Source organism: Gilliamella sp. Choc5-1, assembly GCF_001690595.1.
GTDB lineage: Bacteria > Pseudomonadota > Gammaproteobacteria > Enterobacterales > Orbaceae > Gilliamella > Gilliamella apicola_M.
Genome location: NZ_LZHH01000054.1, coordinates 1 through 57,671, shown reverse-complemented (window position 1 = coordinate 57,671; position 57,671 = coordinate 1). Strand labels below are relative to the sequence as shown.

Annotated in this window: 49 protein-coding genes, 1 tRNA gene, 1 pseudogene and 1 CRISPR repeat array (1 of these 52 running past the window's edge); of the genes and pseudogenes, 27 read left to right on the top strand and 24 right to left on the bottom strand. The window is 35.5% G+C overall.

Annotated features, from left to right (window positions below; translation table 11 throughout):
- The 6 genes from A9G35_RS05275 to A9G35_RS05250 all read left to right on the top strand — a co-directional run.
- Positions 1 to 405: the 3' portion of a hypothetical protein gene (locus A9G35_RS05275; RefSeq protein ID WP_065635981.1), read on the top strand. 273 nt of this gene lie to the left of the window's left edge; only the last 405 of its 678 coding nucleotides appear in the window; its start codon lies off the left edge, out of view; the stop codon is at positions 403 to 405.
- A 17-nt stretch (positions 406 to 422) separates the two neighbouring features.
- Entirely contained in the window at positions 423 to 4,076 is a 3,654-nt protein-coding gene (locus A9G35_RS05270) for a toxin VasX (RefSeq protein ID WP_065635980.1), read from the top strand.
- A 26-nt stretch (positions 4,077 to 4,102) separates the two neighbouring features.
- Positions 4,103 to 4,888 carry a DUF6708 domain-containing protein gene (locus A9G35_RS05265; protein WP_065635979.1) on the top strand — a complete coding sequence of 262 codons (786 nt, stop codon included), beginning with the start codon at positions 4,103 to 4,105 and terminating at the stop codon, positions 4,886 to 4,888.
- A 166-nt stretch (positions 4,889 to 5,054) separates the two neighbouring features.
- Entirely contained in the window at positions 5,055 to 5,912 is an 858-nt protein-coding gene (locus tag A9G35_RS05260) for a DUF6708 domain-containing protein (RefSeq protein WP_065635978.1), read from the top strand.
- Between the two features lie 3 nt (positions 5,913 to 5,915).
- Positions 5,916 to 6,167 (top strand): PAAR domain-containing protein, encoded by a 252-nt coding sequence (locus A9G35_RS05255; RefSeq protein ID WP_065635977.1) that lies wholly within the window; start codon positions 5,916 to 5,918, stop codon positions 6,165 to 6,167.
- 75 nt (positions 6,168 to 6,242) lie between these two features.
- The gene (locus tag A9G35_RS05250) at positions 6,243 to 7,307 is read left to right on the top strand and encodes a hypothetical protein (RefSeq protein ID WP_065635976.1); all 1,065 of its coding nucleotides are present in this window, start codon (positions 6,243 to 6,245) and stop codon (positions 7,305 to 7,307) included.
- 417 nt (positions 7,308 to 7,724) lie between these two features.
- Here the strand turns inward: A9G35_RS05250 and A9G35_RS05245 are convergent.
- From A9G35_RS05245 to tyrA, 17 genes are all read right to left on the bottom strand, one after another.
- A tRNA-Asn gene (locus A9G35_RS05245) sits at positions 7,725 to 7,800 on the bottom strand.
- 80 nt (positions 7,801 to 7,880) lie between these two features.
- Positions 7,881 to 8,462 (bottom strand): YiiX/YebB-like N1pC/P60 family cysteine hydrolase, encoded by a 582-nt coding sequence (locus A9G35_RS05240; protein ID WP_034947809.1) that lies wholly within the window; start codon positions 8,460 to 8,462, stop codon positions 7,881 to 7,883.
- A complete protein-coding gene (locus tag A9G35_RS05235; RefSeq protein WP_051825423.1) occupies positions 8,446 to 9,033 on the bottom strand; it encodes a biotin transporter BioY in 588 nt (195 codons plus the stop codon). Before A9G35_RS05235 ends, A9G35_RS05240 begins: the two co-directional genes overlap by 17 nt.
- Before the next feature lie 162 nt (positions 9,034 to 9,195).
- Positions 9,196 to 9,828: an MBL fold metallo-hydrolase gene (locus A9G35_RS05230; RefSeq protein ID WP_065575622.1), complete on the bottom strand. Its 633-nt coding sequence runs from the start codon at positions 9,826 to 9,828 to the stop codon at positions 9,196 to 9,198.
- Between the two features lie 4 nt (positions 9,829 to 9,832).
- The gene (locus tag A9G35_RS05225) at positions 9,833 to 11,236 is read right to left on the bottom strand and encodes a DHA2 family efflux MFS transporter permease subunit (protein ID WP_065569303.1); all 1,404 of its coding nucleotides are present in this window, start codon (positions 11,234 to 11,236) and stop codon (positions 9,833 to 9,835) included.
- A 285-nt stretch (positions 11,237 to 11,521) separates the two neighbouring features.
- Positions 11,522 to 12,316, bottom strand: a complete 795-nt coding sequence (locus A9G35_RS05220; RefSeq protein ID WP_065635975.1) for a TatD family hydrolase — start codon at positions 12,314 to 12,316, stop codon at positions 11,522 to 11,524.
- An 8-nt stretch (positions 12,317 to 12,324) separates the two neighbouring features.
- Positions 12,325 to 15,534 carry an exodeoxyribonuclease V subunit gamma gene (gene recC / locus A9G35_RS05215; RefSeq protein ID WP_065635974.1) on the bottom strand — a complete coding sequence of 1,070 codons (3,210 nt, stop codon included), beginning with the start codon at positions 15,532 to 15,534 and terminating at the stop codon, positions 12,325 to 12,327.
- A 301-nt stretch (positions 15,535 to 15,835) separates the two neighbouring features.
- Entirely contained in the window at positions 15,836 to 16,261 is a 426-nt protein-coding gene (locus A9G35_RS05210) for a F0F1 ATP synthase subunit epsilon (protein WP_034911289.1), read from the bottom strand.
- Positions 16,262 to 16,302: 41 nt separating this feature from the next.
- A complete protein-coding gene (gene atpD / locus A9G35_RS05205; RefSeq protein WP_065635973.1) occupies positions 16,303 to 17,685 on the bottom strand; it encodes a F0F1 ATP synthase subunit beta in 1,383 nt (460 codons plus the stop codon).
- Between the two features lie 47 nt (positions 17,686 to 17,732).
- Complete coding sequence (gene atpG / locus A9G35_RS05200) at positions 17,733 to 18,602, bottom strand: F0F1 ATP synthase subunit gamma (RefSeq protein WP_065606087.1); 870 nt, start codon at positions 18,600 to 18,602, stop codon at positions 17,733 to 17,735.
- A gap of 14 nt (positions 18,603 to 18,616) precedes the next feature.
- On the bottom strand, positions 18,617 to 20,158 hold the full coding sequence (gene atpA, locus A9G35_RS05195) for a F0F1 ATP synthase subunit alpha (protein ID WP_065635972.1): 1,542 nt from the start codon (positions 20,156 to 20,158) through the stop codon (positions 18,617 to 18,619).
- 11 nt (positions 20,159 to 20,169) lie between these two features.
- Positions 20,170 to 20,703: a F0F1 ATP synthase subunit delta gene (gene atpH, locus A9G35_RS05190; RefSeq protein ID WP_065606085.1), complete on the bottom strand. Its 534-nt coding sequence runs from the start codon at positions 20,701 to 20,703 to the stop codon at positions 20,170 to 20,172.
- A gap of 13 nt (positions 20,704 to 20,716) precedes the next feature.
- The gene (gene atpF, locus A9G35_RS05185) at positions 20,717 to 21,187 is read right to left on the bottom strand and encodes a F0F1 ATP synthase subunit B (protein ID WP_034911222.1); all 471 of its coding nucleotides are present in this window, start codon (positions 21,185 to 21,187) and stop codon (positions 20,717 to 20,719) included.
- A 24-nt stretch (positions 21,188 to 21,211) separates the two neighbouring features.
- Complete coding sequence (atpE, locus tag A9G35_RS05180; RefSeq protein WP_411588181.1) at positions 21,212 to 21,439, bottom strand: F0F1 ATP synthase subunit C; 228 nt, start codon at positions 21,437 to 21,439, stop codon at positions 21,212 to 21,214.
- A gap of 36 nt (positions 21,440 to 21,475) precedes the next feature.
- Positions 21,476 to 22,258: a F0F1 ATP synthase subunit A gene (gene atpB / locus A9G35_RS05175; protein ID WP_065635971.1), complete on the bottom strand. Its 783-nt coding sequence runs from the start codon at positions 22,256 to 22,258 to the stop codon at positions 21,476 to 21,478.
- A 253-nt stretch (positions 22,259 to 22,511) separates the two neighbouring features.
- Positions 22,512 to 23,843: a phosphoglucosamine mutase gene (gene glmM / locus A9G35_RS05170; protein ID WP_065635970.1), complete on the bottom strand. Its 1,332-nt coding sequence runs from the start codon at positions 23,841 to 23,843 to the stop codon at positions 22,512 to 22,514.
- Positions 23,844 to 23,992: 149 nt separating this feature from the next.
- Positions 23,993 to 25,114 (bottom strand): bifunctional chorismate mutase/prephenate dehydrogenase, encoded by a 1,122-nt coding sequence (gene tyrA, locus A9G35_RS05165; RefSeq protein ID WP_065635969.1) that lies wholly within the window; start codon positions 25,112 to 25,114, stop codon positions 23,993 to 23,995.
- A gap of 115 nt (positions 25,115 to 25,229) precedes the next feature.
- Between tyrA and xthA the strand changes: the two genes are divergently transcribed.
- From xthA to A9G35_RS05150, 3 genes are all read left to right on the top strand, one after another.
- The gene (gene xthA / locus A9G35_RS05160) at positions 25,230 to 26,036 is read left to right on the top strand and encodes an exodeoxyribonuclease III (RefSeq protein WP_065635968.1); all 807 of its coding nucleotides are present in this window, start codon (positions 25,230 to 25,232) and stop codon (positions 26,034 to 26,036) included.
- A 30-nt stretch (positions 26,037 to 26,066) separates the two neighbouring features.
- Positions 26,067 to 27,401, top strand: coding sequence for an exodeoxyribonuclease VII large subunit (gene xseA, locus A9G35_RS05155; protein WP_065635967.1), 1,335 nt, complete (start codon positions 26,067 to 26,069; stop codon positions 27,399 to 27,401).
- Between the two features lie 105 nt (positions 27,402 to 27,506).
- Positions 27,507 to 29,177, top strand: coding sequence for a molecular chaperone HscC (locus A9G35_RS05150; RefSeq protein ID WP_176701385.1), 1,671 nt, complete (start codon positions 27,507 to 27,509; stop codon positions 29,175 to 29,177).
- A 65-nt stretch (positions 29,178 to 29,242) separates the two neighbouring features.
- On the opposite strand, the gene A9G35_RS05145 is transcribed toward A9G35_RS05150, so the two are convergent.
- Both A9G35_RS05145 and A9G35_RS05140 read right to left on the bottom strand, forming a co-directional pair.
- Positions 29,243 to 31,942 (bottom strand): hypothetical protein, encoded by a 2,700-nt coding sequence (locus A9G35_RS05145; protein ID WP_065635965.1) that lies wholly within the window; start codon positions 31,940 to 31,942, stop codon positions 29,243 to 29,245.
- Complete coding sequence (locus tag A9G35_RS05140; protein ID WP_065635964.1) at positions 31,939 to 32,637, bottom strand: DUF1266 domain-containing protein; 699 nt, start codon at positions 32,635 to 32,637, stop codon at positions 31,939 to 31,941. The genes A9G35_RS05145 and A9G35_RS05140 overlap by 4 nt, the downstream gene beginning before the upstream one ends.
- A 239-nt stretch (positions 32,638 to 32,876) precedes the next feature.
- On the opposite strand from A9G35_RS05140, the gene dolP reads away from it, so the two are divergent.
- The 9 genes and pseudogenes from dolP (at position 32,877) to cas6f (ending at position 43,450) form a co-directional block, all read left to right on the top strand.
- Positions 32,877 to 33,470 (top strand): division/outer membrane stress-associated lipid-binding lipoprotein, encoded by a 594-nt coding sequence (gene dolP / locus A9G35_RS05135; protein ID WP_065635963.1) that lies wholly within the window; start codon positions 32,877 to 32,879, stop codon positions 33,468 to 33,470.
- Between the two features lie 202 nt (positions 33,471 to 33,672).
- A pseudogene (locus A9G35_RS13130) lies at positions 33,673 to 33,843 on the top strand (IS5/IS1182 family transposase); the annotation flags it as partial.
- Positions 33,844 to 34,113: 270 nt separating this feature from the next.
- Positions 34,114 to 35,067, top strand: a complete 954-nt coding sequence (gene cas1f / locus A9G35_RS05130; RefSeq protein WP_065635962.1) for a type I-F CRISPR-associated endonuclease Cas1f — start codon at positions 34,114 to 34,116, stop codon at positions 35,065 to 35,067.
- A complete protein-coding gene (gene cas3f / locus A9G35_RS05125) occupies positions 35,064 to 38,375 on the top strand; it encodes a type I-F CRISPR-associated helicase Cas3f (RefSeq protein WP_065635961.1) in 3,312 nt (1,103 codons plus the stop codon). Before cas1f ends, cas3f begins: the two co-directional genes overlap by 4 nt.
- A 761-nt stretch (positions 38,376 to 39,136) precedes the next feature.
- A complete protein-coding gene (locus A9G35_RS05120; RefSeq protein WP_065635960.1) occupies positions 39,137 to 39,451 on the top strand; it encodes a hypothetical protein in 315 nt (104 codons plus the stop codon).
- Positions 39,452 to 39,526: 75 nt separating this feature from the next.
- Positions 39,527 to 40,906: a type I-F CRISPR-associated protein Csy1 gene (gene csy1 / locus A9G35_RS05115; RefSeq protein WP_065635959.1), complete on the top strand. Its 1,380-nt coding sequence runs from the start codon at positions 39,527 to 39,529 to the stop codon at positions 40,904 to 40,906.
- Positions 40,906 to 41,829: a type I-F CRISPR-associated protein Csy2 gene (csy2, locus tag A9G35_RS05110; protein WP_065605840.1), complete on the top strand. Its 924-nt coding sequence runs from the start codon at positions 40,906 to 40,908 to the stop codon at positions 41,827 to 41,829. The genes csy1 and csy2 overlap by 1 nt, the downstream gene beginning before the upstream one ends.
- Before the next feature lie 35 nt (positions 41,830 to 41,864).
- Positions 41,865 to 42,875, top strand: coding sequence for a type I-F CRISPR-associated protein Csy3 (gene csy3 / locus A9G35_RS05105; RefSeq protein ID WP_065635958.1), 1,011 nt, complete (start codon positions 41,865 to 41,867; stop codon positions 42,873 to 42,875).
- A 5-nt stretch (positions 42,876 to 42,880) separates the two neighbouring features.
- Positions 42,881 to 43,450: a type I-F CRISPR-associated endoribonuclease Cas6/Csy4 gene (gene cas6f, locus A9G35_RS05100; RefSeq protein WP_065574527.1), complete on the top strand. Its 570-nt coding sequence runs from the start codon at positions 42,881 to 42,883 to the stop codon at positions 43,448 to 43,450.
- 137 nt (positions 43,451 to 43,587) lie between these two features.
- A CRISPR array of direct repeats spans positions 43,588 to 44,155; the repeat unit is 28 nt; unit sequence CTTCAATGCCGTATAGGCAGTTTAGAAA.
- A 550-nt stretch (positions 44,156 to 44,705) separates the two neighbouring features.
- Here cas6f and flhA read toward each other — a convergent pair.
- The 5 genes from flhA to flgA all read right to left on the bottom strand — a co-directional run bounded on the left by flhA (position 44,706) and on the right by flgA (position 49,604).
- Complete coding sequence (flhA, locus tag A9G35_RS05095; protein WP_065635957.1) at positions 44,706 to 46,790, bottom strand: flagellar biosynthesis protein FlhA; 2,085 nt, start codon at positions 46,788 to 46,790, stop codon at positions 44,706 to 44,708.
- A gap of 17 nt (positions 46,791 to 46,807) precedes the next feature.
- Entirely contained in the window at positions 46,808 to 47,935 is a 1,128-nt protein-coding gene (flhB, locus tag A9G35_RS05090) for a flagellar biosynthesis protein FlhB (RefSeq protein ID WP_065635956.1), read from the bottom strand.
- Between the two features lie 152 nt (positions 47,936 to 48,087).
- Entirely contained in the window at positions 48,088 to 48,522 is a 435-nt protein-coding gene (locus A9G35_RS05085; RefSeq protein WP_065635955.1) for a flagella synthesis protein FlgN, read from the bottom strand.
- 26 nt (positions 48,523 to 48,548) lie between these two features.
- Complete coding sequence (flgM, locus tag A9G35_RS05080) at positions 48,549 to 48,842, bottom strand: flagellar biosynthesis anti-sigma factor FlgM (RefSeq protein ID WP_065635954.1); 294 nt, start codon at positions 48,840 to 48,842, stop codon at positions 48,549 to 48,551.
- Between the two features lie 78 nt (positions 48,843 to 48,920).
- Positions 48,921 to 49,604: a flagellar basal body P-ring formation chaperone FlgA gene (gene flgA, locus A9G35_RS05075; protein ID WP_065635953.1), complete on the bottom strand. Its 684-nt coding sequence runs from the start codon at positions 49,602 to 49,604 to the stop codon at positions 48,921 to 48,923.
- Positions 49,605 to 49,732: 128 nt separating this feature from the next.
- Between flgA and flgB the strand changes: the two genes are divergently transcribed.
- From flgB to flgJ, 9 genes are all read left to right on the top strand, one after another.
- Positions 49,733 to 50,143, top strand: coding sequence for a flagellar basal body rod protein FlgB (gene flgB, locus A9G35_RS05070; protein WP_065635952.1), 411 nt, complete (start codon positions 49,733 to 49,735; stop codon positions 50,141 to 50,143).
- 2 nt (positions 50,144 to 50,145) lie between these two features.
- Positions 50,146 to 50,556 (top strand): flagellar basal body rod protein FlgC, encoded by a 411-nt coding sequence (gene flgC, locus A9G35_RS05065; RefSeq protein WP_065635951.1) that lies wholly within the window; start codon positions 50,146 to 50,148, stop codon positions 50,554 to 50,556.
- A 13-nt stretch (positions 50,557 to 50,569) separates the two neighbouring features.
- Positions 50,570 to 51,307 carry a flagellar hook assembly protein FlgD gene (locus tag A9G35_RS05060; protein WP_065635950.1) on the top strand — a complete coding sequence of 246 codons (738 nt, stop codon included), beginning with the start codon at positions 50,570 to 50,572 and terminating at the stop codon, positions 51,305 to 51,307.
- A 15-nt stretch (positions 51,308 to 51,322) separates the two neighbouring features.
- Positions 51,323 to 52,534, top strand: a complete 1,212-nt coding sequence (gene flgE / locus A9G35_RS05055) for a flagellar hook protein FlgE (RefSeq protein ID WP_065635949.1) — start codon at positions 51,323 to 51,325, stop codon at positions 52,532 to 52,534.
- Positions 52,535 to 52,548: 14 nt separating this feature from the next.
- Positions 52,549 to 53,307: a flagellar basal body rod protein FlgF gene (locus tag A9G35_RS05050; RefSeq protein WP_065635948.1), complete on the top strand. Its 759-nt coding sequence runs from the start codon at positions 52,549 to 52,551 to the stop codon at positions 53,305 to 53,307.
- Positions 53,308 to 53,336: 29 nt separating this feature from the next.
- Positions 53,337 to 54,119 (top strand): flagellar basal-body rod protein FlgG, encoded by a 783-nt coding sequence (flgG, locus tag A9G35_RS05045; RefSeq protein ID WP_065635947.1) that lies wholly within the window; start codon positions 53,337 to 53,339, stop codon positions 54,117 to 54,119.
- A 23-nt stretch (positions 54,120 to 54,142) separates the two neighbouring features.
- Positions 54,143 to 54,820, top strand: coding sequence for a flagellar basal body L-ring protein FlgH (locus A9G35_RS05040; RefSeq protein ID WP_065635946.1), 678 nt, complete (start codon positions 54,143 to 54,145; stop codon positions 54,818 to 54,820).
- Positions 54,821 to 54,870: 50 nt separating this feature from the next.
- A complete protein-coding gene (locus tag A9G35_RS05035) occupies positions 54,871 to 55,941 on the top strand; it encodes a flagellar basal body P-ring protein FlgI (protein ID WP_442903171.1) in 1,071 nt (356 codons plus the stop codon).
- 64 nt (positions 55,942 to 56,005) lie between these two features.
- A complete protein-coding gene (gene flgJ, locus A9G35_RS05030) occupies positions 56,006 to 57,028 on the top strand; it encodes a flagellar assembly peptidoglycan hydrolase FlgJ (protein WP_065635944.1) in 1,023 nt (340 codons plus the stop codon).
- Positions 57,029 to 57,671 lie beyond the last annotated feature (643 nt).

The following is a 57,671-nucleotide window of genomic DNA, read 5'->3' as shown; positions in this document are numbered from 1 at the left end:
AATTGCTGTAGTACTTACTGTTTTACATCCTTCACCAATCATTTGCAGGTTATTCAATCATTATCTTATACCCCTGAACCCTTTGATCTATTTGTAACAGAAGAAACTAAAACTTTTTTAAAACAATCGGTTAAGCTATATCATTTAACCGTGGCTTGGCAAAATATCTGTGAAAATCAAAATAAAAATATTGAAGATTCAGACATATTATTATTAGCAGATTTTTATAACAAAGCAAAAATAGAAGGGTTAGAAGATAGCAACGATCTATTTACTTTATCATTAGTGCTTATGCGCTATAAAAACCGATTAGATCCCAAATCGTTAAAAGCCGCGATAGCGAACGCAATAGATGAACCGGGCACTTTAGCACAGCATTTAAGTCAAATAGAGCTAGAACAATAATAACAAAGGAATATATCATGGAAAAAATCGACCCTAATATTTTTACTGAAGCAAAAAACACTTCAGCAATGGCCGATGGTGGATGTGGTACTTGTCAACGAAACGGCATGCCATTTTTTTTAGTCCGTCAATCGGTTATTAATCCCAATGCTTACCACGGTATAGACTGGTCAGAAAGTGTACCTAAATTGACTGATAGGCGCCCTAACGTGGCACTAACGAAGCATAAATACGCTTTAAGAATGCTACGCAAAGGATATGTTTATGTATTAATGGAACAAAATGGCATTCGAAAATTATTAGGCTACGAAGTGACCTCGAAAGGAGCATTACGGCATCGATCCATTTACCATATGAAAAAATACGAAATTGAAGATTTAGCTGAAAAATGCACTGAAAAGAACCACAATATCCCTGCTATTTTTGCCAATATTGATGTATTAAATGCCACGGTATGGATAGCTTATAGCCGTCGAGCTTGGTCAAAAGATATTGAAGATTATTACCGTTCTCCAGATGCCGATTTAAGACGATTCACCAAAGTAACGATAAACGATAAAACCCGAAACGACCCTACTGCTTTAACCGACGGGCGTAGCTTTGCTTTCAACGATTTACTTGACAAGAATAAAGCACCTTATTTACCTGAGTTTTTTTTTGACAAAAAAGATTTTAACGTACGTTTTCCAAGTGCACATGAATTTTATGATTATTCAGATAAAGATAATTTAAACGCAATTGCAAATATAGCCGCAAAATTTGAAAAGCAGTATCAATGTACAATAGGTTGCATTGTGCTAGAAGACACCTTCGGCATAGCCGAAGAGCTAAATGCTCAACGATTTCGGAACTTTGATCCTATTAATAATGCCTTTTTAGAGCACGAACGAGAAATAGAGAAAAAATTAACTGATGCCTATAACGAAAAAATAGCAGATTATACGCCATCGGATAACTGGTTAAATGCGTCTGATGAGTTACCACAGCTATTTCCATATGCGAAAGACTATTTTCAAAGCCTTATAAATCCTAATATTGATGACAATCAAAGTGACACCGCACAGTCACAAGCAATAACAGTCCCCCTAAGACCCAATACAAATACCTCCAAATATTATCATAAATATTTTTCTACTGAGCGTGGCTATAAACGCAGGATTGTGTCTTGTATTGACGCTTATAAAAAAGGATTGAAGAACTATTGTAATAACGTTATAGACAAAGATTATGAAGGCGTTGACACTCAACCAAAATATTATGACGCCTATGAACCAAGCTCTAATTATAAAGGTGCGAAGGCTTCTTATTATAATACTATCAAAACATTACAAGAAAATGGATATAAAGAAGTTGCCTTATCAGAAGCAGAAAAAAAAGAACTACTCACAAAGCATAAATCCGCCATACCAGCTGTTGATGTAAGACGATTTCATTGGACATTGGATAATGCAGCTCAAAGCAAATTTAAAAGGCAATGGGCAAAACTGTCTGCACGGCTAGATAAGGGTAAACTAGATGCATTTCGCCAAGAAGGAAAACAACTATTTGACGAAATTGTTAAAGATATCCGCAAAATATCAATCGATTATTTAATTTATGTCACATGGCTTTTTGGCTCCAAAGACAAACCATCGCTTTATGCACCAGTTGAACTGACCGATTATAACCAAGTGGAATTTTGGAAGCGTGAACAAGAAAACGACTACTCTAAAGACCACTTAGGCTATTTTGAAGATGTTACCGCCATGTTACAAGGTAATATCCAAATGGCGAAGCTACCCGAACAGTTTGGCTTATGGGACAGCCTATTACGAGACGAAAACTCCATCTATTTTTATCTATTAAAAGGTCAGGATAATAACCTGTATGAATGGTTACTAAAAAAACGTACTGATGAAATGGAGCAAAATCAAGATGCAGCAAACCACAAAACGAAAGTAACCATTCTCAATGAATTAGTGGGCAAAATTAACGATATTTTGAATTTGCCAATTGATGTGAAAGATACCACCTTATTTGTGGATAAAATGGAAGTAATAATGAATTGGATGGCAGCAGGTATTGCAAATCCACCAAAGAATGCGAAGTTAATTAACGACGTTTTAATGAAAGATCATGGCACAGAACTGCTTAAAATTTTTTCGGGTATTGAGCATAGGCGTATAAGTTTACCGGTGAAAATTAAAAACTTACCCAAAGTTTATGAAATTTTGATGGAGCATTCAGATGTATCAACGGTGAGCATTGATAAAAATTCCAAGCTGTATAAGCTATCAAAAGTATCAGATGCCGATAAGCGTTGGCAATTTGAAAGCCAACTGACTAAAAAACAGCTCGAAAAAACGGTTCAAATGGAATTTATGGTGGTAGCTGATGATATTGCCTCAATGAATAACATGATTGATGAGTTGAAAAAAGGCGGTAATTTAAAAGAACCCACCCTTGCCAAAGCTAAAAATGTATTAGGCGCTAAAATTAAACATGCTCACCAATTTAGTGGCGAGCTAACCCTAGATGAACTTGAAAAAGCAATAGAGCAAGTTGCTAAACGACGAATCAAGTTTGATGCCACAAGAGGGGTTTTGATGAATGGGATAATGATATTTTTACAAGGTCACCTATTCAGTCAAAATAGGCAAGTACTCGAGGCTGAAGGGCGTGAAATGCGGCAAGAAGTGAAAGAGGCAATTCTTAATGACATGGTAAAGACTGGTGTAATTATGTCGTTAATGTCGGCCGAAGTAATGGCTTACACCATTAAGCTAGTCGGTAGTGCATTACCCAAAACCAATATCTTTACCACCATGATACCGGGTTGTGAGAAATTTCTGAAAGTCACTGGAGCAACGCTAGCGCTTATTACGATATTGGACGGGGTCATGGATATTTATAAAGGGGTTGGTTATGTGAAAAATGGTGATAGTTCAGATGGATGGTTAGTTTTTTCTGGAGGTTTGCTTTCTTCAATCTCTGGAGGTATAGGTTTGTATGGCGCAATATTTTCTCTTACCCTTTCGGTTGCGCTTTTAGCTATAGCTTTTGCCGTTATCGGTGTAATTTTGGTGTATATAGGCTCAGAAGCCGATCGCTGGTCACCGCTACAAATTTGGTTTAATCGTTGCTATTTTGGTAATCATAAGCATCCAGAACAAGGGCAACCTTACCCTCTCACCGCGGTTGGCACCAGTGCCGCATTAAATGACTATTTTGCTTATCTTTCAGGCATCTATTTAGCTTTAAATTATCAATTTTATGATATGGAGTTCTTTTTTGACGATATTCTTAATGATTCTGATGAAAACGCCGCATTAATTTATGCCGGTGGATTGCATGTGCATATTAAACTGCCCAATTTTGATGCACAAAGCCGTTATACCTGTATGGTCTATCTAACTGATTCTGAAGGGCAATCGGCTAAGGTCAAAATTGAAAAAGGTAAAGACGATAAAAATCTGAATGTTACGGTATCACCCAATCAATGTAATCATGATTTAGTACGCTGGGTTGCTTCTAAAGATTATCCTATTGAATCAAATGCAAATGCTACCGTAGCGATAGACCAAAAAGTTGCCGAATTAAGGGTAAAAGCGAAAAAAGTGATTGGCATTTTGCACTATTGGCAAGGTAAAGACGCCAAATCGCCACTACGCATTGAACATATTATCAATTAAAAAAACAAAAAAGTGAGAACGTAATAATGCCATCTAAATATCAACCGCAAGTTTCCGCATGGCGTGGGGATTTGCATAAAGGCGTATATACAACGCAATTACATTTAAGTAATAATAAAAAACTACGTTATGCTAATGATGATTACTGCGAATTTTCACGGCGTTTAGGAGGGGGGTATTTTGCTCGTGGGATTACAGCATTTATTTCCTCAATTCTTGTTTTATTATCATTATGGATTTTATATATGGGAGTTTTCGTTATTATTACAGTAAGTGATGATAGAATAATAACAATATCAGCTAGTTTATTGGTATTATTTATTGCTTATTTTCTTTTTCAATTCTTGCTAAATATACTGTTTGCCCCCGAAGATTGTCCCATTCGTTTAAACCGTAAAACAGGTAAAGTTTATATTTATGATCATTCTCTTTTATATTTTGGAACATGGGCTACCTTTACTCGTTCACCCTTTAGAGCTAAAGAGATAACCGTTAAAGAGTTTAATTGGGCAGATATTCAAGGGTGTATGACCTCAGTATCAGTTCCTATTGCTAGTGGCGGAATGGTTAGAAGTTATCGCCTAGAGTGTGTGGTATGTGAACCTAATACTACTAAAGTGATAGACCACTTTCTGTTGGCGGCCGGCAGCAGTTTAGGTTATGAATGGATGTGGATAAATAGCTATATGGTTTTTTCTGATAATAATTTGGATGCCGAATTGATGCCAGAAGAAATTGACAAAAAATCCAAAGCCAGCTCGCTTGAAGAGTATCAGAAAATAGATGCTGAGTATAAAAAAATTAAGGAATAAATAATCTCCAAAGTACCCTGACGATAGACCAAAAAGTTGCCGAATTAAGGGTAAAAGCGAAAAAAGTGATTGGCATTTTGCACTATTGGCAAGGTAAAGACGCCAAATCGCCCCTACGCATTGAACATATTATCAATTAAAAAAACAGAAAAGTGAGAACGTAATAATGCCATCCAAATATCAACCGCAAGTTTCCGCATGGCGCGAGGATTTGCATAAATGGGTATATACAACAAAATTACATTTAAGTAATAATAAAAAATTACGTTATGCTAATGATGATTATTGTGAATTTTCAAGACGATTAACAGGGATGAGTCCTTTGCTTCGTATACTTATGATAACTATTGCTTCTGCAACTGTTTTATTATCATTAGTAGTCTTGTACTTTGTTATACCAATTATTTTTTTTGAAAAAAGTAAAACTAGATTTATATTTATACCATGTTGTCTATTAGTGTTTTTTGGTATGTATATCTTCTTTCTAATGGCTTCGAATATTTTTTTTGCTCCTGAAGATTGTCCCATTCGTTTCAATCGAAAAACAGGTAAGGTTTATATTTATGACCATTTTCTTTTATATTTTGGGTCGTGGGCAACTTTTACTCGCTCACCTTTAAAAGTAAAAGAAATTACGATTAAGGAGTTTAATTGGGCAGATATTCAGGGGTGTATGACCTCAGTATCAGTTCCTCTTGCTAGTGGCGGAATGGTTAGAAGCTATCGTCTAGAATGTGTAGTATGCGAGCCTAATACTACTAAAGTGATTGACCACTTTCTACTAGCAGCCTATAGCAGTTTAAACTATTACGAATGGATGTGGATAAATAGCTATATGGCGTTTTCGGATAATAATTTGGATGGGGAGTTGATGCCAGAAGATGAGTTTACATGGCCCATCAAAGTCAACTGGCCAGAAGAAATTGACAAAAAATCCAAAGCGAGCTCGCTTGAAGAGTATCAGAAAATAGATGCACAATATCAAAAGGTGGAAATTAATAATATAAAAAATAAAGGAAAATGAAACATGAGTAAATTACGCGGAGTTATTCGGTTAGGCGATTTGACAGATCATGGAGGAAAAGTAATTACCGCTTCATCGACAATGACAGTTTTAGGCAAACCTGTTGCTCTAGTTGGCGATTTGGTTAGCTGCCCAATAAAAGGTCATGGTATTAATCCTATTATTGAAGGTGACTCAACTTTTACCATTCAAGGTAAGCAAGTCGCTTTAGATGGTCATAAAAGCAGTTGTGGTTGTCATCATTATCCGAGGTAGGAAAAAGCTAATGTCTATCGATTTAACATCACTGCCATCCCCATTACCTAAAGCTAAAAAAATGAATCTTTTATTTTGGGGTATTTTGCTGATCGTGTTTATTTTACTTGGTTGTATCATTACAGTTATACTCAGTTTTTTTACGACATATCAGATATACTATTTATTTCAGGTCTTTTTGCTTTTCCTTTTGTTTCTTGGTTGTTTATATTTTTATACGGTGCTTTTTTATATGGTAACCGTGTAATTCATATTGAACAGTGGAATTTGTGTATAGAAGAGCGCAAACAAAAACTGATTAATTATGGACAGCGAGGATTATATGTTTTAGGTTTTTCGCTTATAACCGAACAAGGCGATACAGGAAACGCCAATGCCTTAATTAATAATGATTTTATCATTACAAGTAAATTACACCCTAATAGTGGTATTGTTATTCCCCATACATCTTTATCTGCATTTGGTGATATGACATCTGATAGATTTGATGATCGCTTGAAATTAATTTTGACTCATTTTGAAAAAGAATACAAAACTAAATTTTCAACAGTTTTAGATCAAAAAAATTTGCATGTTCGATTATTTATTGAGGCTGAAATTCCAAACGACAAAATTAAAACATTATGGATGATGACATTAGGAAAAATGATTTCTTATCCAGTTAGTTTTGAAATTGAAAATCCAGTTAATTCATCTACATTTATAGAAACATGGTTAGATGATCGTGCTCATGATGATGAGTTGCTTTTAGTTATAAATACGCATCTATTTTCTATTCCTATTAAAAATGAAGGTGAGTTTGCTTCGATGCTAATTTTAGCTGGGGAAAATGTGAAGATAGAACAGCTTTTTCCTATATTTAATTCACCATTAATAAAAGTTCATCGTAGTGAACAAAAAGCAAAACTAACGAAAACTATTGATCATGCCTTATTGTGGGGAAGTGGTAATGATAATTATTATGGTGGAGTTTGGTATAACGGAATTTTGCCAGATTTAAATACTGAAATTTTGAATTACTTTAACCAGATTCAATTTGAAGCTAAAGATCATTTTAATATTGATGGATCAATTGGTTATGGTTGGCAAGTCACAACTTGTTGCTTCAGTTGTTTCGTGTGTGCAAAGCAAGGGGCTTAAAATAACCTAATAGGTTTCAGTAAATCGGTACATTTTTGTTAAAAATGACTAAATTTTATATCAAAATAACTTATATTTTTTGAATTAATGCTAAATTTTGACCATGATATTTGTCTCCTATGATTTTTGTTTATATCATAGAGTGGCTTTTGCCTACTTTTTTGGTGAGGGTCAGGAAGTTAATAGCAGATTATTGCTACGCTTGTTTGCAATAAGGAGCAATAGTCTTTTATTTAATCTGATATTTAAGTTATTTTATAACACAAAAGGTGAGTCATGCAGGGGCGTTAATAAGCCTTGTTTCGTAGTTACTTCCCTAAAAATAGGATAAAAGATAAATGAATTAAATAAGTTTAGTTAAGGACTATTTAGTTATGAACAAATATAAAATATTTGGAATATGATAAAACGTAAAGTTGGCTCCTCCAACAGGACTTGAACCTGTGACATACGGATTAACAGTCCGCCGTTCTACCGACTGAACTATGGAGGAACCGAAATGTAGCGCACATATTATAGATTTAATGGCGCTATGTCAATAGTAAAATGCTTTTTTGTGTTAATTACCTCCTTTTAGAATAATTCAAGTGTTAGGATGGTCTTGAATAAGTGGTTTTGTCTAAGTAACTGTTGTGGGTGAGATCCTAATTCTTGTTGTGGAATAATCTGATTTAGATCGCGATAATAATCGACCCAATAAGATAAAATTTCATTTGTCGTTAAATCTTTAAAATTCATTGGATATAATGCAAAATAATCATTACCTTGCTCAGTTTTAAAGGCATAAGTAATTAGCTCGCTGCAATAAAACCCATCTGCATTGGGATGAAAGCTGTGATTGTAAGGTGAGCCTAAACATTTCTTTACCCGCCTTAATGCATTTTGAATAATAACTAAATCATGGATTCTACCAATGATGTTATGCTTAGCTGTACAAATAAAATTAGTCAATGACTGTTCAATCACGCCATAGCTTTGCGTTGCTTCAATAACAGTATTATTTCCAATATATAAACCAACATGATTAATGCTTTTGGTTATTTCATCTATATTTGGCACTGCACCTGAAAGGCTTACAGCGCCATTAAAAGCATTATTTTTTTTAAGGCTTTGGAAGATAATATCTCCACATTGGAGATTATTGTTTTTTTGCACGATAGCGCCATAGCGAAAACATTACACAAGTTGCAATAATAAATTTAAGCGCATCAACACCAACAAATGGGAAATAACCCACTTTTAAAGCATCAATAAGTGTAATGTTTAAATAGCCCATTAAATAGACGACACCAAATACAAATAACAATTGGTGTGCACAAGCGAATGCAATTAAGCCCAAAATAAAGTGACGATCATACCCTTTTTCTGCTGCAAAACCTGCTAAATAGGCGCTAAATACATAACCATACAAGTAACCCGAAGAAGGCGATGCTAGTGCCATAATCCCTCCGCTACCATTAGCGAATAGAGGTAGTCCCATGGCGCCTAAAAAAAGGTATTGAATTATTGCTAATGCGCCTAGTTTACGACCTAAAAAAGCACCAATTAACAATACTGCCAATGATTGTAATGTAAATGGAACAGGGTAAGTAGGAATGCTAATATTAGCGGCTAATCCTAAAAGTAATGCTGCACTGGTAGTGACCAATAATTTACGTTGCCAAGAAGATAAATTTACCAGTGTCGTGATAAATGTTGGATAATACGAAGTCAGTTGTTGTTTCATTATTTTCTACCTTTTATATAAATAGTAGAACTATAATAGCGCAATTGTTTCAGTTGTAAATATTTTTTTTGAAAAATGGTTTACAACTGAAAGTGAAAAATAGGCTTTTTTAATTATCACGCTTTAAAATAAAGAGTGTGATAATTAAAGACAATGTGTTACTTAAACTAAGTAAGGATTACTAACTCGTTCATGACCAAAACTTGACATTGGTCCGTGACCTGGTACAAAAATAAAGTTATCTCCAAGTGGTAATAATTTATTCGTGATTGATGAAATTAAATCGGCATGGTTGCCTCGTGGAAAATCAGTTCTTCCTATGCTACTTTTAAATAATACATCGCCGACAAAAGCCAGCTTATCCAAGTGGTTAATAAAAACAATATGTCCAGGCGTGTGACCTGGGCAAAAAAGGACATCAAGGCTAATATTACCAACTTGAATCTGCTCGCCTTCTTTTAACCAACGATCAGGCAAAAAGCTATCAGTATAAGGAAAACCGAATTGTGTACTTTGTTGTGGCAAACTTGTTAATAAAAATTCGTCTTCTTGGCTTGGTCCAATAATCTTCACATCATAATGTTTAGCCAACATAGTTGCAGCACCAACATGATCCAAATGCCCATGGGTTAATAAAATCTGCTTAATATTAACGCCTAGTTTTTCAACTGCTTTTATAAGCAGTTCGGGTTCGCCTCCGGGATCAATAAATGCACCTTCCATGGTTTCATCACACCAAATAATGCTACAATTTTCTTGAAAAGTGGTAACTGGGATGATTTGGTATTGGAACATAGATTTATCTCCTTGTTTTTTGGTGATGAGTAGTTAGATTTTGTCCATCTTGTTTTTTTAGTTGTGCGAAAATGAAGCCGGATAGCACCGTAACCACGCCAAGTATAACAAATGTTAATTGAAATGCGTGAAGCGTACTAGCTGAGTTACTAATCAATCGTAGTAAAACAGCTCCAAAACCAGTACCAAAACTGATTGCTAATTGCTGATTTACTGCCATTAAACTATTACCACTACTTGTATTATCATTTTCTAAGTTAGCTAAGGTTATGCTATTCATGGCAGTATATTGCATAGAATTGATGCCACCAATACAAAATAGCAATAAGCTAATGAGGATGAGAGGCGTCGATAAATTTAACAGAGACATTAAAAAAATCATTACACCCGCTAAAATTGTATTAGTAACGAGTACGAAACGATAACCTAAACGCGCTAAAATATGTGGAATAAATATTCGGGTACAAAGTGAAGCAATAGCCATTGGCACTAGCATCAAACCAGCAAAGATAGCTGAGTAGCCAAATCCTACTTGTAATAATAACGGAATTAGAAAAGGCACGCCTGATATCCCTAATCGGCAAGCGAGATTGCCAATAATACCGATTTTGAACGTTCGAATCTTAAAAAGTGATAATGGGAATAAAGGGTTGAGTTTCTTTCTTGCATGCTCACGATAAATCAATAAAAAAAGTAGGCTGATTATTGCAAGTAGTAATGGAAGCAAATATGTCTGATTTTGGCTTAAAATCTCAACACTTAATGTGGCACTTATAAAGCTAATAACGATAAAAATAAAACCGAATAGGTCAAAAGGCATACGTTGACCTTTTAAATTAGGCATATATTTCCAACTGATTATCACGCCTAAAATACCAATAGGTAAATTAATAAAAAATACCCAATGCCAACTGACCATATCAACCAAATATCCCCCCAATACTGGTCCTAAAACAGGACCAATTAAGCCTGGAATTGTGGCCGTATTTAAAGCAGATAAAAAATCACTACGTTTAAAAGATTTTATTAATACTAAACGTGATATAGGTACCATCATCGAGCCACCAACACCTTGAATAACTCGTGATACATCTAAAAAAATCAATGAATTAGATAAAGCACAAAGTAAGGATCCTAGTGTAAATAGTGAAACGGCCATGACAAAAATATTTCTTGTGCCAAATTTATCTGACAAAAAACCACTAACAGGAATAAATAATGCAAGAGTCAAAGCATAACTTATCACGGCTGATTGCATATTTAATGGGGACTCATTAAGATCATTAGCCATAGTGGGGAGTGCTGTGTTTAATATCGAGGTATCAAGTGATTGCATAAAGAATGCAAATGCCGCAATCCACGGTAATATACGATATACAAAGGGTGGTAACTGTAATTCGCTATTCATTTTAATCTAGCCTGAAATTAATTTAAATGCAGGGTAAGCACTAAAAATTAAGCTATCCTACTTAGGTTGTGTTTGATAGAAGCTATAATAAATACTATTTTACAATATTATTTATCAATTATTGGTTTTTTCTTATTTTTACAGCGTTACCTTACCAGTAGTTAGCATAGAGCAAGCCACAAACACTGCGCCAAACTGAAAACACGTCAGCAGTTAGATCCGATAAAAACAGATATAATAAATTTTCTATGAGGTTAATAAAACAATTCTGTAATGATTGTAGAATTATATTAATTTTTTGTTTTTTTTTATATTATTAATTCTGCTAAATAGCATTAAGGTGTTTGTTAAAATTGTATTAAGTATGTAATCTGGTGGCTCATTGCGTAATTGTGTTAAGATCTTAAAAACCTCAGTAATGTATTCAGGACGGTTTGGTTGACCTTGACGCCCACTTAGTGGCATATCGGGTGCATCTGTTTCAAGCACTAGACTGTCAAGCGGTAATTGAGCAATTGTATTGCGAGTTTTATTCGCACGTTCATAACTAATTACGCCACCTACACCAATATAATAACCCAGCTTAACAAATTGCATGGCTTGTTGATAACTACCTGAAAAACCATGTATTACACCGCGACAAGGTAAGTTGGCCTTGTGTAATTCGCGGTACATAATATCGTGCGCTTTGCGTGAATGTATTAAAACGGGTAAATCAAACTGTTTGGCAAGTGTTAATTGCGACCTAAAAAATAATAATTGTTGTTGCCAATCGATACTTAAATCGTAGCGATCGAGCCCGATTTCTCCAATGGCAACTAATTTTTTAGGTTTTGTTTTAACACTATTGGTTAATAGTTCTAAATCAGCCATAGTATGTTGGTAGATAGGATGTAATCCCAAAGCGGCATAAAGTTCATGGTAATTATTCGTAAGTTGTAAAACAGTATCAAAATAGTTAGCACTAACTGTGGGTATAATTAACCCAACAATACCCGCTTGGCGAATCTTATTTATTGAATCAACCAAAAATTCAGTAAAAGGCGGAAAATCAAAATGACAATGTGTATCAATAAACATAATGCCTCTTATTCTACTGTTGTTTGATGTAATAAAATTGGTAATAAAAATCGCTCAGCGGTAAATATAATTTGTTCAATCAGTGTATCGGTTAACTCAGGATAAAGACGAGTATAATAACTGTCACACTCGGCGGATTGGTTAAATCCGCCTTGCCATGAATTTAAAAGTTGATTGATAGCTCTTTCACTAGCGATAATCTGACCTGTTTTCTTGTCATAAGCTGCAATTAGCCAACTCCACGAACTTTTTAATGGCATTAATAATGGTTCATTGATACCCTGCAAATAGCCTTCAACTAAATTAGTTAATATCGTTAAGGCTAGATCTGCATTTAAATGTGAAAATCGCCATTCATTATCTTCCCGACCATACATACGACTTTGACTGTCAATTTTATCAGGATTTAAAAGGCAATAAACCAAATGATCAATCCATAACGAAATACCATTGCGAATCGAAAGCTTTGATGGTCGCCATGTCAATATACCATCGTCTTGAATGTGAGTTAACCAACCTTGTAATTGGTAATGTTGATCATTGGATGAAATAGTTAAATTAACTTCTTGTGTTGTCATGTCCAAGCGTTCTTGGCAGATTTTATTAGCTAATGATTGCATTGTTTCATTTTGCTCATGGTAAATAATCTGACCAAATGCACCGTCAGGTAAGTCACCAGTTAGTGCTAAGCGTTGATATAAATCATCTGATTGTTGAGGATCTTTGGCAATAAGTTGATTTAAAATCTGCAAATTCAATTGGTAACGCTGTAAACTATCAAGATTAAAGTTCTCCGCATCTGGTAACGTATCGTCAAGATAGTTAAGATAAAAATTAAAACGCTTTTGTAAAAATAGTCTAATTGGGTGTTGGTAAAATCGTTTTAATTCATCAAGACTGATATTATCGACACTGATAGCGGGTATTTTACTAATAAAGTCTTGCTCTTTTCCTTGTTGTAATGCAGCTGGTAACCATTCATCGGCATAACTTTTTGGATTTTGTAAAAAGTTTAGGGGATTAAATGGTGTGCGTGTATGGTTTATCCGTAAAAAATCTAAGTTATTATTAATGTTATCAACCTGCTTTACAGGAATGTTATAATATTGAGCAATATATTCCCAAAGTTCATCAACGAGTATTGACGGATAACGTTCACTATTATCTTTTATATCTCGACCAATATAGCTAATATAAAGCAGGTTTTGCGCCGATAAAATAGCTTCTAAAAAAAGGTAGCGATCATCATTACGACGACTACGATCACCTCGCCTTGGATGATGGGCAATAAGATCAAAATCAAGTGGTAGTGATGTTCTTGGATAATCGCCATCATTCATACCCAATAAACAAACAACTTTAAATGGAATAGAGCGCATTGGCATCATAGTACAAAAGTTTATTTTACCGATTAAAAAACGGTGTACTAAATGATTTTGTTCTAAGCGTGATTGCATAGCATCATGCAAAATAGTGATAGAGATATTATCCGTATAATTGGCCACCATCCCACTATTAATCAATTTTTGCCACTCTTCTTCGAGCATTAACAAAATAGATTCACGCTGTGGATTACTCGCAAAAAAATCATTCATTAATTCAAATACACAACTTTGCCATTCAATTAATGGTTTTTCTTCACTTAAGATTGCTAACCATTTGCTCACAACACTAACAAACTCAGCTAACTTACCAATTAATTCGGCATCTAAACCTGTTGCACCATCATATGGTAATATTTGTTGCCAAGCTCCTTGCTCACTGCTCATCGTATAACCAAGCAATAAGCGCTCTAAGCCAAATAACCAGCTATGCGTACTTTCAAGCCCAAAACGAATACCCGATTCAATAATCCAAGTTCGTAAAAGAGTTAACTGAGATTCGTTAATAGCAAATTTTTCGGCAATAGCAGGGATTTCAAGTAAATTAAATAGTTCTTCTGCTGTAAATCGACTATTTGGAAAATTTAAAATGGCAAAAAAGCCTTGAACGATAGGATCGATATTTCGTGCTTTTTGATCTGAAATAGTAAAAGGTAAATAGCGCTTTTCAACAGCATTACCAAAGACAGCTCGAATATAAGGAACATACTTATCAATATCTGATACCATAACTATGCAATCGCGCAACTCCAGCGTAGGATCTGCATCAAAAACCGATAGCAGGTAGTCATACAATACCTCAACTTCACGTTGTTCACTATGGCAGACATGAAATGAAATTGACTTATCGATTACGGTAAAAGTTTTATTGTCAAAATCGGTTTGATACAGTTCTAAAATATCTTGCTGAATGGCATGTAACAAACAAGAACGTTCCTGATCGACAAACGCTTCAATATCTTGCTTATTATTAAATTCTTGTAACAAAAATAGATTATCACGCCCAAGTTTTCCCCATGAGGTTAAAAGAGGATTGGGTATTTTATCCGGTGTATTTAATATATCTGACAACTGTTTTTCAGCAATATCGCCCCAATACCATTTACACGGGTTATTAAACATTAAATGGACATCAATATGTTGCCCAAGTGCCGAAAGTAGCGAAAGATAAATAGGAGGAAGAGAAGTAATACCAAAAATAAAAATACGGTTAGGTAACGAATCTAAACGTGAACGATCAAAGTTATTATCTAATAATATTTCAAGCATTTGTTGATAAATATTAGCGCGATGATAAGGTTGACTAATTGATATTAGTTTTCGCCACAACTCCGCTTGCCACGTTTCATCAGGATGATGATTCAATTCGGCAACAGACTGGTTTGCCTCCCATTTTGCTATCCAATCTGGACGGTAAACTAAATATTGGTCAAATAATTGCGCAATACGCGTTGCAAGCTGATATCGTTTTTTATCTTGCTTATCAATATCGAGATAATGTTTAAGTGCGCTAAACTCAAGTTGTTTAATAACATGGGGCAATAAATAATACAAACGCCAACTCATCGATTCAACATTAAAGCTATTTTCAATTGGTGCTTCTGGTAACAAGACTTGATAAAGTTGCCAAATAAACTGAGTTGGAAAAAGAAAATCAACATTAGCCACGATACCAAGTTCATCCGCTAACGCTATTTGTAACCATTGTGCCATGCCTTGACTTTGTACCATAACAACATCAGGTGTAAATACATCCTCTAATGGCTGCCTATGCATTAATTCGCTTACGAGTGACTTAAGTAGATCGACTTGATTTGAATGGTAAATGGTAAACATAATTGTATAAACATTGATAAAATTTATTCAGATTATCCCTGATAGCGATTAATAAATCTAGTCAGTGTTACGTTTTGATCATTTAATAAGATTAGGGAAAATGAAATATTTACTTTGAAATATTTATTTTTTTGTAAAAAAGTTTCCGGTAACTATATGTTTCAGTATAAATTTACCAGTAAATTATCCAAAGCGCTATTAAAGGAAAGATTAATTCCTAAATTAAAAAGAGTTGTAATTAAAGAAGGCTACTTGTAATACCAAATAGCCTTTTGTGTATGATAAAACATCAAAAAGCAAACTATTGACCCATGCGGCGAGTCAATTCGATAACGCGAATTTTTGCCAAAGCTTTTGATAATTCAGCAGATGCTTGTGCAAATGACATATCATCGCTTGGGTGATTAATATGTTCTTGTGCTTGTCTTACTGCTTCTTGTGCTCTTGCTTCATCTAAATCTTCACCACGAATTGCAGTATCTGCCAAGATAGTTACGATGTTAGGTTGTACTTCTAAGATGCCACCAGATAGATAGATAAACTCTTCTTCACCATCCGCTTTCACAATGCCGACCATGCCTGGTTTTATGGTTGTGAGTAAAGGGGTATGGCCAGGATAAATCCCAAGTTCACCTTCCTTACCTGTGACTCTGATTCGCTGAACATCACCCGAAAACAGGTGAGATTCAGCACTAACAACTTCTAATTGATAGGAAGTTAGTGCCATAATACGATCTCCATTAATACGATCTTCGTTCAATGAATCTCTTAGAGAGATTTTGCCTTCTCAATCGCTTCATCAATTGAACCAACCATATAGAATGCTTGTTCAGGGATATGGTCATAATCACCATTCATGATTCCTTTAAATGCACTGATCGTATCTTTTAAAGGTACATATTTTCCTGGTGAACCAGTAAATACTTCTGCAACAAAGAATGGTTGAGATAAGAAGCGCTGAATTTTACGTGCACGAGCAACAATCAATTTATCATCTTCAGATAACTCATCCATACCAAGAATAGCAATAATATCTTTTAATTCTTGGTAGCGTTGTAGAATTGACTGAACACCACGGGCACAATCATAGTGCTCTTGACCAACAACTAAAGGATCTAATTGACGACTAGTTGAATCTAATGGATCCACTGCCGGATAGATACCTAAAGAAGCAATTTGTCGACTTAATACGATTGTCGCATCTAAGTGAGCAAAGGTTGTTGCTGGTGATGGGTCAGTCAAGTCATCTGCTGGCACATACACCGCTTGGATTGAAGTAATCGAACCAGTCTTAGTTGAAGTAATACGTTCTTGTAGTAACCCCATTTCTTCAGCTAATGTTGGTTGATAACCTACTGCCGATGGCATACGACCTAATAACGCAGATACTTCAGTACCAGCTAAGGTATAACGATAAATATTATCGATGAATAATAAAACATCTTTACCTTCGTCACGGAATTTTTCAGCCATAGTCAAACCAGTTAACGCAACACGTAAACGGTTTCCTGGTGGCTCATTCATTTGGCCGTAAACTAATGATACTTTATCAAGTACGTTTGATTCTTTCATTTCGTGGTAAAAGTCATTACCTTCACGAGTACGTTCTCCCACACCAGTAAACACTGAGTAACCTGAGTGTTCAATAGCGATATTACGGATCAACTCCATCATATTAACGGTTTTACCTACACCAGCACCACCAAATAGACCAACTTTACCACCTTTAGCAAATGGACAAATTAGGTCGATAACTTTAATACCTGTTTCAAGTAATTCAGTTGAGTTTGCAAGCTCTTCATAGGTTGGGGCAGCACGGTGAATAGCCCAACGTTCTTCTTCACCAATAGGACCTGCTTTATCAACAGGATCACCAAGTACGTTCATAATACGACCTAGTGTTTTTGTACCAACAGGTACTTCAATGCCGTGACCAGTGTTTACAACTTTAAGCCCTCGTCTTAAGCCATCAGATGATCCCATTGCAATACAACATACAACGCCACCACCTAATTGTTGCTGAACTTCCAGAACTAATTTTTCAGTGCCTGTTTCCACTTCTAATGCATCATATACCTTTGGTACTGCATCTTCTGGGAATTCGACATCAACCACCGCACCGATGATCTGGACAATCTTTCCAGTAGCCATTTTTAATCCTCTACGTCTTTTTCTTAACTATAAGCCAATATTTAGCACTAACCTGAAACAGCGGCTGCACCGGATACAATATCAATTAATTCATTAGTGATAGCACCTTGACGTGCCTTGTTATACACAATTTGTAACTCATTAATTAGGTTTGCTCCGTTATCCGTTGCCGCTTTCATGGCCACCATTCTTGCTGCTTGTTCACTCGCTAAATTATCAACCACTGCTTGATAAACTTGTGATTCAATATAGCGACGTAAAATCACGTCTAATAGTGATTTAGCATCAGGCTCATAAATATAATCCCATGATGAAGCTTTGAGTTTTTTATCTTCTGATGGTGGTAAAGGTAATAATTGCTGAATTGTCGGCTTTTGTGACATCGTATTAATAAATTTGTTTGTAACAATATATAATCTATCAATTTTACCGTTGTCATATGCCTCAAGCATTGTTTTTACCGGCCCAATTAAATCGGATAAATTTGGTTCATCACCTAAATTAGTGACTTGGGTTAAAATGTTCGCTTTCACTGACGAGAAAAACGAAACACCACGCGAACCAATTAAAGCAACATCAGCTTCAACACCCTTTTCCTGCCATGCTGACATATCAGCAATGACAGTTTTAAAAAGGTTGATATTTAAACCACCACATAAACCACGATCGGTTGAAATGATAAGATAGCCAACTCGCTTTACATCTCTTTCTTCTAAATAAGGATGTTTGGCGCCTATCTGAGCTAACGCTAAATGTCCAATTACTTCACGAATCATTTCAGCATATGGTCGACTAGCAGCCATTCTATCTTGCGTTTTACGCATTTTAGAATTGGCAACCATTTCCATCGCTTTAGTGATTTTTTGCGTACTTTGGATACTGGCAATTTTTGTTCTAATCTCTTTTGCATTAGCCATTTTTTACCTCACCCTTACCATGTTTGAGTTGATTTAAAGCTTTCAAGTAATTCTTTTAGCTTAGTTTCAATCTCATCATTGTAATTACCTGTTTCATCAATTAATTTAACAAAATCGGCATATTGACTATGGGCATAAGCAAGTAGTGCTGTTTCAAATGGTAATACTTTAGCTAATTCTACATCTTCAAGATAACCACGTTCAGCGGCGTAAAGTACTATTGATTGTTCAGCAACAGTCATTGGCGAGTATTGCTTTTGTTTTAACAATTCTGTTACTTTTTCACCGTGACTTAATTGGTTTCTTGTTGCTTCATCTAAGTCTGATGCAAATTGAGAGAAAGCAGCTAATTCACGATACTGTGCAAGCGCAGTACGAATACCACCTGATAATTTTTTCATTATTTTAGTTTGTGCAGCACCACCCACACGTGAAACCGAAATACCAGGGTTAACCGCAGGGCGGATACCAGAGTTAAATAGGCTAGTTTCAAGGAAAATCTGACCATCAGTAATCGAAATTACGTTAGTTGGTACGAATGCTGAAACGTCACCAGCCTGAGTTTCAATAATTGGTAATGCTGTTAATGAGCCTGTTTTTCCTTTAACTTCGCCTTTAGTGTACTCTTCAACATAGGCTTCGTTGACTCGCGCTGCGCGTTCAAGTAAGCGAGAATGAAGATAAAATACATCACCAGGATAAGCTTCACGTCCAGGTGGACGACGAAGTAATAACGAAATTTGACGGTAAGCAACAGCTTGTTTAGATAAATCATCATAAACAATTAATGCATCTTGACCACGATCGCGGAAGTATTCACCCATTGCACAACCAGCATATGGCGCTAAGTATTGTAACGCAGCTGATTCAGACGCTGATGCCACAACCACAATTGTGTTTTTAAGTGCACCATGCTCTTCAAGTTTACGTACAACATTGGCAATAGTTGATTGTTTTTGACCAATGGCAACATAAATACATTTTACACCTGAGTCGCGTTGGTTGATGATTGCATCGACAGCAAGTGCTGTTTTACCTGTTTGACGGTCACCGATGATAAGTTCACGTTGACCTCGTCCAATTGGAATCATTGAGTCAACGGCTTTATAACCAGTTTGTAATGCTTGGTCAACGGATTTACGATCGATAACACCAGGTGCAACTACTTCTACTGGTGAAAAACCGTCATGTTGAAGTGAACCTTTACCATCAATTGGTTCACCTAGTGTGTTAATAACGCGGCCTAATAAACCTTCACCAACTGGTACTTGTAAAATACGGCCAGTACATTGTACTTTCATACCTTCAGACAAGTCTTCGTATGGCCCCATGACTACCGCACCGACGGAGTCTCTTTCAAGGTTTAATGCCATTGCATATCGACCACCTGGTAATGCAATCATTTCGCCTTGCATTACATCAGTTAATCCGTGGATTCGAAGGATACCATCACTTACAGATATGATAGTTCCTTCATTGTGAGCATCACTCACAATATTGAACAGAGCTATCCGCTCTTTAATTAGTTCACTTATTTCAGTTGAATTTAGCTGCATTATCAGTCCCCTTAAGACTGTAGAGCGTTATTTAAACGATTTAAACGCCCTCTGATACTACTATCAATAACCATATCGCCCGTACGAATAATAAAACCAGAAATGAGCGATTTATCTATATGACATTTTAGTTTTACTTTTCGTGATAAACGTTTTTCGACAGCGACAGAAATTTTATTAAGTTGCTCATTAGTTAGTTCACTGGCAGAAATTACATCAACATCTGCTTGTGATTCTCTATCTAAACAATATTGTTCAAACAAGGTTAACACTTCAGGAAGAAGTGATAATCGTTTGTTTTCAGCCATAATCTTAATAAAATTAGTACTAAACTCATCTAACACATCTTTACAGATGTTGATGAGTAAATTAGCCACCGAATCAGTTTTCATATCAGATGTTAAGACACTTCTTATTTGAGTATCTTTACTCACTTCAGATGTTAGCACTAACATTTTATGCCATGATTCGATGCTGTTATTTTCTACCGCAAATTCGAAAGCGGCTTTAGCATAAGGGCGAGCAATCGTAATTAAGTCAGCCATTGCTCTATTCTCCTTATAGTTCAGCTACGAGTTTATCAATGATGTCGCTATTTGCGGCTTCATTAACAGAACGTTCAATAATTTTTTCTGCACCAGCAATAGCGAGTGTAGCGACTTGCTGTTTAAGCTCTTCTCTTGCTCGTTTGCGTTCAGCTTCTACTTCGGCAAGCCCTTGAGCAACAATTCGTTCTTTTTCGCGAGAAGCTTCTTGCTTTGCTTCTTCAAGAATGATTGCTTTGCGTTTATTCGCTTGCTCAATAATTGCATTAGCCTCAACCTTAGCCTGTTGCATTATGTCAGATGTATTTGCTTTGGCTAATTCCAAATCTTTTTTTGCTGTTTCTGCTGAAGCAAGTCCTTCGGCTATCTCTTTTTGGCGTTTTTCAATCGCGCCAATAACAGGAGGCCAAACAAACTTCATACAGAACCAAACAAACAATACAAATGTAATTGCTTGGCCGAGGAGAGTTGCGTTCATATTCATGACACGATTCCTCTTAAATTTTTATTAACCTGCAACAGCAAAGATAACGTAAAGTGCAATACCTACACAGATCATTGGGATTGCATCAACTAGACCCATAACGATAAAGAATTGAGTACGCAACATAGGCATTAATTCTGGTTGACGCGCAGCACCTTCTAAAAACTTGCCACCTAATAAGCCAATACCAACTGCACCACCAATTGCAGCTAATCCCATCATAATGCCTGCGGCTACAAATAACATTTCCATTATATACTCCAGTTTATTAACAAAAAAATAGTAAAATTAATGATCTTCCGTTGCCGATGCCATAGTTAAATAGACGATCGTCAACACCATAAAAATAAAAGCTTGTAACGTAATAATTAAAATATGAAAAATGGCCCATGGTAATGATAATGCCCATTGTGACCACCAAGGTAATAATGCAGCAATAAGGATGAAGATAAGTTCACCTGCATACATATTACCGAAAAGTCGAAGTCCTAAAGAAACTGGTTTAGCTAAAAGACTAACCAGCTCAAGCACTAAATTGATTGGTGCAAATGCCCAGTGATTAAAAGGATGTAAAGTATATTCTTTAACAAATCCTGAAATCCCTTTGTATTTAATTGAATAAATTATAATGAGTGCAAATACCCCTAAAGACATTGACATAGTAATGCTAACATCTGCCGTTGGTACTACTCTTAAGTGTGATAAGCCTAAATATTGGCCTGCATAAGGTAGAAAATCAACAGGGATAAGATCCATTAAATTCATCAAGAAAACCCAAATAAATACCGTTAATGCTAACGGCGCAATGAGCTTATTTTGACCAGTAAACATGTCTTTGACTGTATTATTGACAAATTCAAAGATCATCTCGACTGCACATTGTAATTTACTTGGTACTCCACTGGTTGCTTTTTGGGCAACACGATAAAATACCCATAGAAAGATAACACCAAGCAGAATCGAAAAGAACAATGAGTCAAGATTTAAGGTCCAAAAACCAGAACCTACTTGCAAGTTCTCAAGATGGTGCTTGATATAAGCTTGTGGTGAAGCTGGAGAGGAAACAGACATATAACCCTCTTAACCTATTCCTAAAAATAAAACATTGCTTATAGCCTTGTTTAAAAAGGTATAAGCAATCGCTGCAATAAGAAGTTACTATTTTAAACCTAATTGCCTATATTAAGTCAACCTTTGATTAACTAAATTAAGAATTTAGACACTTTTTACTAAATTTATGTAAATATTTACAACTTCAATTATCATTTTACCCCTAATATTGCATAGTTAATAGTTTAATTAATGGGTATAAATGACGCTATTTTTAGGCTTTAACCGCTATAGCAATAGCCTCAGCCAAATTTTGCACTTCTGTTTCGTTATTTCCTTCCACCATTACGCGAATAAGCGGTTCTGTCCCTGATTTACGGATCAACACTCGTCCATTACTACCAAGTTGTTTTTCTGCTTGCGCTATTGCTGATTTTACCTGAGCGCTATTTAATGGATCATTTTCACCTGAAAACCGAACATTAATTAATACTTGTGGCAGCATTGTCATACCACTGCATAAATCAGCTAACGACATATCATTACGAACCATTGCGGCTAATACCTGTAAGCCAGCTATGATGCCATCACCAGTTGTGGTTTTATCTAATAATAAAACATGCCCCGAATTTTCAGCTCCTAGGCGCCAGTTCTTCTCAACTAACTTTTCAAGCACATAACGGTCACCAACTTTAGCTCGATCAAAAGGAATACCCAGATTTTTAAGTGCTATCTCAAGCCCCATATTGCTCATTAATGTACCAACAACACCACCTTTTAATTGACCTTGCCTTAATGCTTCACGGGCAATGATATAGATAATTAAATCGCCATCAATTTTTTGACCGTTATGATCAACCATAATAATACGATCGCCATCGCCATCTAAGGCAAAACCTAAATTGGCTTTTTCATCAATAACACGTTTAGCAAGTGCTTTAACATCTGTTGCGCCACAGTTTTCGTTGATGTTAACACCATCGGGATCACAGCCAATTTTAATTACTTGTGCGCCAAGTTCTCGTAATACTTTTGGCGCTATGTGATAGGTGGCGCCATTAGCGCAATCAACAACAATTTTAAGTCCTGCTAAACTTAAATTATGATCAAATGTGCTTTTACAAAATTCGATATAACGCCCAGCGGCATCAGTGATACGGCTTGCTCGTCCAAGTTGTTTGGATTCAACGCAATCGATCTCTTTTTCAAGTTCTGCTTCAATTTCTAATTCGATGGCATCATCAAGTTTTTTTCCTTCGGTTGAAAAAAATTTAATACCATTATCATAAAAAGGATTGTGTGAAGCAGAAATAACAACGCCCGCATCAGCACGAAAGGTGCGGGTTAAATAAGCAATAGCAGGGGTTGGCATTGGTCCAGTAAAGGCAGCAGCAACACCTGCCGAGGCAAACCCTGCTTCTAAGGCTGATTCAAGCATATAACCTGAAATACGAGTATCTTTACCGATTAATACTTTTTTAACGCCATCTTTGGCTAGTACACGACCTGCTGCCCAACCTAATTTAAGTGCAAAATCTGGTGTGATAGGATACTGTCCAACTTTCCCTCTAATCCCATCTGTACCAAAATATTTTCGATTAGACATTCTATTTCCTCATACTAACATTTGTTATTTTTAACCACTTTGTTAAACAGTAATGCTTTGTTCTAAAACTATATAACACTGTTTTTTGATAAAAAGTATATTTTTAACTTGTAAAAAACTTTCAGGAAAATATACCGTTTAATATAAAGTTACGCTCGATTATCATTAGCAAATTTTAATAACCCTTGGCTCTCTTTGATAAAGCGCTCGGCATAACTGCCAAACCACTGGGTAACTTCATTAAAGTTTTTTATAAACTTAGTTTTGTCTCGTTGTTCAATTAAATTTACCATTTCCCCAAAACATTTATAATAACGCTTGATTAATTCAATGTTATCATCAGATGCCATGATAATATCAGCATAAAGTTCGGGATCTTGCGCAAACAGGCGTCCAACCATCATCAGTTCAAGCCGATAGATAGGTGATGATAATGCAATGAGTTGTTCCAAATCCGCTTGTTCACGTTGTAAATTAACACCATATGAAAAAGAGGTAAAATGGCGTAATGCTTGAATGAATGACATACATTTATCATGCTCTTTGGCATCAATCGCACATAAATTGGCGCCCCATATCCGCATTTGCTCAATTAACCATTGATATTTCGCTTGCTCACGTCCATCACAATAAACAATAACTTGTTTAGCCAAATTTGGCACATCAGGACCAAACATTGGGTGCAAACCAACAACAGGTCCTTGATGCTTATCAAGCATTGCTTGGATAGGCTTGGCTTTTATGGATGTAAAATCCGTTAAAATACAATCTTTGGGTAATGATGGTAATTGTTTAATGATGTCACAAGTTTTATTGATCGGCACGGTTACAATAACTGCAATTGCATCGGCAACCACTTCGGCTGCTTGATGCATCGTTTTTGAACCCAATGTTTTAACCTGATAGCCCGATAGCGTAAATAACCGAGCAAATAACCGACCCATTTGTCCATTACCGCCAACAATCACGATGGAACCTTGGCCCGTATAGACTTTTTTAAAGCCCTTGTCGTTTTCTCTAATATAAGATTCACGCATTAAACGGCGTAAAATATCTCCAATTAAAGCAGGAGAAACACCTTGCTCTTCAGCCTCTTGCCGTCTTTTAGCTAGCATAGCGGCTTCACGTTTAGGATCATAAATTGGAATGCCATGTTTGCTTTTTACTTCGCCAACTTCGGCAACTAACGCTAATCGCTTTGTAATTAAAGATAAAATAGATTGATCAACTTCATCGATTTTATCGCGTAAGGCAAGTAGTTCCGTAGACATATTGGGTAGTTCCTTATTATCACAAAGAGTTGCTTTTTCTGTAATAGCTTAACAGTATAACGTATTTTTGGTACGATGCGTATTTAGAACATCAAATACAAGACAATAAATCAACATGAATGTTATCTCATTTAATATTAACAGCCTTCGAGCTCGAATTCACCAATTAGCAGCTATTATTGATAAATATCAGCCAGATGTAATTGGTTTACAAGAAACGAAAGTTCATAATGATCAGTTTCCTATTGCTGAGCTAGAACCATTTGGTTATTACCTAAACTATCACGGGCAAAAAGGACATTACGGAGTTGCTTTACTAACAAAGCAAAAACCGCTGTCGGTGCAATGTGGTTTTCCAACTGATGGGGATGAAGCACAATGCCGTTTAATTATGGCTCAATTACCTACTAATAAAGGCAATTTAACCATAATTAATGGCTATTTTCCGCAAGGTGAAAGTTTACATCATGAAAGTAAATACCCTGCTAAACGTAAGTTTTATCAAGATTTGATTTATCATTTACAAAAGCATCAATTAAATAATCAATTAACTTTAATTATGGGTGATATGAACATCAGCCCGACTGATTTAGATATTGGTATTTCAGAAGAAAGCCGTAAACGTTGGCTTCGTACGGGTAAATGTTCATTTTTACCGCAAGAGCGTGAATGGATGAACAATTTAATGTCACTTGGCTTTATAGATACTTATCGTAACGAACATCCAACAAAGCAAGAATATTCATGGTTTGATTACCGCTCAAAAGGGTTTGAAACAGACACAGGACTTAGGATTGATCTAATTTTAGCTAGCCAAAAATTGCTAGCACATTGTCAACAAACAGGGATTGATTATGCTATTCGGGCAATGGACAAACCCTCAGACCATGCGCCAATTTGGGCTAAATTTGATTTAATATAAATTTGTATCATCGTAATAAAGGATCATCACATGCAAAACAGCTCGGTTTTATCGGTCAAAGATCTTAATCAAATCGTTAAAGATTTACTGTCTGATGCAATTGGGCAGGTCTGGTTAGTGGGCGAAGTTTCTAATTTTTCGCGTCCCTCATCGGGTCATTGGTATTTTTCGTTAAAAGACGATAGCGCACAAGTTCGTTGCGCGATGTTTCGCAACAGTAATTTTCGGGCAGGTTTCACGCCACAAAATGGGCAACAGGTTTTAGTTAGAGCAACAGTAACCTTGTACGAAGCTCGTGGTGAATATCAACTGGTTATTGATAAAATTCAGCCTGCAGGTGCAGGACTATTACAACAAAAATTTGAACAGTTAAAGAAACAGCTTTCAGATGAAGGAATATTTGATGCCATTTATAAAAAGCCACTTCCTGAAAATATCCGCACCGTGGGGATTATTACATCGTCGACAGGCGCAGCGTTGCATGATATTTGCCAGATATTAAAACGTCGTGATCCAAGTTTGCATGTGGTTATCTACCCAACGCAAGTACAAGGTATTGAAGCGGCCGAACAAATTGCCAAAATGATTCAAATCGCCAACATTCGTAAAGAGTGTGATGTCTTAATTGTTGGACGGGGTGGCGGATCGATTGAAGATTTATGGTCATTTAACGAAGAAATCGTTGCAAGGGCTATATTTGCAAGTCAATTACCGATTGTCAGTGCCGTTGGGCATGAAATTGATTTTACCATTGCTGATTTTGTTGCTGATGTTAGAGCGGCAACACCATCGGCTGCTGCCGAACTAGTTAGCCAAGATAGCCTAGCGCAAGTTAAGCGCTTGCAAGTTCAACAGCAGCATTTATCCATGGCAATGGATTATTATTTAATGCAATGCCGAGAAAAGCTCAATAAATGGCGACACCAATTACAGACTCAACATCCACAAACAAAGCTAGAAAAACAATTAAATCAACTTTTAGCTTATCGCCATTCATTATCTGAAAATATTCAGCAATATTTTCTCAGACTATCAAATCGCCATAATTCACTCGATAAAAGACTATTACGAGTATCTCCACAAAATAATATTACCTATTTAGGGCAACTTACTTGGCAAAAACAGCAACAATTAATTAATTTAATTAAACAAAAGTTAATAAAATCACAACATCAATTTGTTTTACAAACCTCTCAACTTAACAACGTTAGTCCGTTAGCTACTCTTGAACGAGGTTATTCTGTTACGACAAATCAAAATAACACAGTGGTTCGCTTTCCTGAACAAGTAGCTGTTGGTGAATTAATTATTACAAAGCTAAAAAAAGGCAGTATTGTTAGTCAAATTACTAAAATCGATAAGTAGTTTATAAATCGTTTATTACTAAGTGTTTAGCTGATTTTTGCAATTCCAGTGATCATTAGTATATAATCTAAACAATGTGAAATTATTATGTTATTCAGTGAGTTTATGCATTATCCAATCGGTATTGATTTAGGTACGACAAACAGTTTAATTTGTATTTGGCAAGATGGCAAACCAGTTCTTATTCCTAATTCAATTGGTGAAGTTGTTACACCATCTGCAGTAAGTGTTGATGAAGACGATTCTATTTTAGTTGGACACGCAGCGTTGTCTCGTTTAACTACACATCCCAATCGTAGTGCAGCGGCTTTTAAACGTTTTTTAGGCTCAAATAAAGTGTTTGAATTAGGAGACAAAAAGTTTACACCGACTGAACTTTCAGCCATGGTTTTAAAATCACTTAAAGCTGATGCCGAAGCGTTTTTAAAACAAGAAATTCGTGATGTGGTTATTTCGGTTCCTGCTTATTTTAATGATGAACAGCGCAAGCAAACTAGGTTCGCAGCTGAGTTAGCAGGATTAAATGCAGTGCGTTTAATTAATGAACCAACCGCCGCTGCCATGGCATATGGATTACACGAAGAACAATCGGGCAATACATTAGTATTTGATTTAGGTGGTGGCACATTTGATGTGACTGTACTTGAATATGCCATGCCGATTATTGAAGTGCACGCTTCTGCTGGTGATAACTATTTAGGTGGTGAAGATTTTACCCAAGAGCTTGTTAAAGCTTGCTTAAGTGAATGGAACCTTAAAAAGCAAGATATTCCGACCGATGATTATGCTCGCTTATTAGATTTAGCCGAACAACTAAAATGTCAATTAAATGGTGAACAATCACACACCTTAACTTGGGTTTGGCAAGATAAGCAGTGGCAATTTTCCTTAAACGAAAGCCGAGCAAAAATGTTATGGTTACCACTTCTTAATCGCCTACGAGCACCAATTGAACAGGCATTAAGTGATGCACGCTTAAAGCCTAATCAGCTTGAACATATTGTATTAGTGGGTGGATCATCACAATTGGGTGTGGTACGTGAGCTAGTGACCAAATTATTTGGTAAATTACCGTATCGCCATATCAATCCGACAACGATTGTTGCACAAGGAGCCGCAGTTCAAGCGGCTTGTCGATTGCGAAATGCCGATGTTGAAGAAGTCATTTTAACTGATGTGTGCCCTTATACGCTAGGGATTGAAAGTTGTTCAAATAATGTCAGTGGGTTATTTTCCCCCATTATTGAACGTAATACCATTGTACCGACATCAAAAGTAAAAACATTTTACACAACGCACCCTCAGCAAAAAGTGATATGTATTTCGGTTTATCAAGGTGAAAATCCACGCGTTGAAAATAATGTTTTAATTGATGAGTTTGAAGTGCCCCTAACGCCAATGGAAAGAACACAAGGAATTGATGTCCGCTTTAGCTATGATCTAAATGGCTTATTAGAAGTAGACGTTGTTTTGCTTGAAACAGGTAAACAACATGGCAAAGTTATTGATCATAGTCCAATTGGATTAACAGATAAACAAAAACAAGAAAGTCATGATCGCTTGAAAGCACTTAAAATTCACCCTCGCGACGAAATGTCGAATCGTACTTTATTGGCAAGGCTAGAACGTGCATGGGCACAATCATTGGGTGATGAACGACTATTAATTGGATCATATATCGAAGTTTTTATGGAAGCATTAAATAGACAAAATCCTGAAGAAATTAACGAAATTCGTTGTGAAATTGAATCTAATCTACAAGATCTGAATAGATAACCAATAAAATTTAAAAAATATAAAAAGCCCTCTTTTTAGAGATAAAAAACAGGGCTTTATTTTGTTTACTTTTCCTTTTCTTTGGTTGTTTCTTCTACCGGTGGTCCAAAACGGTTAGTGTATTTGACACCAGAAACCCAAAATGGCGCAAAAAAGAAGATAGAAGCCAATATTTCGGCCACAAAACCGATGATCGGTTCACCTTTATCGATATCATTAAAACGTCGTTTTAAAGCAAAAACCATATTGGTTACAGCAATAGAATAACAAATCATAGAAAAAGTAGGACTATTCAATTCAAAATTGTTGTTAAATACGGTCATCAATCCTAACACAATGAAGCTACAACATAATTGTATAATAAAACCTTTTATATTAGTTCGCCCTTTCCAACGCCAAAACTGCCACCATTTATTTTTAGGTAATGGCTGTGATTCCAGTATTTGTCGATTTTCACGATGTTTTGCTATAAGCAATGCCGCACAAAGCCGTAAGACTAAATCATTGTCACTGTTGTTTTTAAACTTGTCTAACATTTCAAGTTCATCGTTATCACATATACCGTAATAGTTAGACAAACGTTCAGCAAGCATTATTATTTTATCAATTTGTTTGATATAATTGTATTTTTTTTGGCTATTAGAAGATGGTATAATCCAACTATCTTGCAGATCTTTGGCTATTTCTATTAACTCTTTATTATCACCAGTAATATCTTGTAACATTGTATCTAATTTATTTTTTTGCTCAGGTTTATTTAATACAATTATGTATAACAACATTAAATAAATTGGATTTTTATTTGCCAGTTTTTGTGCCCATGTATACTCCATTTTTTGCGCAATATCGTCAAAATCAATAAGGTGAGGCGCATCAATAAACCATTCAATCGAATTTGGATAATTATTTAAAACACTATTAATTAGTCCACTATCATTATTAATTAGGTTATATAGCTCAGTATCATTTTGCCAATTACCATGCTTAAATATCTCTATTAATGGTTTAAATGGGTTATTTTCATCAATAATAAAAGTATTATTTTCTTGTCGAAGAAATTTTGCTGTTTCTACTGGTTTACAAGTAATTGCAATTACTAATAAATAACAACGATACCATTGCCAATAAGCTTCTTTATTATTAGCAATAACCGAAGGATCTGGAGATTTTGGTAGTTGATAATAATCATTAAATTTTAAGAACGTAATCCAGTCAAACATTTCCATATTTGCATAAGAAAGACTTTGATATAAATGTAATTTAGCAATATCAGGAATATCTCTGAATCTATCTAGCCATAAACGGGCATATAAAACTAGCTTGCCATTCTCTTCGGGATCAAATTGAGGTGGAAGTTGCGCATTTTCATTATTATCAAATAACCATGCTTTAAATTCTTGCACGGGTGAAAGTTCTGCAAGCCATGCAAGATGTTGTCGTGCTTGGCGTTGCAAATGTTGCAAAATAAATTGTTCAAATGGATCATCGCTGTGATCGTCTAAAATTTCTTGTAATAATACTTCATTACCGTGGCGCAACATAATGGCATGTCGGTATAAACGATATAATCGATTATTGCCGTCATCGAGTAACAATATTGATAAGACTTGTTTATAACTCCAGCTTATATTCAAGGCCCAGTTAACAAAGTCGACAATTTCTTTTGGATACTCATCGATATTCTCTAATGCGGCTAATCGTGCTGTTGTGGTTGCTGTGATTTGCGGAATAGTATGCAAATAGTTTTCTGTTTTATCGGTAGCGACACAATAACTATTATTTAGCGCCATAACTAATAATGGAAAGTAATTTTTTTCAAAATAAGTACACCACCCCGCTATCCAGCTTTCTGCTTTTTGTTGATAATGGCCTGAATAATACAACTCTAACCAAGCTTGTAAGGCATTTTGTTTGTCTTCGAGCAAAGTATATTGGATAGCGGCAATATATTTCCACTCGATAATAATATCTTCGTCTTCATCGCCTTCGGCAATACATTTTAAAGCATAATCTAAAATAGATTGATTCTTTAAGCTCGCAGTACTATGCCAATGAGCAAATTCGAGCATAAATTTCTTATCATCAGGAAGATAAATAACGGTATCTTGAGCTAAAAATGCATAAACATTTTCCGCTCTACGCTCCCAAAATAACCATTTGGCATTATATATATAATCGATAGTTGCATTTTGTAGTGTTTTATTGGTTGTTGGCAAGCATGTGTAATCAAATAAATCACCGCGATCAATGTGATTTAAATAATTATCATATATTTCATATTCATCAGTGAATTGTGTCATGAGTTGCTGACGCCAGCGTAAATTATCGGCTAAAATTTTGACACATGACTCCGATATATTTGTTGTTTCGTAACTTAATTCTAATAGTCGCCATTTGACTGAATCAATAACCGCCATTGGATAGTCATAGAATGAACCGATAAATTTTTGCCATTCATCAATGTTATAGCATCGCATTGGATCGGTTAACAGTGCTTGATAAGCCTCGCAAATTTCATTTGCTTTGATTTGTTCTTCTGTTAGTTGTGGCGCTGCTTGTACTGAATTCTCTGTCATTTCATCAACAGCTATTTCGGGCGATTTAGCATAATTCATTGCCGATTCATACGCTTCACGCAGTGCTTTAAAACCATCGGGATCCGTTTCAGGATGATATAAAGGTAACTTTACACGATATGCTTGACGAATAACCGTGGTGTCAGTTGTTTTTTCGATGCCTAATAATTGCCAAAAATTTGTACTCATGACCAATCATACTCCGCTAATGATTCTGGTTTTTCTAGTTCGTCGATATCAATATACCAAGGCAATCGATTACAAGGCGAATCCTCGTCGTTAATTAATATTTTCATGGTATGTGTTTGTGATGCTCGGGTTAATTCACAGCGTAATGCTTCAAGATCTTCTTTATTGTTGAGTGTTTCCCAATATTGAAATCCAATCGACCAACCAGCAAAGTAGTGGTGCCAAGAGCTATAAAAATACTGGGAACGCTCGGCAATTCTTGAAAAAATCCATAGTGCTTCTTCTTCGCTAATATATTTATTAGTCGTGCCATTGCGTAGCAAATATCCCATACGGGCATAATCCCAACTACGAATGCCACCATAGCCGCATACACAAAAAGTTTGTTCAACAAACGTCAGTAATACTTTTTGGTAATCATCTTGTGCTTGGTAATAATCACGCCATTGTGATTCAGAAAATCGAGAGTACATTGCATAATATCGAGATAACATTGGCGCATGGCCATCATCAACCATATCAAACACACAGTTTAGTAGTTTTTGTCGAGAATCTATTCCCCAATCATCCTCCATATCAACAAATGTTCTGTCAGGATAAAAAGATGGTGAAGTATAACTTGCACCATATCTCTTATTTAAAGCAACCATTGGCGCAGATAACCCATATAGCCAATCGACACAATCTTGATTCATATTTGTATTCCAATCATTTAATTTATTTTATTTATTATCAAAAGATAGCAGATTTTTATTCAAATAAAAATTGAAATTCGAGTAAAAGTTATGATGATGTTACGTTTAATGAAATGTTAAATATTTTACATCTAGCATAAATTATAAAATTATTTTGCAAATCAACTTCTACAAGGCATAATAAAGCCAAATATATTGGAATTTGATTATTACAGGGTAATAAGTCATAAGGAGTTATAATGAAAAAGATCGCCTTAATGGTAATGTTAATTTCTTGTACATTAATATTACAAGGCTGCGTTGCTGCCGTTATAGGGGTTGGTGCAGGGGCTACGGCAAAAGTTGCCACAGATCCTCGTACTGCGGGTACTCAAGTTGATGATACAACACTTAGTTCACGCATGAGTATGAAAATTAAAAATAATGGGCCACTCTTTATTGGATCGCGCATTATTACAAGTAGTTATAATGGCAATATTCTTTTAACTGGGCAAGCAAATAACGAACAAGCTGAAAAAGCTCAAAGCCTTGCTTATCAAGTTGAAGGAGTGAAAAAAGTCTATAACCAAATTCGTATCGGAGAGCCTGTTGGTGCTGGGACAATTACTAATGATGCTTGGATAACCACTCAAGTTAAATCTCAACTAATTTTAGATTCGCAAACCAAAGCACGCAATATTAAAGTTGTTACTGAAAATAGTGAAGTATTTTTAATTGGTATTGTCACATCACAAGAAGGTAAAACAGCAGCAGAGCTGGCAAGTAAAGTTCAGGGTGTGAAGAAAGTTGTCACCCTATTTACTGATATTAACCAATCACAAAAAAGAGACTAAAAATAGGGGGCCAATTAGCCTCCCCTGATTGATGACAAAGAACTCGCTTTTTGGCGAGTTCTTTGATCTAATAGAGAGGAGTTCATTATTAAAAGGAATTCTTCTATGCTAAAAAAACCAACTCTAGCGACACCAGAAAAATAGAGCAAATCTCGTTAGATGCGCTTAATCAAGCCATCAACGAAGAAAGAGAATTAAATGGAAAAAAGCTTTAAAGCCATCGACGGTAGAGAAATATAAGGATGTCAAAGTCAGTACAACCGATCCGGACAGTGGCTTTATGCATCGGGAAGGTAAGCCTAAAGGGTTCTTCTACTTAGATCACCGAACGGTTGATGGCAAACATAATTTAATTACAGATACCCATGCTACTACAATTTAGGGGAAGAGCACAGGTTTAAATGCAGTGTTTATTGGCCGCAACGGCTCAAAATATCAAGAAAATAGCGATAAAGCTATTTTTGTTACATTTCTTTAGGCTATTTTTTAATTATTTAATAAAATCCAAATTAAAAATTCCATCCACAATATAATAACTTAGAAATCATGCAATTGTTCTTAATAAACAATAAAATGCTCGTTTTTGATACAGAATAATGTTAATTTATTTGCTATATTTCAATCAATTTAATTAGTTATTATCATGGATATGATTCATTCTTCTGATCTAAAAACGATCATACATTCCAAGCGTGCCAATATTTATTATTTAGAGCATTGCCGTGTTTTGGTTAATGGCGGGCGAGTCGAATATGTCACTGAGCAAGGTCAACAATCGTTATATTGGAATATCCCAATAGCTAATACTACCTGTATTTTATTAGGCACGGGAACATCATTAACGCAAGCGGCAGTGCGAGAGCTTTCACGGGCAGGTGTCATGATTGGCTTTTGTGGTGGAGGCGGAACGCCTCTATTTTCATCAACCGAATCTGAATTCGCTTGTCAATTTTTTTCGCCACAAAGTGAATATCGCCCGACAGAATATCTACAAAGCTGGTGTCAATTTTGGTTTGATGATGAACGTCGATTACAAGCAGCTAAATTATTGCAACAAACACGGCTTAATATTATTAGTGAGTGTTGGCCGCAATTTGATTGGGATATTGATAAAACGCAGTTGGCGCATATTCTTACTGATGCAACAGAACAATTTACCGATGTTGATAATAGCCAAGCACTTTTAGCCGCAGAAGGGCGAATTAGCAAACGTCTTTATAGCATGGCAAATCAATTAACCTTACAAGATGACAAATTTAAACGAGAACAAGGCACACGAGGCAAGCGTCATGATCCCGCTAATCAATTTTTAGATCATGGTAACTATTTAGCTTATGGACTCGGCGCAACGGCTTGTTGGGTGTTAGGTCTCCCTCATGGACTTGCTATTTTACACGGAAAAACTCGCCGGGGTGGATTAGTTTTTGATGCGGCAGATATTATTAAAGATGGCATTGTATTACCTCAGGCCTTTTTATCAGCCAAACAAGGCGATAGTGAAAAAGAATTTCGTATGGCATGTATTGCGCAATTTGCTCAATCAGGTGCACTTGATAGGATTATTGATACTTTAAAACAGATAGCAGATCAAATATGAATATTTTACTTGTTAGTCAATGCAAAAAAAATGCCTTAACCGAAACAAGGCGGATTATCGATCAGTTCGCTGAGCGCTGCGGTGAACGAACATGGCAAAGCCCAATGACCGAAGCAGGGTTACAAACGCTCTATAAATTATTACGCAAAACTGCACGAAAAAATACTGCTGTTGCATGTTATTGGACACATGGTAAAAATTTAACTGATCTTTTGTGGATTGTGGGCGATCGCAGTCAGTTTAATCAAGAGGGACGAGTCCCAACTAATCGTACTAAACGTAATATTTTACGCAGTGACAGCGAAAATTGTTGGCAATATGCAACCACCATTCAATTAATTACAACCATAGCGGCACTACTTCATGATTTAGGTAAAGCAACGATTGGTTTTCAATCTAAATTACGAGCAGAAACGGCTGTGGCGGCTGATCCTTACCGACATGAATGGATTTCGTTACAATTATTTTTATTAATGATTCAAGACTGCACCACGAACGAAGCCTTATTTGATCGATTAGCGAATTTTACTGAATATCGACAACAGAATCCTAATTGGTACAAACAGCTCACCCAAGTCGAAAAAAATGATCTTACTCAACTACCTTTATTGGCACAATGGATTGCGTGGCTCATTGTGTCGCATCATCGAATGCCGTTTTTACCGGATTCATTAACGGGTGATATTAAAAATTTACAGAAAATAGATTTTGATATATCTGGTTTAACTATCCGAAGTTTTTATAAAACATTTAAGGCAATTGATAAATGGGTTAAAAATAGTCATAGTCAACATACTTCACCCGATGATTTTTGGCAGCTTAAGAGCGATATTACCTTAAGCCAGCTTTGGCTGAAAAAACTAAGCCGTTATGCAACCAAAGCCCTAAATCATGTTCCCTTAATGCAATTGTCTAATATTGACGCGTTTTTATTGCATATTTCACGTTTAAGCTTAATGGTGGCTGATCATAACTACTCAAGTTTATCTTTATCAAATGACGAGGCAAAAAAAAATAGGGCAATACTGATTGCCAACACAAATTACCAAAAAGAAGCCAAACAGTGTTTGGATGATCATTTGGTCGGTGTTGCTAATTTTTCAGCCCGTTTTGCTCGTTTATTACCTAAAATAACCACGGAATTACCTGCAATCAATCAACATAAACCTTTTACCAAACGAACAACTATAAAACGATTTCAATGGCAAAATCATGCTTTTGATTTAGCAAAAAGTTATCAAAATGTCTCCGATGAATGTGGCTTTTTTGGTGTTAATATGGCATCGACTGGCTGTGGTAAAACCTTAGCCAATGGGCGGATTATGTATGCGCTTTCAAATCCAAAACGGGGCGTGCGTTTTACCATTGCATTGGGATTACGTGTTTTAACGTTGCAAACAGGTAAAGCATTAAGAGAAAGATTACACTTAAGTGATGAACATCTGGCGATTTTAGTGGGTGGGCGAGCCACAAAAACCTTGTTTGAACTGAGTAATGAAAACATTGAACAAAACGATTCAGAAAACCAAGGTAGTGAATCTATCGAATCGTTACTTGATGAATATCTTGATGTAGCAGAAAGTGGTATTGCGGATTGTGAATTAGGGACAATTATCGAAGACAGTAAAGCACGGCAATTACTTTATGCGCCCATTGTGACATGCACTATTGACCATATTATTCAAGCTAGCGAATGTACCCGAGGCGGTAAATATATTGCACCCACGTTAAGATTGTTAACCTCAGATCTGATTTTAGATGAGCCGGATGATTTTGATCAACACGACTTGCCAGCGCTAGCGCGTTTAGTGCATTTAGCTGGATTGTTTGGGAGCAAAGTACTGCTGTCATCGGCGACCTTAACGCCAGATTTAATTGCCGGATTATTTGATGCTTACCAAGCAGGACGAAAAATTTGGAATCAAAATAACCAATATGCCGATAATACCATTGTATGTGGTTGGTTTGATGAATATGAACAGTCGATATCACAAATTGCTGATACTAAAACGTTTCGAGATCACCATCAACAATTTGTAGCAATGCGCATTCATCAATTAGCACAAAGCGCAATCCGTCGTCAAGGGCATATTTTAGATCTACTAAATTACCAAGAAAATAAAACAGAAAACCAAAAAATTAATTATGGTGTGCTAGCTAAACAATTATTAGATCAAGCTTATCAATTTCACCAAGATCATCATCAAATTGATAAAACATCACAAAAAAAGGTAAGTATCGGTTTAATGCGTTTTGCCCATACAGAAGATGTTATTTCACTTACCGAACAAATTTATGCACAAAAGAAGTTACCTAGTGATACTGCTTTTCATATCGTGGTTTATCATGCTCGACAACTGCTGTTATTGCGTAGCCAGTTAGAAGAAAAACTTGATAGAATTTTAAATCGCAGTGATGAACAGGCACTATTTAACCAACCTGAAATTTGTCAAGCTATAAAAGGTAGCAAGAAAGAAAATCATATCTTTATTGTGATTGGCACACCAGTCACCGAAGTCGGGCGTGATCACGATTATGATTGGGCGATTGTCGAACCATCATCCATGCGCTCTATTATTCAGTTAGTAGGGCGAGTATGGCGTCACCGACCACAAAAAATTGCACAAAAGGCCAATGTGGCCATATTAGGCTCGAATTTAAAAGCGATTGAATCTAATTATCGTACGGATAAAGCCTGTTTTACTAAACCAGGTTTTGAAGAAAAGCCATTATTCTTGCTGAAAACCCATAAAACAAATGAACTAATTCCAGCTTATCAGTTAGTTAATATAGATGCGGTTCCACGTATTAAGTCTTGCCCTGAAGATGGGCTAACGCTAGCTGAATTAGAACATAAGGTCATGGCAGATCTCTTTGCGATTAATGCCCGTAAAAGTAATTATGTCACCAGCTATTGGCAACAAGGCTTAGCCCATCACCATTGTGTGCATTTACAGGCGATTTCGCCATTTAGAGGGAATGATAAGACACAAGATGAATATATTTGCCAACTCGACGACGATGGCGATTATCAATTTAGCTATGCAGATATCGCATGGCAAACACCAGATGAGTGCTGCGAAGATACACAAAATAGTATAATTGAATATAAAAACTGGTCATTTGCTAATCCTAATATTCAACCTTGGTTGGTTAATAGTGTCGAGCAAGCCATAGCAAAAATAACCGAATATTTCCCAAATAAAACGCCATATCGATTAGCGAATGAATTTTGTAGCGTAAGCTTATATCGTAATAGCAGTTGGTATTTTCATCCTTATTTAGGATTTTATGAAAAGAAAGGATAAAAGAATATTGTTTTTATACTGAAACACATAGTTACCTGAAACTTTTTGACAAAATATCGTCAGGTGAATAATGGTTGCTAGTAAAAGGTAGGGAATTCTTTTATACTGGTTCACACTACTGTATAAGTAGTTTAGAAATATTAAATTCTTTTCAAATATTGATTTATACATTCTACATTCACCGCCGAATAGGCGGTTTTCATTCTTAGTTATTAATTTATGTTTTTTTAAATTTAATTAACCCTATTAAATTCTTTTAAAATTATAAATGTATTGATTTGGCTTTTTCATATAGATATATTACAAAAATGTAATTTTATTTTTTGTAACAGCGCATTACAAAATCGAAGTGTTAAATATAGAGAAAATTCAGATATTCACGCATCTGAAGTATAAACTTTAACAGCGATAAATAACAAAAAGTTATGTAATTATTTATAGTTAGTTATGATTCTGTATAAGCGGTTTAGAAATATTAAATTATTTTTGAACACTAATTTATATAATTCACTTTATAATATATATTCTATTATTAATCAATAAATTATTTATGTTTTGTTGGTTTTGCTACCCCTATTATAATCTATTCAAAATTAAATTTGTTGACTTATCTTTTTTATATAGTTATATTACATAAATGTAATGTTAAGTTACATAACAACGTACTACAAAATTGTAGTATTAAATACAAAAAAACCCCAGATATTGCCGCATCTGAGGTTTAGAATTTTATCAACCGCGCATAATAGGAAGACAAAACTATGTCTAAGAATAAAGTTTTAAAAATTCAATGTCAAATTTTAATTGAAAATATTAAGTTAAAAAAATTCGATATTAATACTTCAGCAGCTAATGATGAAGTAAATATCGAATTTTCTCATCAAATTAATGATTATTCAATTCGAGATCTAATGAAAATTCTAAATATTTCGACGATTAAAGAAGTCAAATATTTAATTAAAAATTTAGAACTAGAACAATCTAAGTATCGCTCTTTAAATTCTCATAAAAAATGGGTTTATAACAACAATGCATTAAATATATTGAAGTTATATTTAAAATATAAAGCAGCATAGCATTAAATCAAAAGGCTTATATATGATGATATAAGCCTTTTTGATTTTGAATTTGCAAAAATATAAGGAGGGTCAATGGATAACATAGCTTGGCAAGATATAAGAAAAGTAATTTTAGATTTTCTGCAAAAACGGCTTGCCAATAATAGTAATTATAAAACTGAAACGTCTAAGCTAGAAAAAGCAAAAGAGTTAGGCGATCAGGTCGCAGTGAATGAAGTTCAGCAAAAATTAGATGAATTAGCCAAGCGATTTGAATTTGAAACGTGGATGGAAGATGCGGCAACAAGAAGAATATTTTGGATTTCTTTATGTCATTTTACTTCGAAAGAGGTACATTCTTCAAGTTCTGGAGATAATATCAATTATTCAACACAAACTAAACCAATTAATAAGCACTACGTATCGTCGGCTACCCCATTAACGCTTTCATTAAATTGTTCGGGAAATGCGGCTGCTCTTGATGTTTTTTCTTTATTAAATCAATCTATTAAAGATGATATAACATTTTTACAATTGATTATTGATGGGCATCCAGGTGTTTTACCCGCCCTTTCAGACGATCAGCAAAAAGCCTCGCTTTATTTAGCTAATTTTAAAAAAGCGATCTTTAATGATTTTGACAAACCTAAAGCCTCGGAATTGAATAAGCAATTATATTGGCCGAATGATGAAGAACCGTATTTGTCAAAGCAAGATAATAATTATCGATTGTTAATTCCATTACATCCTAGCTCATTGTGTAATTACTTATACGAGAAGGTGCAAACACGATTTTCAGAAGAAAATAAATATGCACGAGAATTACGTAAAAAAAAGGATGTTGAGCATCAACCTTATTTTTCTTTCCATGACTTAGCCGTAGTTAAACTGGGAGGAAGTAATCCTCAAGGTGTAAGCCAATTAACCAGTAATCAGGGTGGGCGTTATTTCTTATTACCTTCCATACCTCCTAAATTCAAAAACTCGCCGTTTCCTATGGTAGGCAAACAGCAAGAAACCATTTTTAATCATTCTTTACAAGGTTTTTGTCGATTTGGTTTTAAATTACTGTTTGATATGGTTGAAGCGCCAAAAAATATTGTAGAAGAACGAGATGATCGTAAAGATGCGTTTGCGGTGATTTTATCTTTACTACTTAAGTTTGCTCGCTATATTCAAACTACTCAACCAGCTGGTTGGAGTCGTGATTATTCACTCAATTTTGATGAAAAACTTTGGCTTGATCCACAGCGAGCCCAATTAGAGAATGAAGAGGATTTTAAAAAGCAGTATGAACAAGGTGATTGGCAACAAAGTTTAGAAAAGCGTTTTGCAACTTGGATTCAAAATGCCTTAAAAGAAAAATTTAAAAATTTTAAACAACAATTTGCTGATCCTGAATTTAGCGAATGGCGCCGTGAATTTAATGCAGCGGTAAAAGCAAGTCAACGTAAAAGGGAGGGGATCTTTTAATGGCATCATTACGTTTTTATTTATTATTTGATCATGTCAAAATTCATAATGCCAATGCGATTTCTAGCCCATTAACCTATGGATTCCCAGCTATTTCGGGGTTTTTGGGTGCTATTCATGCTTTAAGTCGTAAAATTGAATCAGAAAATCCTATTTACTTAGATGGCGTGTTAATTGCATGTCATGAATGTGATGTACAAGTTTATCGACCAAACAACTATGCGGATTATACTTTTCGATTAACACGTAATCCATTAGCTAAAAATGGTAGTACTCGTTCAATTATTGAAGAAGGGCGAGTTCATCTAGATGTTTCATTGCTTGTTGAGGTAAAAATTGAAGATCGTGAAACATTAGATGATGCAGATGAACAGCAAGCATTTATCCAACAGATGAAACAAAAACTTTACCAGCAGCGTGTTGCTGGTGGGCAGGTTGTTGATATTGAATCAGTCGCACTATATTCTGCATCAGAATCAAATAAAAACTTAATCAATGCACTATTACCCGCATTTGTTTTAGTTGAAGCACCACAAGATTTGCAAGATATTACTGCTGAATTACAGCAACAAGATCCTAATGCTACAGCGCTTGATGCCCTGATTGAAACAGCGATGTTGCATCATCATCCACAAGAAAAAGATCACTGGCAAACCACATCGGTTAAGCAAGGTCGTGGTTGGCTTGTCCCTTTACATTTGGGCTATCAAGCTATTTCACCGTTATTTTCAGCAGGTAAGGTTGAACATGCACGCAGTAATGAGCATGCCACGCAATTTGTGGAGTGTATTTATGGGCTTGGTAAATGGGTCTTTCCTTTACGCTTGAAAGAGAGTTTATCACAGGCTTTTTGGCGTTATAAATGCAGTGAATTGCAATCTAATGATGCAGAAATTTATATTATCAATCAAGAAACTAATTAAGTAAATTTAGATAATTATAGACTAAGGAATACATTATGAGTAAAGATAAAATGACAACGGCTAGCGTACTTGCTTTTGAACGTAGTTTTGATATTTCAGATGCCATTTTTTCACAGCAAAGTAGTACGGATACCAATAAATTATCCCCTGTTGTAGTTACTGAAAAATCAGTTCGAGGCACTATTTCAAATCGTCTTAAAAATGCAGTAGCAAACGATCCAACCAAATTAGATGCTGAAATACAAAAACCAAATTTACAAACAGTAGATGTCGCTTCGTTAGATGCCGATAAAGATACTTTGATCGTTACATGGAGCTGTAAAGTGTTGCCATTTTTAGGTAAACCATCAGTATGTAATGATATCGAATATCAAAAAGAACTAGAAAAAACAACGCAGGGTTATATTCAAACGCAAGGATTGACAGCACTAGCTAAGCGTTATGCTATTAATATCTTAAGTGGCCGTTGGTTATGGCGTAACCGTATGGCAGCAGAGCAAATTAGCCTTTCGATTACTCGAAAAGATGATAAAAAACCAATGATTGAAGTCAGTGATGTTAAACAATATCAACTAAACTCATTTGATTATGATGATAAATCGGTGAATGATCTTGCTACACTGATTGAAGCAGGATTATGTGGTAAAGAGTTTGTGATTTTTAACGTTGAAGCCAAACTGAAAATGGGCTTAGGTCAAGAAGTCTACCCGTCACAAGAATTAATTCTAGATACTGGCAAAACTAAAAGTAAAGTATTGTATGAGAAGAACAAACAAGCCGCCATGCATTCACAAAAAATCAGCAATGCAATTCGAACTATCGATACTTGGTATGACGATAATGCTCAATTCCCAATAGCAATAGAACCTTATGGCTCGGTGACATCAATGGGGCATGCTTTCCGACAACCAAAACAGAAATTAGACTTTTATACCTTATTTGATAATTGGGTATTAAAAGGTGAAAAACCATTGCTTGAGCAACAACATTATGTTATTGCGGTATTAATTCGTGGTGGTGTCTTTGGTGCTAGTGGCAAGGAGTAAATTATATGCACTCACACTATTTAGAGCTGCGAGCTATTTCGCAAATTGAGATAACCGAGGTGGACGTGATTAATCAAATCATGCAGTCACTGCACCAAATCTTGGTTAATCAACAAGGAAATATCGCAATTAGTTTTCCTTGTTACAATGTGCACCGAACATTAGGCGGAGTGATTCGCCTATTTGGTACCGAGCAGGAATTGCAAAAACTTAAAGCAGATATACAGCAAAAATCATCGATAAGTGATTATGCTTTATTGATGCCTATCACAACAGTACCGGCAACGATAAAAGGCTATTTGCATTTGAGTCGTGTTAATCCTAAAGGTCAGAGTGCGTTAAGACGTGCCGAAAAAAGATTAACAGCACAAGGTAAATGGACACCTGAAGTGAAAAATAAAATGGTTGAAAAGTGGGGAAGCGTTCATTTGCAATACCCACATCTTCATTTGAATAGTAAAAGTACAGGTCAAAGATTTATTTTGTGGTTAAAACAAGAAAAATGCCCAGAGCCAGTGCAAGGCACATTTAATAGCTATGGATTAAGCCAAACAGCCACTGTTCCTGATTTTTAAATCATTAACCCTTTTTTTGGGGATAATTTTAACATATTGATTATTATTGATATTAAAATAGACTCAAAAAAAGGGTAAAAATTGGGAAAAGTGCAGTATGCTCTTTTACAATAAGGCACTATTGAGATAAAATTCTACTTCAATGCCGTATTGGCAGTTTAGAAACTTTTTTAATTTATTTTGTAATTCTGATAGTTCTTCAATGCCGTATTGGCAGTTTAGAAAAAGGTGAAGTTACTGCAGAAGCTATGCAAACACTTCAATGCCGTATTGGCAGTTTAGAAATTGTATGAATCCTTTATCGAAGGCGCTTGTGACTTCAATGCCGTATAGGCAGTTTAGAAAGGCCCGCGTGGCGCGTCATGCACAAAATAGACCTTCAATGCCGTATAGGCAGTTTAGAAAAACTCAAGATGCTGCGTCCCGGATCTGTACCCCTTCAATGCCGTATAGGCAGTTTAGAAATATCGGGCGTACTAAAATATCCATTTTGCTTACTTCAATGCCGTATAGGCAGTTTAGAAAAAGCGATACCTAGCGCAATTAGTGCGTTTTTCCTTCAATGCCGTATAGGCAGTTTAGAAAAGATTTGCGCGGTGAATTCATACGTGGCTGGGCTTCAATGCCGTATAGGCAGTTTAAAAAAATAGGGCTTATCATGACAGGTATTGCTATAGCTTCAATGCCGTATAGGCAGTTTAAAAATTGCTCAGATTTAAATAGCATCATTGTTGTAATTTCAATAATCATTAAGTCCCACAATATAACCCTTTCAATGTGGTTTAACCGTATTATAAAAGTGAATAAATCGCTTAAACTTTTGTTTTCTTTTTTGAATATTTGTTGATTATGCTAGATTTCAATGAAAGAGTGTATCGCTCTTTTGGGCTTTTTTAATCTTGAAACGGTATAGAATCCTGAATATTTTTTACAAAAATATAACCTAAAAAGTAAACAGTTCAACTTTAGCTAAATTTTTAATTCCATAACGGTTGGCCTTATAATATTTGCCCTGGTTAAGGGGGAGGGCAGCTTTAATCGGGCTTTTTTTAGCACGTTATAAATGGTCAAACAACTGATCATAAAACGTTTAGCTAAATTAGTGATGGTGAGTTTTGTTTATGATATCAGTGCCATATCTCTTGTCTGTGATATGGCGTTAGTTTGCTTTTTTATGGATATTTATTATCGTAGTGTCTTAAATTACTGTAAAAAAAGAAAATAATTACTACACATTATTAGCATAATAAGATCACTATTCAGCCCCAATTTGCGTACTCACTTTTATCTCTCTGTTATCGGTAATTTCTAAATTCGATAGCACCGCTAATTGAGGAAAGTTAGGTCTTAAAAATTGTGAAAGCATTGGCCTTAATGTATGGTTTACTAATAATACAGGTGGTGCACCAATAGCTTCTTGTTGATTAAGCGCTATTTGTAGTTGCTCAATAATATGTTCAGCAAGCCCTGGTTCAAAATTGCTAGTATTTTGCAGTGCTTGTAATAATAAACGTTCTAAGTTGATATTTAACCCTATTACATTGATTGGGTCTGTACCTGGGAACCATTGTTGTGTGATTACTCTACCTAATGCGATTCTTACTATACTAAGTAATTGATAAACATCATTTTGAATTGGTGAATGTTCACAGATGGTTTCAATGATGGTTCGCATATCACGAATTGAAACCTTTTCTGCGATCAAGTTTTGCAGTATTTTATGGAAAGTGGTTAATGTTACAACATTAGGAATAAAATCTTCTACTAATTTGGGAATCTCTTGTTTTATTCTGTCTAATAGCTCTTGGGTTTCTAATCGACCTAATAAATCGCTAGCAAACTGTTGTAGTAAATGATTAAAATGAGTAGCAATCATGGTGCTTGTATCAACAACGGTATACCCCAATATTTGCGCATTTTCTTTATTGCTTTCATCTATCCAAACTGCAGGTAATCCAAAGGCAGGTTCGGTTGTTGGAATGCCCTCAATGGTTTCAGTTACATTACCGGGGTTAATAGCTAACCATTTATTATTAACAATTTCACCTTTGCCAATTTCACCACCTTTTATAAATATCTTATATTGATAAGGTGCTAATGAAAGATTATCTCTTATATGAACTTGAGGTGGTAAAAAACCCAGTGTTTGAGCAAATTTTTTGCGTAAACTACGAATTCGCCCTAACAACTCACCATTTTGAGTTTGATCTACCATGGGAATTAATCCATAACCAACTTCCATTGCCAATATATCTTCAATATTAACATCTGACCATGTTGCTTCAATGTTGGCTGGCGTGGTTGCCTGTACTTCTTTAGTTTTATTTGTGATTTGTGGTTCAGTTTTTTTCTGTTTTATTAGCCACCAAGCGATAATAGATAAAAAAGCAGTAAATAATAAAAATACAAGATTCGGCATTCCTGGAATTAGCCCTAATAAGCCAATCACTACTGCAGTTAAAATAAGGACTTGTGGATTATTAAATAGCTGCTTGAGCATCTGTTCGCTGACATTTTCTTGCGATGTGACTCGTGTAACAATAACACCAGCTGCGGTTGAAATAATGAGTGATGGTATTTGTGCAACTAAACCATCCCCAATGGTGAGTAAAACATAAGTCTTGCTAGCATCTGAAAATGGCATACCGTGTTGAACCATACCAACTAGTAAGCCTCCGATAATGGTAATTGCCATTATTAGTAATCCAGCAATGGCATCACCGCGTACAAATTTACTTGCCCCATCCATTGAACCGTAAAAATCAGCCTCTTGCGTAACTTCGGCACGGCGTGCTTTGGCTTCATCTTCTCCAATTAGACCTGCGTTAAGATCAGCATCAATTGCCATTTGTTTACCTGGCATACCGTCTAATGCAAAGCGTGCGCCCACTTCGGCGATTCTTCCTGCTCCTTTAGTAATAACCATAAAGTTAATAATGACCAAAATAATAAACACCACAAGACCGATAGCAAAGTTACCCCCTACTAAAAAGTGGCCAAAGGCTTCAATAACGCGCCCCGCAGCAGCACTACCTGTATGTCCTTTTAATAACACAACTCGCGTTGAAGCTACATTTAATGATAGCCGTAATAAAGTGGCAAAAAGTAAAATAGTTGGAAATGCAGCAAAATCAAGCACACGTTTAGTAAACAATGCGACTATCAAGATAATAATTGATAACGTAATATTAAATGTAAAAAATAGGTCCAAAATAAATGCAGGCAGGGGTAATACCATCATCGAAAGAATCAATAAAATTAGCAAAGGACCAGCTAAGATTTGATAACGACCATTTTTTGTATTATTTGATAATAAATTAAGTAGTTTAGATTTAATCATAAGACTAGGTATTACCTTTATTTATTTACGGATAGTGATTCAGGTATGGGTAAATTATTTGGCGCTATTGGTTTATCGCCACCATATTTATACCAATGTTTCAATTGATAAACCCACGCTAGAATTTGGGCAACCGCGGTATATAATTCGGTTGGTATTGTTTCGCCTATTTCACCATGACGGTATAAAGCACGGGCAAGCGGTGGAGCTTCTAACTGGGGGATATTATGTTCATTAGCAATTTCTTTGATGCGTAACGCAATTTTATTTGTTCCTTTCGCTAATAATTTTGGAGCAATCATTGTTTTTTCATCATATTGCAGAGCGACGGCATAATGCGTTGGGTTAGTAATAATCACATTGGCTTTAGGTACATCTTTCATCATACGGCGTCTAGCAATAGTCTGTTGCATTTGACGAATACGCCCTTTGATTTGTGGGTTTCCCTCTTGTTCTTTAAATTCATCTTTAATTTCTTGTTTTGACATTTTCAGTTTCTTTAAATTACTCCATATTTGATAGAAAATATCAAAACCAACCATGGGTATTAAAGATATAACACTAAAAATTCCACAAAGAATCACTAGCTGTATTGCTTTAGTTAATGCGCTATTTAAATGCATATTGGGTAACGAAAGCATGTAAGGGAAATGGTGCATTACAAACAATGTTGAAGCTATAGAAATAAAAATAACTTTAAGTATGCTTTTTAGTAATTCAGAAAAAACTCTAATACTAAATATTCTACCAAATCCAGATATCGGATTTAGTTTTTGAAAATTAGGCTTAATTGATTGCAGGCTAAATAGTAAACCGCCAACACAAAGTGGTGCAAATATAGCAATAATAACTAGACCAAAAAAAATGGATACAATTGCCCAAAAACCATGGATTAATAAGTTAACTAAATTAAAGACCATTAATCTGTCATCAGTTTTATACGAAACCTTGATTGCAGTTTTTATCATTGTGATTAATTGGTTAACTAAATGTGATCCCATTACCCCAAATAAAGAGATACCTATTAACAATATTAACAAAGAAGTTAATTCTCGAGATCTGGGGATCTGTCCCTTTTCTCTAGCCTTTTTTATTTTGCTATCGGTAGGTTGTTCACTTTTATCTAGATCATTATCGCTAGCCATGATGACATTAAATAAAATTTCATAGTTTGATTAAAATTTACAATGCTAACAGTATGAACTAATTACTAACAAGTTATTGGCTTAATAAGAGGGTATTTTTGTGGGTATTTATCGAGTTTGCCATTAATAACATCAACAAATATCAATTCTCCTTAAACTTTAGCTCGTTTTGATGAGATAACATCTGTTTGTTGATAGCCATGATTAGTATAAACTGCTGGGCTATTCATCTTTTTAAGATAATTGATCGATTGTTGGGTTATATTCATGCGATTTTGAATGATTACTCCGTTATCACGATTTATCTTTGACAATAATACCGTTGTATTAGTAATTGATTGCCAATGTTCTGCAATTGTTGGACTTTCTTCATAAGGTGGTTGAATATTAAATTGTTTACTTAATTTTATACGCTTTTCATCTAGTAACTTTAACTCAATCAGGAGTTGGCTTTTTTTATTAATAATTTCATTTAATTGATTGGTTAAGCTATTTTCAATTAATAACTTTTGCTCGGTTTGCAAAATTCCTGAAAGTGTTTGTAGCATTTCTGTTATTTTATTTAGGGTATCATTGAGTTCTATCATTTTGTATTCCTATAATTGTCTTATTTTCAAACACGTTGTTGTAATTGTTTAATTAATTTATCTGCAATTTTATGTGTATCAATAGTCAATGTACCATTAGTAATGGCTTGTTTTATTTTTTCAATTTTTTCGATATCAATATCTTGGTCAGTTGAATGCAAAAGATCCATCGAATTTTGAGTTATGCTTACATTAGTACTCACATTCTCACTGTTTTTTGCTTGTACAGATACCGTTTCACTTTTATGTTGCTCATTGACAACACCACGCTTAAGTAGTCCTGATATGGTTGTAACGGATTTTGTTGCATCTATACTCATAAAATACCTTTAATCAAATTGACGATTTAAGTGATTTGTTTAGTTTTATTATCGGCAATAATAAAAAAATCATTAATATTATTTGTTGAAAATAATTACTCCTTGGTGAGTAAGTGTTCCTTCAACAACCTTATTAGAATTTAGCTTAACTCTAATTTTATCATTTAACGCAGCATTACTGAGGCTTTTACCACTTGTTGACACTTCATAACCCTCGCCATAAATTATTACTTTAATTATTTGACCTGCTTTTACTAGCCAGCTATTTTGAAGCATTGTTGTTTTTATTGGCTCGTCCTGATTGATATTACGCAAAGCGATACGATTAAGCACATCAACTTCATTTAAAATAACCGAAGAAGGTAATTTATCTAGCCGACCTGATTGTATGCGAATATGATCTTTATCTATTACCGCTCCTGCATTTATTGTTTTTTTAGCAACAATATAGTTACCCACTGCAGCAACATGAATTTGGATAAATTTTTTCTTATTATCACATTGTGCACTAATAGTTATGTTACCCAACAATTTTTTTTTATCTAATAATGAAAGTATTGGTGTATTGCAATCCAATTTAGGTTTAGTGGTAAGATATGTAATTACAATCTCATCAGGTTTATAGCTAAATTGTTGTGATAGCAAATTATTAATCTGTTTATCAAGTGAATTAGCAAAAACTGTATTCGAACTAAATAGTATAAAAATAGCGAACATTAATTTTTTAATTTTAATCATATTTACTTGTTTTGAATTATTCATAAACTGATTTTACTTTATCACTGCATCAAATGAATCTTGAAATAAGGGCAATTTTTATCGTTATTTGCTCAATGACTTTTTTTTTATTCGCTTAAAATCCTCATTATCAAAAAAAGTGAGATGATTTTATGTTTGATAAATTAGATACATTTGTTAATTTTCATCAGCAAGCATTAAATATAAGAGAAAAACGGCAAAATATATTAGCTGCAAATATTGCCAATAGCGATACGCCTAACTATCAGGCTCGAGATATTGATTTTAACGCTGAACTCATTAAGGCGCTTAACAACCAGAGCAATATTAATCATTTCAACCTAAATACAACCGCATGTAATCATATCCAAGGAGCGGTATCACCTAAGCCTAATCAAAATTTGCTTTATCGAATCCCTTATCAGGCATCGGCTGATGGTAATACTGTCGAAATGGATCAAGAGCGCACTATTTTTATTGATAATAGTATCCACTACCAAAGCAATTTAACGTTTTTAAGTGAACAGTTTAAAAATGTTATGTCAGTATTACAAAAAGGATAATCATGATGAGCTTTTCTATTTTTGCAATATCTGGGTCAGCATTAATGGCACAAACCCAACGAATGAATGTTAGTGCTAGTAATTTAGCCAATGCTGATAGTGTAACAAGTACATCAGGTCAGGCTTATCGTGCCAAGCAAGTTGTTTTTCAAGTAGATAACCAAGGTTTCCCTAGTAATAGTATTGCAGGGGTTAAAGTGTCGCAGGTTATTGAAGACCCAACACCAATGAATTTAGTTTATGAACCTAATCACCCTTTAGCCGACTCAAAAGGCTATATTCAAAAACCAAATGTCGATGCGGTTGCCGAAATGGTTAATACCATTTCAGCATCACGAAGTTATCAAGCAAATATTGAAGTCATTAATACCGCAAAAACGTTAATGCTAAAAACATTGACATTAGGACAATAACAAGGAGTTACCGATGGGCGTATCGAATGTACTGGTTTCAGAATCTTCAGGTGTAAAAAGTCCTCAAGCAAAACAAAAAAATACGTCTGATGGTAACTCTAGTAAAGAGTTGCAGGATAATTTTTTAACGTTATTAATTGCACAAATGAAAAACCAAGATCCAACAAACCCAATGGATAATAGTCAGTTAACCTCGCAACTTGCTCAGATTAATACGTTAGCAGGAATCGAAAGGCTTAATACCTCATTAGGCATCGTTTCGGGGCAGATTGACGATAGCTTATCGGTTAATGCCAGCAATATGATTGGTAAAGGGGTTATGGTCCCAGGTAATAAAATTTTAGTAGCTACCTCGGATCCTAATGATATCAATACATTTGATGATACAAAGCCAGATAAAGAAACTATCACAACGCCTTTTGGTTTTGAATTAATGCGTGATGCAGATTCAGTAGTTATAACCATTCAAGATGAAAAAGGCAATGTGGTTCGTGAAGTCGATTTAGGTGCTATTCCTGCTGGGGTCAGCTCTTTTACTTGGGATGGCATTTTAAATGATGGAACAATTGCGCCTGATGGGAGTTATACCTTTTCGGTCAATGCAACTAATGATGGGCAAAAAGTATCCTCTACACCATTATCTTATTCAGTTGTGTATGGCGTAATTAACAGCAAGGTTAACAATAAAGTATTACTCGATTTAGGTATTCTTGGTTCTATTAGTATTGACGAAGTTCGTCAAATTCTTTAAAGGAGATGAAGTTCTATGGGATTTTCTCAAGCAGTAAGTGGCATGAATGCTGCATCAAAACAATTAGATGTTATTGGTAATAACATCGCTAACTCAGCAACAGTCGGTTTTAAAAGCGCAAGTATCTCGTTTGCTGATATTTATGCCGGTTCAAAAGTTGGAATGGGCGTAAAAGTCGCTAGTGTGATGCAAAATTTCAATGATGGCACAGCAACAACGACCAATAACAGCTTAGATGTTGCGATTTCAGGAAATGGCTTTTTTCGCTTAGTCGATAGTAATGGTCAAATTTACTATACCCGTAATGGGCAATTTCAATTGGATGCCGAACGAAATATTGTGTCTACTGATGGCTTACAACTGACGGGGTATCTTGCAACAGGAATGCCACCAAAAGTGCAGCAAGGCGCAGCGCCAGGGCCATTAAAAATTTCGCAAGAAATGTTAAATGCATCGGCTACAACAAAAGCTTCTTTGCAAACTAATTTAAATTCAAATAGCAAGGTGCCAACAAAACAACCAGTTAACGCACTTGATGCTGATACGTTCAATTACTCTACAACCATTACCACTTATGATTCTTTGGGTAATCAACGTAATGTTCAACTTTTTTATGTAAAAACGGCGGATAACCAATGGGATGTTCATTACCTTGATAGTAGTGATCCTAATGCAACTTTACAAAGAATTGGGCAAATGGAATTTGATTCTTCTGGTAAATTAATCAGCGATCCTGAAATGACCATCAATATTAATGGGATAAATGGATCTGCTGATAATAGCTTTACTTTATCATTAGCCAAAAGTTCTCAACAAAATATGGGTAAAGAAGTCGGTAGCATAAAAACTCCAATAGTTGATGGCTACGCGCCGGGTGATTTAGTTGGCTATAGTATTAATGATGATGGTTCGATTTATGGTGTTTATTCAAATCAGCAAACAATGTTATTAGGTCAAATTGCCATGGCTGATTTTGCTAATGTTAACGGCTTAGAATCAGCAGGTAACAATAACTGGCGATCAACAACTAACTCGGGTGCCGAAGTTTTAGGCGCAGCAAATTCTGGCACATTTGGCTCATTAACCAGTGGTGCGGTTGAATCATCAAATGTTGATATGAGCCAAGAATTAGTGAATATGATTGTTGCTCAGCGTAATTACCAATCTAATTCACAAACTATTAAAACGCAGGATCAGATCCTAAATACGTTAGTTAATTTACGTTAATTAAAAGGTTATTTATGGATCGTGTAATTTATACAGCAATGTCGGCAGCAAGTCAGACGCTTAATCAACAGGCAATCACTAGCCATAACCTAGCCAATGTCTCTACAACTGGGTTTCGAGCTCAGTTAACAGCAATGAAAGCAGTACCTATTGTTGGCAGTCAAACGAAGCAGACACGAACCATGGTTACAGCAACAACGCCAATGTTTGATTCAGCAATGGGTGAATTTAATTACACAGGTAGAAATTTAGATGTTGCTTTAGCTCAAGATCATTGGTTAGCCATACAACTTCCTGATGGTAGTGAAGCTTATACGCGTAATGGCGCTATTCAAATTGACCAAAACGGCACACTCAATATTCAAGGTTACCCTTTAGTTGGTGATAATGGTGTTTTAACCGTGCCTCAACAATCGCAGGTCAGTATAAGCAGTGATGGAACGCTTTCAGCATTGGGTGCAGGCAACAAACCCACCACCATTGCCCAAGCAGGTAAAATCAAAAAAGTGCATCTTGAACGTCATGAAATTGTTCGTGGTGATAATGGCTTTTTTCAACTAACCGACGAAGCACGCAACCAACGAGGTGCTGTATTACAAGATAATCCTCAAGCGAAACTCATGTCAGGCGTATTAGAAGGCAGTAATGTCAATCCTGTTTCGACAATGGTTGATTTGATAAGTCATTCTCGACAGTTTGAAATGCAGATGAAAGAAATCATGACGGCTGATGAAAATGCACAAAAAGCGAATCAAATTTTATCGCTAACTTAAATTTATTAATGTATTAAGGTAGGAAGAAAATGATTAAATCATTATGGATTGCAAAAACTGGCTTAACGGCACAACAAATGAATATGGATATTATCTCTAATAATTTGGCCAATGTTAGTACCAGTGGTTTTAAAAGACAAAGAGCCGTATTTGAAGATTTATTGTATCAAACGGTTCGTCAACCTGGTGCACAATCTTCAGAGCAAACAACTTTACCATCTGGTTTGCAAATTGGTACTGGCGTTCGCCCTGTTGCAACAGAGCGTTTACATAGCCAAGGAAATTTAGAAGCCACTGATAATAGTAGTGATATTGCGATTAATGGTCAGGGATTCTTTCAGGTTTTATTACCTGATGGAACACAAGCTTATACTCGTAATGGTTCGTTTCAAGTTAACCAAAATGGTCAATTAGTTACGGCTGCAGGCTATGAAATTCAGCCCACCATTACAATTCCCTCTAATGCAACAAAAATGACGGTAGCGCGCGATGGTGTAGTAAATGTGACGTTAGCTAATCAATCAACACAAGTGCAAGTTGGGCAATTAACGTTACATACATTCATGAATGATACTGGGCTTGAAAGCATTGGTGAAAACCTGTATTTAGAAACCGAAAGCTCAGGAACATCGACCGAAAATACCCCAGGATTAAATGGTGCTGGATTGTTATATCAAGGCTACACTGAAACCTCTAATGTCAACGTTGCTGAGGAGCTAGTTAATATGATTCAAGTCCAACGGGCTTATGAAATTAATAGTAAAGCCATTTCGGCATCTGATCAAATGTTACAGCGTTTAAATCAGTTATAAACATTAGCCATATGATAAACAAAATGAGATATTTTTATATTTTAATTGCTTTCTTTTTGTTTAGCTGTACACAGTTGCCTAAAAAAGCATTAGTTGAAGGCGAAACTAGCATAGTGCCACAAATGCCCGAAATTGTGAACACCAGTGGATCGATTTATCAAGCTGCTCAACCTAGCAGCTTTGGTTATCAACCGATGTTTGAAGATCGTCGCCCTCGTCATGTAGGAGATGTGTTAACTATTGTTCTGCAAGAAAACGTTAGCGCCAGTAAAAGTTCATCTATTAATGCGGGGCGTAATGGCTCGGTAAATTTAGGGGTAAAAAAAATCCCCACTTTTTTAGATGGATTAGTTGGTCGAGGCAAAGCCGAAACTGATCTTTCTGGAAGCAATGACTTTAAAGGTTCAGGTGGCGCAAACGCTAAAAATACATTTAGCGGCACCATCACGGTTACCGTTCAAGATGTCATGATTAATGGTAATTTAAAAGTAATTGGTGAAAAACAGATTGCGATTAATCAAGGTACCGAATTTATCCGCTTTTCGGGGGTGGTTAACCCAAGAACCATAAGCGGTAATAACACCGTTATATCAACACAAGTTGCCGATGCTCGCATTGAATATGTTGGCAATGGCTATATTGACGAAGCACAAACAATGGGCTGGTTACAGCGTCTATTTTTAAATCTTTCACCATTTTAACGAGTCTGATTATGATAAAAAAACTGCGTTCCTTTTTTAGTGTTATCTTTATGATGATATTGGTCATACCGAATGGACATGCTGAACGTATACGTGATCTAGTCACTATTCAAGGTGTAAGAGAAAACGCATTAGTTGGCTATGGCATTGTTGTGGGTCTTGATGGAACTGGCGATCAAACATCACAAACCCCCTTCACCATTCAAAGCATCACCAACATGTTATCTCAACTAGGTATTACCGTGCCATCAGGAAGCAATATGCAACTGAAAAATGTTGCTGCGGTAATGGTGACAGCTAAATTACCCTCTTATTCACGAGTTGGACAAAAAATTGATGTCGTCGTATCTTCACTAGGTAATGCTAAAAGTTTACGAGGTGGCACATTAATCATGACGCCATTAAAAGGCGCTGATAATCAAGTCTATGCCATTGCTCAAGGTAATCTTTTTGTTGGAGGAATGGGCGCAAGCAATAAAGGAAGCAGTGTTAGTATTAACCAAATGGCAGGGGCTTCAATTCCTAATGGTGCAACAATTGAACGCGAGCTAGAAATCAACCTAAATGAACAAAATGTTATCCATTTACACCTTAACGAATTTGATTTTACTCGAGCGTTAAAAATTTCGGACGCAATTAACAGACTACAAAAAAATATCGCTGTCGCATTAGATGGCACAACAATCGCTTTGCAAATGCCAGAAGAAAATACTGCAAGAGTAAAGCTATTATCACAAATACAAAACCTTGAAATAGCCGCAACGCCTATATCGGCAAAAGTGGTAATCAATACTCGTACTGGCGTTGTTGTGATGAACCAAAAGGTTAGGTTAGACAATTGTGCTGTGGCGCATGGTAATTTGTCGGTGGTTATTAATCGTAAACTTAATGTTAGCCAACCCAATACGCCACTTGCTGGTGGTGCGACGGTTGTCACACCTGAAAATCAAATCAGTGTAGAGCAAGAAGGTGGCGCACTACATAATCTAGCATCAGGTGCAGATTTAAATCATGTAATTAATTCACTCAATGTGCTCGGTGCTAATCCAACCGAATTAATGTCGATACTTGAAGCGCTAAAAACCGCAGGTTGCTTACATGCAGCTTTAGAAACAATTTAGCTTATTTGTCATTACATGGCTTATGAGTAATATAAATTAGGCATGATAAAAAAGAAAATACATTATGAATAATAAAATAAGTCAATCTTTAAATCATTTTGCTTATGATTTTTCTGGTCTTAATCAATTAAAACGCAATGTTGCAAATGGCTCGTCAGGAAGCATTCGGCAAGTTGCCGAGCAGTTTGAAACGTTATTTATCAATATGATGATGCAGTCAATGCGCAAAGCAATGCCAGAAAGTGGTTTATTTAATCATTCCGCTACACAACTGTTTACTTCAATGTTTGATCAGCAAATTGCACAGCAAGCAGCAGGCAAAGGATTTGGACTGGCTGATATCATTACTAAACAATTAAGTCATCATGCATCGCCATCAACCAAGGTAAATTTACAATCAAATACCAATAATGCCCCGCAAAATCTTCGGTTAGCGCAGTCTTTATTTAGTGATATATCATCTAATATATCGCCTCAGGCATTAGGGCAAATGCTTTATCGCCAGCATAAGACAAATCTGGCAACTAACTCAACCAATGAATTATCGTTAAAAACACCAAGAAAAGATGGAAAAGACGAACATATTGTTAAATTTGTAACCGAATGGCTTGAACCTGCCAAGCAGGCGGCTAAACATTCAGGCATTCCTTATGAGATTATCATTGCACAAGCAGCATTAGAAACAGGCTGGGGACAAAAGCAAATAAAGACAGAAAATAATCAATCAAGTCACAATTATTTTGGAATTAAAGCGACTCGATCGTGGCAGGGAGGCTCAACGCAATTAACTACTCAAGAATTTATCAATAATAAGATGATAAAAATCAAAGACCAATTTAGAGTCTACAATAGTAAACAACATGCACTTACCGATTATATTAATTTATTAACAAATAATCCTCGTTATCGTGCTGTAGTTAATGCGCCAGACGCCAGAACGGCAGCTAAAGCATTACAAGAGGCCAATTATGCCACCGATCCAAATTACAGTGATAAACTCATTCAAATCATTGGACGTATTGAACAAATAGCCCAAAATAATCCTCCAACAAAAGTATTAGGATTTAAGCAAATTGCGTTTAATTGACAATAGAGTTATTTGCACAAGCCCTTCGCATTTATTACCGTAATTTAATAAATTACGGTAATATGCAAAAATAATTCTGTATTTTTCTATACAGCTTATCTAAACAAATATTTTAACTAAAAAAATAAAGACAGTGCCATTTTTGTCAAAAACTTTCAGGAGTGCACTACGTTTATGTAAAAAATCCTAAAAAATCATGCATAAATAAACAAGGGTAACGTTATTATTATTGCTTTTCTAACCACCATTTCACCGCCAACACAACGCGACTAAACTAACTTGAATTATTAATATTAAACAACACTATCGTTAAAAATGAGTTAAATGTTGCCCTAAAATGCGCTATGATTGGTGCTGTTTAACTTATTTAGATTATCAATCAAATAACGATATTTGGTAGCTAAGCGATATTAGATAACTATATTAGATAACTACATTCGATAGCTATATTTAATAACTAAAAGCAATAATATTAACCATTTAAATCATAACAACAAACCAAAGGTATTCCCTTTTGTTCTAATTAAATCAATAAATAAGGAAAGGAAAAAACATGGCAAGTGCGTTAGAGCGTCTTTTAGAGCAGCTTGATGACGGGATATTGGGTCATTTAAAAAAACTGAGCCATAATCGCTATACCTTA

Coding starts and splice junctions, on each gene's coding strand:
- A9G35_RS05270 (WP_065635980.1), top strand. CDS start 423: ATGGAAAAAATCGACCCTAATATTTTTACTGAAGCAAAAAACACTTCA.
- A9G35_RS05265 (WP_065635979.1), top strand. CDS start 4,103: ATGCCATCTAAATATCAACCGCAAGTTTCCGCATGGCGTGGGGATTTG.
- A9G35_RS05260 (WP_065635978.1), top strand. CDS start 5,055: ATGCCATCCAAATATCAACCGCAAGTTTCCGCATGGCGCGAGGATTTG.
- A9G35_RS05255 (WP_065635977.1), top strand. CDS start 5,916: ATGAGTAAATTACGCGGAGTTATTCGGTTAGGCGATTTGACAGATCAT.
- A9G35_RS05235 (WP_051825423.1), bottom strand. CDS start 9,033: ATGAAACAACAACTGACTTCGTATTATCCAACATTTATCACGACACTG.
- A9G35_RS05230 (WP_065575622.1), bottom strand. CDS start 9,828: ATGTTCCAATACCAAATCATCCCAGTTACCACTTTTCAAGAAAATTGT.
- A9G35_RS05225 (WP_065569303.1), bottom strand. CDS start 11,236: ATGAATAGCGAATTACAGTTACCACCCTTTGTATATCGTATATTACCG.
- A9G35_RS05220 (WP_065635975.1), bottom strand. CDS start 12,316: ATGTTTATTGATACACATTGTCATTTTGATTTTCCGCCTTTTACTGAA.
- recC (WP_065635974.1), bottom strand. CDS start 15,534: ATGTTTACCATTTACCATTCAAATCAAGTCGATCTACTTAAGTCACTC.
- A9G35_RS05210 (WP_034911289.1), bottom strand. CDS start 16,261: ATGGCACTAACTTCCTATCAATTAGAAGTTGTTAGTGCTGAATCTCAC.
- atpD (WP_065635973.1), bottom strand. CDS start 17,685: ATGGCTACTGGAAAGATTGTCCAGATCATCGGTGCGGTGGTTGATGTC.
- atpG (WP_065606087.1), bottom strand. CDS start 18,602: ATGGCTAATGCAAAAGAGATTAGAACAAAAATTGCCAGTATCCAAAGT.
- atpA (WP_065635972.1), bottom strand. CDS start 20,158: ATGCAGCTAAATTCAACTGAAATAAGTGAACTAATTAAAGAGCGGATA.
- atpH (WP_065606085.1), bottom strand. CDS start 20,703: ATGGCTGACTTAATTACGATTGCTCGCCCTTATGCTAAAGCCGCTTTC.
- atpF (WP_034911222.1), bottom strand. CDS start 21,187: ATGAATATGAACGCAACTCTCCTCGGCCAAGCAATTACATTTGTATTG.
- atpE (WP_411588181.1), bottom strand. CDS start 21,439: ATGGAAATGTTATTTGTAGCCGCAGGCATTATGATGGGATTAGCTGCA.
- atpB (WP_065635971.1), bottom strand. CDS start 22,258: ATGTCTGTTTCCTCTCCAGCTTCACCACAAGCTTATATCAAGCACCAT.
- glmM (WP_065635970.1), bottom strand. CDS start 23,843: ATGTCTAATCGAAAATATTTTGGTACAGATGGGATTAGAGGGAAAGTT.
- tyrA (WP_065635969.1), bottom strand. CDS start 25,114: ATGTCTACGGAACTACTTGCCTTACGCGATAAAATCGATGAAGTTGAT.
- xthA (WP_065635968.1), top strand. CDS start 25,230: ATGAATGTTATCTCATTTAATATTAACAGCCTTCGAGCTCGAATTCAC.
- xseA (WP_065635967.1), top strand. CDS start 26,067: ATGCAAAACAGCTCGGTTTTATCGGTCAAAGATCTTAATCAAATCGTT.
- A9G35_RS05150 (WP_176701385.1), top strand. CDS start 27,507: ATGCATTATCCAATCGGTATTGATTTAGGTACGACAAACAGTTTAATT.
- A9G35_RS05145 (WP_065635965.1), bottom strand. CDS start 31,942: ATGAGTACAAATTTTTGGCAATTATTAGGCATCGAAAAAACAACTGAC.
- A9G35_RS05140 (WP_065635964.1), bottom strand. CDS start 32,637: ATGAATCAAGATTGTGTCGATTGGCTATATGGGTTATCTGCGCCAATG.
- dolP (WP_065635963.1), top strand. CDS start 32,877: ATGAAAAAGATCGCCTTAATGGTAATGTTAATTTCTTGTACATTAATA.
- cas1f (WP_065635962.1), top strand. CDS start 34,114: ATGGATATGATTCATTCTTCTGATCTAAAAACGATCATACATTCCAAG.
- cas3f (WP_065635961.1), top strand. CDS start 35,064: ATGAATATTTTACTTGTTAGTCAATGCAAAAAAAATGCCTTAACCGAA.
- A9G35_RS05120 (WP_065635960.1), top strand. CDS start 39,137: ATGTCTAAGAATAAAGTTTTAAAAATTCAATGTCAAATTTTAATTGAA.
- csy1 (WP_065635959.1), top strand. CDS start 39,527: ATGGATAACATAGCTTGGCAAGATATAAGAAAAGTAATTTTAGATTTT.
- csy2 (WP_065605840.1), top strand. CDS start 40,906: ATGGCATCATTACGTTTTTATTTATTATTTGATCATGTCAAAATTCAT.
- csy3 (WP_065635958.1), top strand. CDS start 41,865: ATGAGTAAAGATAAAATGACAACGGCTAGCGTACTTGCTTTTGAACGT.
- cas6f (WP_065574527.1), top strand. CDS start 42,881: ATGCACTCACACTATTTAGAGCTGCGAGCTATTTCGCAAATTGAGATA.
- flhA (WP_065635957.1), bottom strand. CDS start 46,790: ATGATTAAATCTAAACTACTTAATTTATTATCAAATAATACAAAAAAT.
- flhB (WP_065635956.1), bottom strand. CDS start 47,935: ATGGCTAGCGATAATGATCTAGATAAAAGTGAACAACCTACCGATAGC.
- A9G35_RS05085 (WP_065635955.1), bottom strand. CDS start 48,522: ATGATAGAACTCAATGATACCCTAAATAAAATAACAGAAATGCTACAA.
- flgM (WP_065635954.1), bottom strand. CDS start 48,842: ATGAGTATAGATGCAACAAAATCCGTTACAACCATATCAGGACTACTT.
- flgA (WP_065635953.1), bottom strand. CDS start 49,604: ATGAATAATTCAAAACAAGTAAATATGATTAAAATTAAAAAATTAATG.
- flgB (WP_065635952.1), top strand. CDS start 49,733: ATGTTTGATAAATTAGATACATTTGTTAATTTTCATCAGCAAGCATTA.
- flgC (WP_065635951.1), top strand. CDS start 50,146: ATGATGAGCTTTTCTATTTTTGCAATATCTGGGTCAGCATTAATGGCA.
- A9G35_RS05060 (WP_065635950.1), top strand. CDS start 50,570: ATGGGCGTATCGAATGTACTGGTTTCAGAATCTTCAGGTGTAAAAAGT.
- flgE (WP_065635949.1), top strand. CDS start 51,323: ATGGGATTTTCTCAAGCAGTAAGTGGCATGAATGCTGCATCAAAACAA.
- A9G35_RS05050 (WP_065635948.1), top strand. CDS start 52,549: ATGGATCGTGTAATTTATACAGCAATGTCGGCAGCAAGTCAGACGCTT.
- flgG (WP_065635947.1), top strand. CDS start 53,337: ATGATTAAATCATTATGGATTGCAAAAACTGGCTTAACGGCACAACAA.
- A9G35_RS05040 (WP_065635946.1), top strand. CDS start 54,143: ATGAGATATTTTTATATTTTAATTGCTTTCTTTTTGTTTAGCTGTACA.
- A9G35_RS05035 (WP_442903171.1), top strand. CDS start 54,871: ATGATGATATTGGTCATACCGAATGGACATGCTGAACGTATACGTGAT.
- flgJ (WP_065635944.1), top strand. CDS start 56,006: ATGAATAATAAAATAAGTCAATCTTTAAATCATTTTGCTTATGATTTT.